Below are 50,694 nucleotides of genomic sequence, written 5' to 3' on the forward strand. Positions count from 1 at the left end.
CAGGCTGAAGCCTTGAGCTTGACTGAGTTGAATGATGGCGCGCTCTTCGACGCTGAGTTCGGAATAGGACATAGGGGCAGCACCGTACCGGAAAGGTCAGGTGTTGCACTCAGTTTTCGCGGCCGCCTTCCTTTTAAATTATCTTCTTCGTAAAAGTAGTCATTGAGGAAGCTTTGATTATAGACTAGAAAATCACACGGCTGACTTAATTTTACACTGCATTTAGCAAACCGCGGCTCACTTTGATTATATAGAAACTCGGAAATAGTGCTTTTCCCGGCTCCATTAAGCCCATAAATTAGCGATGTCTTTCTGGTTGGAGAGAGAATAGATTTGGACTTGTAGCTAGCGACGCCATTTATGTTCAATTCCGTGATCACAGCCTGACTCCTTTTTGCTAAGTAGCTTTGGGCCATCATTAGTGGCAGCAAGGAGCATAGGCGACGACGGAAACACCTTCCACACCTACTTTAGGCGAGGACAAAGAATTTTGGGCGTATACAAACCTGGCTTGAGACCGAGCTAGAGCCTCTGCGGGGCGTATCAGCCCCGTTTTTTCTAGTAGATCATATGCCTAGGCGCTGAGTGGATGTCCACAGCTGTCACCAGCCACCCCTGGATGCCTTTCACCTAGTGGCTGATCCGTCTAGATTCATCGCTCATTTGCACGGAATAGGGGACAGAGTTATCTATTGGGCGACAGTCCGCTTCTGGTCGAGGCTGTGTAAAAACGTTTTTGAGCGCGCCAGGTGCTCAAAACCGGACTGGAAATCGCGCTTCTACGCGAAATCCACCTCTGCAGACGTGCCGATAAATTTCAGACTTAACGTAGATACGCACACTTCAATTTTGGCGAAGCGTTTTTACACACTCTGGGCCGTTAGCGGTCTGTCGCTTAGACAGACCGTGATCGGTCCCGGCCCTCACTAGACAGAAGACATACGCCCAGCGGCCTCCGCTCGCTCCATCAATTCAATGTACTTACGTTCAGCTACCCCTCCAGTCCTCTCAAAAACTTCCAGATTTGGATCGAGCATCCGTAGATATTCGCGGCATTTGCTCTCAGTGAATTTCGCCCCGTTCTCATAGACGTCCTTAGCAAAGGCCGAGGCATCTGCGTCACATTGCTCTAAAAACTCCTGATGGCTCCCTAGAAAATTAATGAGCATGGCTCGCAACTCTGGCTCAAGCCGATTGTTAACTTCCGCTTTGTGAATCAGCGATTTGTTGTTCTGGATCAATCTGGCCCAACACGACCGAGTTTTTTCCGCTTTTGTAAGTACCTCTTGGCGCAAGCTGAAAAGGTCCTTTGCCCTAGACCGGTAGAATCCGATCACGTTGAACAAGAAACTGAAGCCCGAAACCGCGAGAGCGATCCATGCCACGAGTGACGTTGTACCCATGTTTCACCTCTACTCGACTGACGCCGCACTGATTCTAGCCAGATTACATCGGACTAATCATTTTGGACCCTAAGATTTCGTTTCGGGGAGTCTCCTTGCGAGGATGTTCAATAGCCCATTAATGGGAGGTAATCAGGAGCATGGTTATCTCGTCAGTCGCAGCCCAATTAGATCGTCCCGGAGTAGCTGCGTGGGGTGTCTGATGGCTGCTTTTGGCCGATTGCTGCCTTTCGCTAGGGGCAGCTTTCGACCCGAACTGGGCTTCAGGTGGGAGGGCAATTACGTCAGAGGTCAGGATACTGTGCTTCCTCTCTTGATTGGCTTTCATGCCACTCCTCCCAAAGTTTCGCATCTGCATCAAATAGTTCACGAGAGACAATGCGTGGCCTGATCTCATCGATATCCTGTATATCCGTTGCAAATACGTAGCGGTTGGCACCATTGAGGATGATCGTTCGAATAAATGTCGCTTCCGTAAGGCTCAGCGTGGTGCCTCGTTGAGGGGGGCGATAACCAACACAAGCGAATAGAAGATGCTTGGGGCTCAGAGGAAGGAAAAGTCTTGTGCCTGGCACACCCCAGCCACCCTCCAGGCTCAACTTCCCGTTCACTCCGACGCCCAGTCTCGTGAACGGGTTATCGGTGGTTGGCCAGGTGATTCCAGGGGGAGCCTGCAGGATGGTCCATCGATGAGTTGGTATACGATGGATTGTGTTCTTGAGGATGTGTTCGAGCTGCCAAATCCAAAACTTCCGTCCGTTCAACACCCTCGCTTCGATACCTTCCTCGCCGTCCTCATTCTTTACACGATGGAGTTTGAGCGGAAGCTTGCTGTATGGGTCTACAACTGAGGCGGGTTCAAGCTTGATACCGGCAGCTAACGCTTCGCTAACTTTGGCAACCGACCCTTTCATCGATTCAGACAAAAATGCTCCAAGCGTTTCGTCCTGGCGCTTCATAAATCGCTGCAAGCCGGCGGGCGTCCTGACAGATTGGGCTACGGCAAAGCGGAATAAATTGTTCCAATCCTCGCTGGTTAATCGCGACTCGCTCACCACCTTAGCGATCGCCGCGAATCCAGGCTCTTCGAAGTCACGATCAAGCCAGCGCTCTATCTCATCGCTATCTTTAGACCCCGAAAAGTAAGTGTACAAGTGTTGGTGTTTCGCAATACTTTTGGGTGAGTGCGGCTTCCAGATCTCGGATTTTTCATGTGGCACCAAAAGCCTGTAGGTCAGGATTTTACCATCGATCGTCCACTGCCTCAGGTAGGCCTGAGGTACATAGTGGTTGTCCTTTTTGAAGTTTTCCATCTCGGGGTTAAATTCTCATTGCTCTGCCATAGTGCAGTAAGCCGTCTTCAAGATTCGTGAGCGGGATCAGAAAAGCTGACGCACACGCCCTTCAAGCAAGCTTCTTCCAAGAGAAAAGAACCAGCACTGTGTCAACAATGCGAATCCCCAGACGATAAAGAAGCTAGCCTTCGAGAACTGAAATGTTTCGGGCTCATACCACCACCAAAGAACGGGGATAGCAAAGAAAAGTCCTACCAACACACGCCACAGCGAGTGGAGTGCTGTCCCTATTTCTGTCCAGGTGGAGCGCCAGAATGCAGAACGAGCTTTGATCAGCTCCGTTTTCTTCCAAACAAAGCGGTCAAAGAGAACTGCGATGAGATAAGGCGCTGGCAAAGTGATCAGGTACCAAAGTACTTTATCAGGCGGCATCTGAGCCTTAACGGCAGCGTCCAGCAGCTTAACTCCACCTGACCAGTAAGCGATGAAGGTAGGGACGCTTCCCAAAGCCAAAGCAATGAAAAACTCTTGGTACAGCCTCTTGCGGTTATCCATAGCTACCATAACGTTAATTTTTAGAGCACCATGGTAGCGGCCTTGTGCCACTACAAGCCAGTAGCCTGAGCCTGATTGCGTCAAGTAGGTCCTGAGGTGCGGAATGCGCATATCTCGTGTCTACCGACGCCTACCTCTTTCCAGCTGGCGCGCCCACTAGAAGGCCTGGGAGGTTTCTGGTAGCTCACGCGTCCTTGTTTACTGCTCCAAAAAATAAATTACCCTTAGTTTTATTATTTACAGAATGACCGCTTATGTCCGAAATCCGTCGGTTACATACGCTCTCAAAAATCCAAACTCACACCTCAACCCCCACACCTCTCCACCAAAAAATCCACAAACGCCCTAACCCGCGCCGGCATCGCCCCTCCCCCCACAAACACCGCATGAATCGGCTCCACATCCCCCGGATTAAACTGCTCCAGCAACACCACCAACTCCCCCCTTCTCACCTCCTCCACCACACTAAACGCCCCAATCCTCGCCACCCCCGCCCCCAGCTTCGCCAACTGCGCCAATGCCTCACCGCTATTCCCTTCAATCGTCCCCGCCACTTTCAGCGAAAACTCCCGCCCCTCCACCCGAAACGGCCAATCCGGCGCCGCTCGGCGGAAGTTGAAGCGCAGGCAGTTGTGTTGCAGTAAATCCTGCGGCGTCACAGGGGTGCCATGCCGTGCCAGGTAGTCCGGTGAAGCAACGATAACCTGCCCGGTAGAGCCGATAAGGCGAGCAGTCAGGGGGCTGTCAGCAAGGGGACCGAAGCGGATGGCAACGTCGGCTTGGCCGCCGAGGATGTCCACGACTTCGTCGCCGAGCATCAGGTCGACGACGATGGCGGGATAGCGGGCGCTGAAGGCGGCGATCAGGGGGACGATGGTCATGCGGCCGTGGGCCAGTGCGGCGCTGACGCGCAGGCGTCCGCGGGGCGCGCCCTGGTCGGTGATGGCATCTTCGACTTCGGCCATGTCGGCGAGGATGCGCCGGGCGCCGCGCAGGTAGGCTTCGCCTTCGGCGGTGAAGGTGATGGCGCGGGTGGTGCGCAGTAGCAGACGGGTGCCGATGCGCTGTTCGGTGCGGGTGATGATGCGGCTGATGGCCGATGGGGTCAGCCCCAAAGCCCTTGCCGCGCCCGACAGGCTGCCGTGCTCGGCGACCATGGTGAAGACTTCCATCTCTCCCGAACGCCCGCCGATGTCCATTTGTGCCTCCTGCGCAAAGCTGTAGTTCCCAACCAAGGGCTACTGCTGCAAAAGGCAGGATTGTAGCATTTGGCTCACAGATGAGGAGTCACCCATGCGTATCAATCCACCCCTTGTAGCATTGTCCGTCGGCGCCTTTGGCATCGGGGTCACAGAGTTTGCCCCCATGGGCATGTTGCCCGGTATCGCCACTGATCTTGGCGTTTCTATCCCCGCTGCGGGGCTGTTGGTGAGCGCCTACGCCATGGGCGTGTTGATTGGCGCGCCGATCATGACCCTGGCGACGGCCAGGGTGCCCCGCCGTTATCTGCTGATAGGGCTGATGGCGATTTTTACCCTGGGTAATTTGCTGTCGGCGCTGGCCAGCAACTACCAGACATTGATGATCGCCAGGCTGGTGACGTCGCTCAATCACGGAGCGTTCTTTGGCATTGGCTCGATCGTGGCCGCAAGCCTGGTGGCGCCCGAGAAGCGCGCGGGGGCTGTGGCGGCGATGTTCATGGGGCTGACCCTCGCAACCATTGGCGGCGTACCCCTGGCGACCTGGTTTGGCGAGAACTTTGGTTGGCGCACCGCGTTCTGGGGCATCAGTGGGCTTGGCGCGGTGGTCATGGCGGCGCTGTGGTGGGCCTTGCCCAATGCTCCGGCGCCCAAAGGTGGCGGGCTGATGGCGGAAATCCGTGTGCTGGGTCGCGGGCCGGTGCTGGCGGCGTTGGCGCTGACCGTGGTGGGCTCGAGTGCGATGTTCACGGTATTCACCTACATCGCGCCGATTCTGCGAGACGTCACTCACGCTTCGACCAACTTCGTCACGGGGATGCTGGTGCTGTTCGGCATCGGCCTCACCCTGGGCAATGTGTGGGGTGGCAAGTCAGCGGACCGCTCAGTGGACCGCACTTTGATCATCTCGCTGGTGGTGTTGATTGCCGTGCTGTTGGCCTTTTCGGTGCTTATGCAGTGGCCGTTGCCCGCTGCGCTGTCGATCCTGCTGTGGGGCGCTGCCAGTTTTGCCCTGGTGCCGCCGTTGCAGATGCGGGTGATGGAGGCCGCAAAGGATGCGCCCAACCTGGCTTCGGCGATGAACATCGGTGCGTTCAATTTTGGGAATGCGATTGGTGCGGCATTGGGGGGTGCAGTGATCAATGCCGGGCTCGGCTACCCGGCCATTTCCCTGGCAGGCGCACTGATGGCGGGCCTGGGCTTGCTGATGGTATTGGGGCTGAGCTGGCGTTCGCGACGGGCCGACTCACGCGCTGGCCGGGAGGCGGTGCAAGCCTGAGTAGCGTTGCAGGTTGTTCGTCTAGACTTCATGCACCTTTCAACCCGAGGAGCCTTGCGATGAACAACAAAAACACGATCTGCCTCTGGTACAACGGCGATGCTCTGGAGGCAGCGACCTTCTACGCCAACACCTTCCCCGACAGCGAAGTAAAGGCCGTACACCGTGCGCCTGGCGACTACCCATCCGGAAAGCAGGGCGATGAGTTGACCGTGGAATTCACCGTACTGGGTATCCCCTGCGTGGGCCTCAATGGCGGCCCGGCGTTCAAGCACAGTGAGGCGTTTTCCTTTCAGGTGTCTACCGAGGATCAGGAGGAAACCGACCGTTTGTGGCATGCCATCATCGACAACGGTGGGCAGGCAAGCGCTTGCGGTTGGTGCAAGGACAAGTGGGGGCTGTCGTGGCAGATCTCGCCGAGGGTGTTGGTCGATGCAGTTACCAGTACAGATCCTGCCGTCGCCAAGCGTGCATTTGAAGCGATGATGACCATGACCAAAATCGACATCGCTGCCATCGAAGCCGCCATTGCCGGAAACTGAACGGTGGGAGCGCTCGAGCCTTAGCGAGGCCGCGATAGCGGTGGGTCAGGCAGCACAAATGCCAACAGCACCACCGCCATCGCAGCATAGGTATCTACACAACTTTGTGGGTTGTAACAGCAGACGGTAACCACGATGCGAAGCGAGTCGCTCTTGATCTTAGGCGCCCCGTTAAACCGCGCTGGCGGATTACGGGCACACCGAGCCTAGGCGAGGTGCCGAGTGGTGGGGCAAGAGCGTTTTGCTTACTTTGGCCTGGGCCGGCATCCCGGCTTTTGCAAAGTGAGCCGCCGTCAGGGCGGAACCATCGGTGGCCGTTACCTTAATAATGGATATGTACTCGGTCAAATCCAATATTCCGGTCGGCTGGCAGACCGCCTTCGCAGGCAAGCCAACTCCCACATTTGAATCGCGGCGCGTTAGTTAGATCGACGCCGGCTGTCAGGCCGTCACGGGAGCAAGCTCCCTCGCCACAGGTTCAGCGTCGCACCAAATTTGTGTAGATACCTATGACCATCGCAGGCAAGCCAGCTCCTACATCTGGATTGCGCGCCCTCCCCCATGCGGCAAAAAAAGTCATACAACGGACGCCCGGTTGCGACACCGTCAATACCGGCCTATGTTCCAAGCCATGCTGTTTTTTTGCTGTCCCCCGCCCTGCGCCCATCCCGTAACCAGGAGACGACATGCCCACCCCTTCACGCCCTGCCGTACTCGAGCTGATCGGCAACACCCCGCTGGTCAAGGTCAGCCGCTTCGATACCGGCCCCTGCACGCTGTTTCTCAAGCTGGAATCGCAAAACCCCGGCGGTTCCATCAAGGACCGCATCGGCCTGGCGATGATCGACGCGGCTGAGCGCGACGGTCGTTTGCGCCCTGGCGGTACCATCATTGAAGCCACCGCCGGCAATACCGGCCTGGGCCTGGCGCTGGTGGGCCGGGCCAAGGGTTATCGGGTGGTGTTGGTGGTGCCCGACAAGATGTCCACGGAAAAGGTGCTGCACCTCAAGGCCATGGGCGCCGAGGTGCATATCACCCGCTCCGATGTGGGCAAGGGCCATCCCGAGTATTACCAGGACGTGGCGGCACGTTTGGCCAAAGATATTCCGGGCTCGTTCTTCGCCGACCAGTTCAATAACCCGGCCAACCCCCTGGCCCACGAGACCAGCACCGCGCCGGAGATCTGGGCGCAGACTCAGCACGACGTAGACGCCATTGTGGTGGGCGTCGGCTCGGCCGGCACGCTCACCGGTTTGACGCGTTTCTTCAAGCGCGTGCAACCCGAACTGGCCATGGTGCTGGCCGACCCGGTCGGTTCGGTGATGGCCGAATACAGCCGCAGCGGCAAGCTGGAAACCCCTGGTTCCTGGGCCGTGGAAGGTATCGGCGAAGACTTCATCCCTTCGATTGCCGATCTGTCCAGCGTGCGCCACGCCTACTCCATCAGCGATGCCGACAGCTTCGACCACGCCCGCCAATTGCTCAAGGCCGAAGGCATCCTCGGCGGCTCATCCACCGGCACACTGCTCGCCGCAGCCTTGCGCTACTGCCGCGAGCAAACCGAGCCCAAGCGCGTGGTGACCTTTGTTTGCGACACCGGTACGCGCTACCTGTCGAAGGTTTACAACGACCAGTGGATGAACGACGCGGGCCTGTTGCAGTACAAGCACTACGGCGACCTGCGCGACCTGATCGCGCGCCGCTTCGAAGACGGCCGCGTGATCAGCGTGAGCCCCGACGACACCCTGCTCACCGCCTTCCAGCGCATGCGCCTGGCGGACGTGTCGCAACTGCCGGTGCTGGTCGATGGCCAGACCCTGGTGGGCGTGATCGACGAGTCCGACATCCTGCTGGGCCTGCACCACGACGCCGCGGATTTTTCCATGAGCGTCGCCAGCGCCATGACCAACACCCTGCACACCCTGGCCCCCAGCGCCAGCCTGGCCGAATTGCAGGCTGAACTGGATCGCGGCCTGGTCGCCATCATTGCCGACGCCGCAGGCTTTCATGGCCTGATCACCCGCGTCGACCTGCTTAACCACCTACGGAGATCCCTTGCATGAGCCAGCCCGATAAAAGCGCGTTTGCCACCCGTGTGATCCACGCCGGGCAGTCACCCGACCCGACCACGGGCGCGCTGATGCCGCCGATCTACGCCAACTCCACCTACCTGCAAGACAGCCCCGGCGTGCACAAGGGGTTTGACTATGGCCGCTCCCATAACCCCACGCGTTTCGCCCTGGAACGCTGCGTGGCCGACCTTGAAGGCGGCAGCCAGGCATTTGCATTTGCCTCGGGGCTGGCGGCGATCTCCACCGTGCTGGAGCTGCTGGATGCCGGCGCGCATATTGTCTCGAGCAATGACTTGTACGGCGGCACTTTCCGTCTGTTCGACAAGGTGCGCCAGCGCAGCGCCGGGCACCGCTTCAGCTATGTCGACCTCAGCGACTTGTCGGCGTTTGAAGCGTCATTGCAGGACGACACGCGCATGGTCTGGGTCGAAACCCCAAGCAACCCGCTGCTGAGCCTGACCGACCTGCGCGCCGTGGCCCGCATCTGCCGTGCCCGCGGGATTATCTGCGTGGCCGACAACACCTTTGCCAGCCCCTGGATCCAGCGCCCGCTGGAGTTGGGCTTCGACATCGTGGTGCACTCCACCACCAAATACCTCAATGGGCATTCTGATGTGATCGGTGGTATCGCTGTTGTTGGCGACAACGCTGAATTGGCCGAACGCCTGGGTTTCCTGCAAAACTCCATCGGCGCCATCGCCGGGCCCTTCGATGCCTTCCTGACCCTGCGCGGGGTAAAAACCCTGGCCCTGCGCATGGAGCGCCATTGCAGCAATGCCCTGAACCTGGCCACCTGGCTGGAACAACAGCCGCAAGTGTCACGGGTTCACTACCCGGGCTTGCAATCCCACCCACAGCACGACCTGGCGAAACAGCAGATGCGCGGGTTTGGCGGGATGATTTCAGTGGACTTGAACAGCGACCTGGCCGGCGCGACGCGCTTTCTGGAAAACGTGAAGATCTTCGCCCTGGCCGAGAGCCTGGGTGGCGTGGAAAGCCTGATCGAGCACCCGGCGATCATGACCCATGCCAGCATCCCGGCGGCTACGCGAACGCAATTGGGGATTGGCGATGGGCTGGTGCGCTTGTCGGTGGGGGTTGAAGATGTGGAGGATTTGCGCGCCGATCTGGCGCAAGCCTTGGCCCACATCTAACTCAATTTCCAGGGTGGCCAGCTCCCACAAAAGCCCAGTCCCACAAGGGGCGTGTATCAGCCTTGGGTGATGTTCGCCCGCGCCGCATGCAGTTTCTTGTAGCTATCGATCAAGCGCAAATGCCGGTCCAGGCCTTCCAGCTTCATGCTGGTCGGCGTCAGCCCATAAAAGCGCACACTGCCGTCGACCGAGCCGATCACCGCATCCATGCGCTCATTGCCAAACATGCGCCGGAAGTTGGCCTCGTAGTCAGCCAGCTCCAGATCATCATCCAGTTCCATCTCCAGCACCGCGTTCATCGCCTGGTAAAACAGGCCGCGCTCAACGGTGTTGTCGTTGTACTGCAGGAACATCTCTACGCATTCCTTGGCCTCTTCATACTGCTTCAGCGCCAGGAATATCAGCAGTTTCAGCTCCAGGATGGTCAACTGGCCCCACGCGGTGTTGTCGTCGAACTCAATGCCAATCAGCGTAGTGATATCGGTGTAGTCGTCCAGCTCACTTTCTATCAGGCGCTCGACCAACGCCTGCAGCTCCTCCTCGCTGAGGCGGTGCAGGTTGAGGATGTCTTCGCGGAAAAACAGCGCCTTGTTGGTGTTGTCCCAGATCAGGTCGTCCACCGGGTAGATTTCCGAGTAGTCCGGCACCAGGATGCGGCAGGCGGTGGCGCCCAGGTGTTCGTACACCGCCATGTAGCATTCCTTGCCCATGCCTTCGAGGATGCCGAACAGCGTGGCGGCTTCCTGGGCGTTGGAGTCTTCGCCCTGGCCGGAGAAATCCCATTCAACGAATTCATAATCCGACTGAGCACTGAAGAAGCGCCACGACACTACGCCGCTGGAATCGATAAAGTGTTCGACGAAGTTGTTCGGCTCGGTGACCGCCTGGCCTTCGAAGGTCGGCTGCGGGAGGTCGTTCAAGCCTTCGAAGCTACGGCCTTGCAGCAGCTCGGTGAGGCTGCGTTCCAGCGCCACTTCCAGGCTCGGGTGCGCGCCGAAGGAGGCGAACACGCCGCCGGTGCGCGGGTTCATCAAGGTCACGCACATCACCGGGAATTCACCGCCCAGGGACGCGTCCTTGACCAGCACCGGAAAGCCCTGGGCTTCCAGGCCTTCGATACCCGCCAGGATGCCCGGGTACTTGGCCAGCACTTCGGCGGGGACGTCCGGCAGCGCAAATTCGCCTTCGATGATTTCGCGCTTCACCGCTCGCTCGAAAATCTCCGACAGGCACTGCACCTGGGCTTCGGCCAAGGTGTTGCCAGCGCTCATGCCGTTGCTCAGGTAGAGGTTTTCGATCAGGTTGGACGGAAAATACACCACCTCGCCATCGGACTGACGCACGAACGGCAGCGAGACAATGCCACGGGCTTCGTTGCCGGAGTTGGTGTCGAACAGGTGTGAACCACGCAGCTCGCCCTCGCGGTTGTAGACTTTCAGGCAGTAGGCATCGAGGATTTCACTCGGCAGCTCATCGTTGGGGCCCGGCTGGAACCAACGCTCGTCCGGGTAGTGCACGAACGGCGCGTTGGCCAGATCCTCGCCCCAGAACTGGTCGTTGTAGAAAAAGTTGCAGTTCAGGCGCTCGATGAACTCACCCAGCGCCGACGCCAGCGCGCCTTCTTTCGTCGCGCCTTTGCCGTTGGTAAAGCACATCGGCGAATGGGCGTCGCGGATATGCAGCGACCACACGTTGGGCACGATATTGCGCCATGACGCGATCTCGATCTTCATGCCCAGGCCCGCGAGAATCGCCGACATGTTGGCGATGGTCTGCTCCAGCGGCAGGTCCTTGCCGGCAATGTAGGTGCCTGCTGCGGACGTGGAGTTGGGCATCAACAACACCTGGGCATCGGCGTCGAGGTTGTCGACTTCCTCAATCACGAATTCCGGCCCGGCCTGCACCACTTTCTTCACGGTGCAGCGGTCGATGGAGCGCAGGATGCCTTGGCGGTCCTTGTCGGTGATGTCTGCGGGCAATTCGACCTGGATCTTGAAAATCTGGTTGTAGCGGTTTTCCGGATCGACGATGTTGTTCTGCGACAGGCGAATATTCTCGGTGGGAATATTGCGCGTCTGGCAGTACAACTTCACAAAGTACGCCGCACACAACGCCGACGAAGCCAGGAAGTAGTCGAATGGCCCCGGTGCCGACCCATCGCCTTTGTAGCGGATAGGCTGGTCGGCAATGACCGTGAAGTCATCGAACTTGGCTTCAAGCCGAAGGTTGTCGAGAAAGTTGACCTTAATTTCCATGCGGGTACACCAGAGTAACGAGCTAAACAAATTGGCCGCCATTATGAAGCGTTTCGCCGGGAAGTCTCAGGGTTTTGCGTATGGGCTGCTGATCGGTGCTAACGTCCGCCCTGTGGGAGCGCGTTGCTCCAGTTAGATAATGTTCACCTCTGCCAGGACAGGCCATGGAACCGATAGCGACGAACGCCGCACTGTTGATCATCGATATGCAAAAAGGCATGGCCGATCCCACACTAGGCCGCCGCAACAACCCAGACGCTGAGCAGCACATACAGCAATTGCTCAATGCCTGGCGCCAGGCGAAACGCCCGATCATTCATGTGCGGCATATCTCCCGCTCTGCCGCTTCGGTGTTCCGGCCAGGCCAGCCCGGTTGTGAGTTCCAGGATGCGCTGCACCCACTGGCCCATGAGCATGTGGTGGAAAAAAACGTACCGGATGCCTTCAGCGCTACGGGCCTGGAGCGCTGGCTGCACCTGCGCTCGATCCAGCAGTTGGTGATCGTCGGGGTCATCACCAACAATTCAGTGGAATCCACCGCACGCTCGGGCGGCAACCTGGGGTTCGACGTGATCGTGGCGGCGGATGCGTGTTTTACCTTCGATCAAACCGACTTGTCGGGGCGGCTGTGGGCCGCAGAGGATGTGCATGCGTTGTCGCTCAGTAACTTGGCGATGGACTATGCAAGGGTGTTCAACACCGGGGAAATATTAGATCCATATAACCCGCGATGCGCTTTTTGATGCAATGCTGCACCTGTGGCGAGGGAGCTTGCTCCCGTGACGGCCTTAAAGCCGCCGCGTGCCTAAATGTGGCCCCGATTCGCCTGCCCCCATCGTTCATGGAAAACGGCTAAAACACCCCGGCATCCTCCAGCATTTGCGGCAACGCTTGCGGCCATACCGTATCGCTCGTCGCGTGCAGCGCCTGTGCCGACCACCAATGATGATCCGCCATCACCTGGGCCTCCTCTACCGTCCACTCGGCCCTGGAAAGCGCGTCGCTGGATGCATGCACAACGAAGTACCGCTCAACCGCCAACACGGTTTCACCGCTGGGTAACATCAACGGGAAACTACGCTCTGCCACGGATTCGCCGACGCTGCTGACCGTGATACCCGTCTCTTCGCGCAACTCACGAATCGCCGCGCTGTAAAAGCTCTCCCCAGCCTCCACGCCGCCGCCCGGTGTGGCCCAGTAATCCTGGCCGGCCAGGGCGCCGTCTTTATGCACGAAGCGAAACAGCAACACCTGCTGTACAGGGTTTATGACCAGTAATCGTGCGGCTTTGCGTTCACGCATGCGATTGACTCCTTTCCTACCACTATGGAAGGCCATTTTAACCGCACAAATCCCGGTGTTTTCGTCGTGCAGGCACTTCGCGCTAAAGGTTGCTGTAATATCCCCTCGCAAATCAATACAGCCAAGCCAGTAACAGGAGCGACAGTGCCATGAAGGACCATGATTCGATGAAACCCAGGCGTAAGACATTCAAGGCGCTTGTCGACATAGAACGCGACGGGGACGGGGACGGCTGGGTAACGTTGGATTGTTTCAGCACGGGACTATCACGTTCGCGCTTTTATGGCATAAAAAGAATCGGCGGTTTGCTTACCCTGCGTCTGTCTCTCTCTTACCTTTCGCAGCGTTTTCCAATCATTGAAAACTCCGAAAGCCAGTGGGTGCAACTCGGGGTAGCTTCCCATGCGAGCGAAAATTCGGTTGAAGCGTCAGTCGTGATGTTCGGGGATAACGCCGAGCCTGTCGTCCTGCACATTTACGACATCACTCCCCTCAAGTTGAGCGGAGACGAATATGACGCTTTCATGCTGGCGGACGCATCGCGCGCGCCTGAAACGCTCATCACCGGCATACTGGATGTCTCGTTGCAGGGCGCGGGCCAACTCTCGGTCGCTGCATATGATGTAGGTCAGGGTAACTGCAACGCGATCATTGATAAGTTTGAACATCCGCGCGTCTTTTTTGATTTGGGATGGGCGCCCAACTTTCATGCGCGGACGCGACCACCGCGCCAGCCAAATTTTTTCTCATGCGACTACGTTAGAGTTGCGCCCGTCGTTCTCTCTCATTGGGATATGGACCATTGGTCATACGCAATCGCCAGAAGCAAGTACAACCCTAAGAGCTTGACCACTCGGCACGAGTTTAACCGTAAGGCGCTGGCTCGCTTCTGGATTGCCCGCCCGCCCGAACGGCCAGAACACCAAGTTAGCCCACTAGCATTGAGTTTCTATGAAGCGCTGACAAAGACGCAGCTTATGCCCGGTATCTCGGCCATGCTTCTGTGGCCGGATAACTGCACACAGATACCGTTTTCCGAGGGCTGGCTCGAAGCGTGTGAGCCCACACGGCAGACTCCGGCTGACAGAAATAACACCGGAATCGCGCTGTTCGTCCAACCCAAGGGCCAAGGGCCGGCAATTCTCATGACAGGTGACGCCGACTTTCCGTCGATCCCCTCCCTCACAAGCAACCGGCAACTTGAGTTAGCCGGTATGGTGGCACCTCATCATGGGTCGAAGATAACGGTATCCGCTGTTCCCAATCCTAAGCCGGGCACCCCAATGAAGCTGGCTCTGTCCGTAGGCAAAGGAAATGAATACGGACACCCTGCCCAGGCATCGCTCGATGCGTATAAAGCTGCAGGATGGCATGGCACAGCGATGCTCACTCAAGACCGGCAGGTCTGCCAGGGTGACCACATCGACGAGCATGCTCATGGCAACATTCTGCTCAAGTTTTCGGTCGATGCAGAGGACCCAAAATGCGGTTGCTGTAGCGTACTTGGAGGTTGCTTGTGCATGACGCCAAGTACCGCCCCTCACATCCCACCGGTTGCCGGAGTGAAGCCCAGGCGCTTGCTTTAGGTCAAGATCATTGTGCCGCAACCAGCCAACTCAAAAATGCTCGTAATCGCGTGGTAAATACCTCGCGCTCCGCACTCGGGTTGCGTGCCTCAAACAGGAAGTACGCGATTTGCACACGCATGTTCGGGTAATGCAGAGCAAACAGGCCGACGTACTCTTCCAGGGTTTGCGGCCAGATTTGCGCGTCTTCCGCTCGCAGGGTATGGGTAGCCCGAATCAATGCCCGCGCGGCTTCCCGCTGCAAGCGATAGCGCGTGTGTTCAGTGCTGGCCTGTTCGATGCGCAACAGGTACGCCGTAAGCGCCTGTTCAAAATCGCCGTTGACCGCCAAGGCGATGGCGCGGGACGGGCGAAACGGTTCGACGTGCAGTGACAGGTCTTCGCCCCAGAGACAGCGGCAATGATGTTTGAGCCAGAAGCCCCAACTGTTTAGGTTTTCAGGCGCCAACACCTGGGCGCGGTGACCGATGTCGAAGTCGATCTTGGTGACTTGGGGATACCGTTGCTCCAAGGCGAGTCGGGCTGACTCCAACTGTTCAAGCACCGGCGCATCCGGTGGTTCGATCAGTATCAGGGAAAGGTCAAGATCAGAAGTGCCGATCTCTCCTTCGCCCCGTGCGATGCTGCCATACAGGTAAATCCCGAGCAGCCCGAACTCAGGCCGGGACAAGGTAGCGCAAACGTCCGCCAGCAGGGGCTGGAACTCGGGTTGTATAGGCCCATCAGCGACGGTGAGGATATAGCCGTCGGCATCGATGCCTGCAGGTTTTTGGATGTTCACGGGCGGTGCACCTCAATCACCAGACCTTCCTCTTCCCTCGGCACACTGAAATGGCGAGTGATCAGGTCAAACTCGGCATCGGTGGCGGCAAAATCATGTTCACCTCGGGCATTGCGCGCATGCAGGCGCGCACGACAGGTGGCATCGTCCAGCTCCAGGTAATGCAGGCAATGCGGCACCTTGGCTGCCTGGGCCAGGCCGAGCAACCATTGACGATTGGCGAGGGTATTGGCCGGAAAATCCAGCACCACATTGACGCCGCACGCCAACAGATCGATCACCAGCGGCTCAAGTACTCCACGAACCTGCTGGGCACAGCGCAGGTAGTCGGCAATGCTCTGGATCTCGCCAGGGTAGAGACTGGCCAGCCACTGGTCTTCGCTGAGCACAATGGCTGCGTGCTCGGTGGCAAGGGTCTTGGCGAGTGTGGACTTACCGGAGGCGATCTTGCCGCAGAGCAGATGCAGGGTGGGCATAACGCGATTCCTCATGTCGGGCCAGGAAGGATGAGTCATATAGCCTCTGTGGTAAACATATGCAGGCAAGGTATCTACATAACGTTTTGAGCTGTAGCAGCAGACGGCAACCACGATGCGAAGCGAGCCGCTCTTGATCTGCTTTTGATCTTGATCTCAGGCGCCCCGTTAAACCACGCTGGCCGGAATTCGACAGGGATTTGGGGGGTAAACCGGCAGGGATGCCGGTTTAGCCGCCCCGCGCCATGGATGGCGCGTGGCGGCGGCCCCCCAAATCACTGGCGGATTACGGGCACACCGAGCCTAGGCGAGGTGCCGAGTGGTGGGGCAAGAGCGTTTTGCTTACTTTTGCGCTTTTCAAAAGTGAGCCGCCGTCAGGGCGGAACCCTAGGTGGCCGTTACCTAAATAACGGATATGTACCCGGTCCAACTGTGTTGACTGCCAGGCCGCCTTCGCAGGCAAGCCAGCTCCCACAGTTTGATTGCGGAGTGTCAGGTAGATCTGTGTCGGCTGTCAGGCCGTCACGGGAGCAAGCTCCCTCGCCACAGGTTCAGCGACGCACCAAAATTGTGTAGATACCTATGCATATGCAGGGGAACGCCGGATCGAAACACACCTCGACACGCCATCCCAGTGAACTTTCTTACAAGTGCCATGCTCCTTTCCTATGCGAAGTCAGCGCGCCCTGAGTCCAGGGTGCAGAACGATAAGGAGCCGCCACCAACATGACTACCCTCTCCACTTACCCCGTCGTCAGGCCTGGGCCGTTGCATGGCACTTTGCTTGCCGGCACCGTGCCGTTGTTTCTCGGGGCCTTGCTCAGTGATATCGCCTACGGCCAGACCTACCAGATTCAATGGGCCAATTTTGCCTCCTGGCTGATCGCCGGGGCGCTGGTGTTCTGTGGTTTTGCCCTGCTGTTTGCACTGGTCAACCTGGTGCGCGCCGAACACAAGGGCGGGCGCCCGGTGGCGTACTTCCTGCTGTTGTTGGGCACATGGGTGCTTGGGCTGGTGAACGCCTTTCAACATGCCAAGGATGCCTACGCCATGATGCCTGCTGGCCTGGTGCTGTCGGCGATCGTCACCGTGCTGGCGATTGTCGCCACCTGGATCGGCTTGACCAACCTGCGCTCAGGAGCTGCCCGATGAAACCACTCAACACACTGACCCTGCTCAGCGCCGCCCTGTTGCTGAGTGCCTGTGGCGGCGAAGGTGACAAGACCCAGGCGCGCGGCCCTGACCCCAAGCTGCCCGAACAACAAAGCAGCCTGTTGCCGAGCATGAAGATTGCCGAGCCCACGCCGTGGGGCGAGCAAAAGCCCAAGGTGCCCGAAGGCTACAGCGTCACCGCCATCGCCACCGACCTTGCGATCCCGCGCCAGACCCTGGTGCTGCCCAACGGCGATATCCTGGTGGCCGAAGGCCGTGGCGGCAGTGCGGCCAAGCTCAAGCCCAAGGACGTGATCGCCAGTGTGATCAAGGCCCAGGGCAACACCAAGGTCAAGGGCGGCAACCGCATTACGCTGCTGCGTGACGCCGACGGTGACGGCACCTATGAACTCAAGACGGTATTCGCCGACAACCTCAACGCTCCCTACGGGCTGGCATTCGCCGACGGCAAACTGTATGTGGCCAACCAGGACGCACTGGTGCGCTTTGACTACGCCGACGGCCAGACCAAGGCCAGCGCCCCGCCCGTCAAAGTCACCGACCTGCCGGCGCAGATCAACCATCACTGGACCAAGTCGTTGGCTGTGAGTGAGGACGGGCGTCAGCTGTATGTGGGCATCGGTTCCAACAGCAACATCACCGAACGCGGCATGGAAGTGGAGATCGACCGCGCTATGGTCTGGCAGATCGATGCGGCCACCGGTGCACACAAACCCTACGCCACGGGCTTGCGCAACCCGACGGCACTGACTATCCAACCGGGCACCGGGCAACTGTGGACGGTGGTCAACGAGCGCGATGAACTGGGCCCCGATCTGGTGCCGGACTACCTGACGTCGGTGCGTGAAGGTGCCTTCTACGGCTGGCCCTACAGCTACTGGGGCCAGAACGTCGACCCCCGCGCGCAACCGCAGAACCCGGCCAAGGTGGCTGCGGCGATCAAGCCCGATTACAGCCTGGGCTCCCATGTGGCCGCGTTGGGCGTGGATTTCTCCATCCCTGCCATGGGTGAAAAATTCGCTGACGGCGCGTTTGTCGGCGAGCACGGCAGTTGGAACCGTGACAACCCAGTGGGCTACAAGGTGATCTTCGTACCGTTCAGCAACGGCAAGCCGGCGGGCGAGCCCATCGACTTTGCCACCGGCTTTCGCGGCGACGATGGCAAGACCCGTGGGCGTCCAGTGGGGGTGACGGTGGACCCCAAAGGCGCGCTGATCATTGCCGACGACTTGGCCAATACGATTTGGCGCGTCACGCGTAACCAATAACCGCAGATGACAGGGGCTGCGACGCCCCTGTCAGCCGTCACTTTGCAATTGTGCGTCAAGCCAGGCCAACAACGCCGTGACCTCCTCCCGACTGCCCGCCCCTTGCTGCCTGTAGACCGAAATAGCCTCGGGCAACAACACGCTTTCTGCGCAGGGCCGCACCAGCGCCCCACTCTCTATCAACCGGCTTGCGGTACGACGCCAACCCATGGCGATACCGTGCCCTTCCACGGCGGCTTGCAACATCAGCGGGTAACTGTCGAAGGTGGCACTGCGTGCATCCCTGGCCAGCGTGTGGCCGAACATCTGCAGCCACTCATCCCACTCCATCAAATGCGGAGGCTCGGAGCTGTGGTGCAGAAATGTGCAGGGCTTTAATTCAGCCAGTGATAACGGTTGTTCCGGGCAGAGGTAGCTGGGGCTGCACACCGGGAACACCTCGTCCGAAGCGGTAAACATCAGCGTATGGCTCCCACTGGCGCGCCGGGTACTTTGCAGGGCCACATCGAAATGCCCGTCGAACTGTGTGATCGGCCGCGTGCAGGTCACCACCTGGATCTCGATCTGCGGGTATTGCTGGTGGAAGGTTGCCAGGCGCGGCATCAACCAATAGAACGCCTCGCATAGCTGGCACAGCAGTACCACGCGATTGCGCTGGGGCGATGTTCTCAGACTGACCGCGCCCTCACTGATGCTGTGCAAGGCCAGGCTGACCACCCGCCCCAGCTCACGCCCTTCTTGCGTCAGGAACACTCCACGGTTGCGCCGACAAAACAGCTGGACCCCCAGGTTGTCCTCCAGCCCGCGGATCTGCCGACTGACAGCCGCCTGGGTGATGTGCAATTCATCGGCCGCCTTGGAGAAACTCTCCAGGCGCGCCGCCGCTTCAAACGGCAATAAGCTGGCCAGAGGCGGTAAGGTTTTGCCAAGTGCATTCATAATCTGTGGTTATGCATCCGAGGCCGAAAACTCGTTTGTAGCACAGCCGCAGCGCTGGGCACCATGAATCCCTCACTTCATGGATCAGCCTGATGACCACCGCCCGTGCCTCACTCTTTACCGGTGTGATATTTGCCGTTGTCGCCACCCTTGGCTGGGCGCTGAACTTCATTGCGCCCTACGTCACGGGCGTCTACAGCCTCTACGACTTGATGGCCGTACGGTTTCTGATGGCCGGTGGGCTGGGCCTCGTCTGGATGATGGTGTGCAGGGCGCAATTGAGTGTACTCAGCACCGGCCAGTGCGTGCTCGCGGCAACACTGGGCGCACTGGGTTGCCTCGGTTATGGCGTGTGCATTGCTGCCGGAGTGATGTTCGGCGGCCCGGTGCTGACGCCAGCGTTTGTCGGCATGGTCCCGGTGCTACTGGCGTTGATAGGCAACGCCAGTCACAAGACCCTGCAATGGCGCCAGTTGGTGATGCCGTTGTCCTGCCTCACCGTGGGGCTGTTGCTGGCCACGGTCAGCAGCCTCCAACTGCCCGCCTCCGGCACCGGTTCCTGGCTGGCGGCTTTGTGCTTCTCCCTGGGCGCAGTGGCCTTGTGGCTGGGGTTCAGCGTCATCAATCAACAGCAACTGGCGCGCCTGCCAGCCAGCGCAACCGGCCTGTGGACTGCCCTGATGCTGGTAGGCGCAGGCGGCGCGGCGCTGTGCCTGCTGCCATGGCTATACGCGCTGGGCTTGTTCCGGTTGCCGACCCTTGGCGCGGCTTGGAGCCAGGCATGGCCGCTGTATGCCTGGAGCCTGGGCATCGCGGTAATGTCTACGGTGGTCGGCGCCTGGGCCTGGAACGCGGCAACGCGGCGCCTGCCCATGGTACTGAGCGGTCAGTTGATTGCCCTGGAATCACTCTTCGCCAGCCTGCTCGGTCTAGGCTTTCACCAGCGCTGGCCGACGCCAATGGAAGCCGTGGGCCTGGCTGCCGTGCTCGTCGGCGTGGTCATGGCGGTTCGTATCCTCCTGGCGCAGGCAAAACCCGCCACAACCCATCAGACCTTAGGGGAGACTCAACCATGACCCATTCAAACGACGCACTGGCACTGCCCCACACCTTTGACTTCCGCACTCAAGCCGTGCGCTGGGGCCAGCTGGGTACCCAGGGGCCGGCGCTGGTGATGGTGCATGGCACGCCGTTCTCCTCCCATGTGTGGCGGCGTATCGCGCCCTTGTTTGCCCAGCAGTACCGCGTGTTCTATTACGACCTGCTTGGCTATGGCCAGTCTGAACAGGCGCCGGGCCAGGACGTGTCTCTGGGCGTGCAAAACCTGTTGCTCGCCGCCCTGCTGCACCATTGGGGCCTGGAACGCCCCCATGTGCTGGCCCATGATTTTGGCGGTGCCACGGCGCTGCGTGCGCATCTGCTCGATGACTGCGACTATGCCAGCCTGACCTTGATCGACCCCGTCGCCATGGCGCCCTGGGGTTCGCCGCTGGTGCAGCATGTGCGCCGCCATGAACAGGCGTTCAGCGACGCGCCGGCCTATATCCATGAGGCGATTGTGCGTGCCTATCTACAGGGCGCCGCCTTCACGCCGCTACCTGCCGAGGTGCTGCTCGCCTACGTAACGCCCTGGACAGGCGAGATTGGCCAGCCCGCCTTCTATCGCCAGATTGCGCAAATGGACCAGCGCTATACCGACCAGATTGAAGACCGGCTCACCGGGCTGCGTTGCCCGGTGCAATTGCTCTGGGGAGAGGAGGACCAATGGATCAACGTGGCACAGGGCGATGCGCTCGCAGATAGATTAGGTGCACGCTACCTGCGCGTCCCGCGTGCGGGGCATCTTATGCAAGAGGACGCGCCCGAGGTCATCACCGCTGCCTTGATGACCTTTCTAGCCAGCGTTACAGATCAGTGATTTCCTTGTGGCGCGGCACCAGCGTCTTCATCACGCTCCAGGCCACCAGGTAAGCCAGGGCGCAGATGGCAAACATGATCATGTAGCCGGTATGGATGTCGTTGATGGACTTGTAATAGTCGAACACCCAGCCCCCGATCTTGGTCATGAGCACGCCGCCCAGGCCACCGGCCATGCCGCCAATGCCGACCACCGAGGCCACGGTTTTCTGCGGGAACATATCGGATACGGTGGTGAAAATGTTGCATGACCACGCCTGGTGTGCCGAAGCGCCCACACCGATCAGCAGCACCGGCACCCAGAAGCTCAGGTAACCCAACGGCTGCGCCAGCAACACCACCAGCGGGAACAGCGCAATCACCAGCATGGCTTTCATGCGCCCGTCATAGGGGGCATCGCCGCGCGCCATGAAATAGCTGGGGAACCAGCCGCCGCCAATACTGCCGACCATGGTCATGCTGTACAGCACCGCCAGCGGCATCACGATATCGGCGCCTTTCATGCCGTATTGGGCAGACAGGTAGGTGGGCAACCAGAACAGGAAAAACCACCACACGCCGTCGGTCATGAACTTGCCGAAGGCAAACGCCCAGGTCTGGCGGTAGGTCAACAATTTGAACCAGGAGACTTTCTTCCCTACGGTGCCCGTCGGTGCCGGGGTGAACGGCTGTACGGTCTGGTCGCTGCGAATGTAGGCCAGCTCTTCAGGTGACAGGCGTTTTTGCTGTTCCGGTTTTTCATACACGGCGGCCCACACGGCAACCCAGACAAAACCCAGCATACCGATGACCATAAACGCCGCCTCCCAGCCCCACATACCAGCAATCAGTGGCACACAGATTGGCGCCAGGATCGCACCGACGTTAGCCCCGGAGTTGAAGATGCCGGTGGCCAGGGAGCGTTCTTTCTTGGGGAAATATTCGGCAGTGGCCTTGATCGCAATCGGAAAGTTACCCGCTTCGCCAATCGCCAATACCGCCCGTGAGAGCATGAAACCGGCAATGGACACCGGGATTACGGCCAGGCCAATGGCACCACTGACCGCCGCGATGCCCTCGCCCATCGGCACCGAAAACGCATGCATGATCGCGCCAGTGGACCAGATGCCAATGGCTACCACATAGGCGGCCTTGGTGCCGATCCTGTCGACGAAGCGCCCGGCAAACAGCATGGAAATGGCGTAGACAAACTGGAACACCGCCGCGATGTTGGCGTAATCGGTGTTGCTCCAGCCAAACTGCGTTGACAGTTGCGGTGCCAAGAGGCTGAGCACCTGGCGGTCGAGGTAATTGACCGTGGTCGCGAAAAACAACATCGCGCAGATCGTCCAGCGATAGCTGCCGACCGCCTGGCCGACACGAAGGGCACTGATGGGCTCGTTCAGATTCATGGCATCACTTTTTATTTTTGTTAGGTAGGACATATGTAACGTCATATGTCGTCGTACAACTGCGAGTTTTATAGCGAGACGCCCTCGCAGTGTCAATCGCAAAGATTGCCGCTTATCCAGGATTTAGGTGAAACCGAACAATGTCAGTGCTGTGCAGTTGTAGGATGACAAACCCTGAGCACCAGGCTGGGCGCTTGACCGGGGACATCATCCAGCAGGCCAAAGCGTTGCATGCCGAGCTTCTCCAATACGCGGATCGACGCCGCATGATCGGGCCGCACTAACCCGAAGACTTCCGGTAGCGATAGCGTGTCGAACGCGAGCGCCAGGGCGTCACGACCCAGCTCAGTGGCATACCCCTGCCCCCAGGCCTCCACAGCCAAGCGATAGCCAAGGTTGATGCGCCGCTGCGTCAGGTAATTAAGGGGCGCGATGCCGCCAAACCCGATGATGTGGTCGGGGGTCTCTTTGCCGGCAATCGCCCACCAGCCGTAGCCCTGGGAAGCCCATTGTTCCAGCCAGTGATCCAATAGCCGTTGTGCCGCCCCCAGGTTGGGCAGCGGGCCGGCAGGATTGAACAGGTTGGTCTGTGGATCGCCGAAAATCGCGAACAATCGCTGAACGTCTGCGGGTCGTGGTTGGCGGTGGGTAAGGCGTGAATAGCTGCATGGCATATGAAAGACTTCCCTGCTTTGCCTGACTAACAATGACAATTCCCCTGTGGGAGCGCTCGAGCTTTAGCGAGGCCGCGATGGCGATAGTTCAGGCAACACAAATGCCAACAGTACCGCCGCCCTCGTCACCTCGCCGGGGCTCGACAACTCCCACATCGGTTATGCGCCTGGCACAAATCCCTGTGGGAGCGGGCTTGCCCGCGAAAGCGGAGTGCCAGTCACTGAATTTTTAACTGAACCACCGCTTTCGCAGGCAAGCCAGCTCCCACATTGGTCATGTACTACCCACAAAATCTGCGCCTGACCCAGATCCCCTGTGGGAGCGGGCTTGCCCGCGAAAGCGGAGTGCCAGGCACTGAATTTTTGACTGAACCACCGCTTTCGCAGGCAAGCCAGCTCCCACATTTGATCTGTTTTGCCGCAAGTTATGCATAAGCCTCGAAAACCGACGTTTCATCCCATGCGAGAAAAAATACACAAAGCGGTGAATTATTTCGTGTCCACTTGTATCTGAACTGACAGAGCGGTGCCATCGTAGCGATGGCACCTCCCCTGTTCAGCTTTTGAGTGGCCCGCATGAAACTACGTAAAAAACGCGTCAAACCCATCGGATTGAAAGACATCACCATTGTCGACGACAACAAGATGCGCAAGGCGATCACCGCCGCCGCACTTGGCAATGCCATGGAATGGTTCGACTTTGGCGTCTATGGCTTTGTCGCCTATGTGCTGGGCAAGGTGTTCTTCCCCGACGCTTCCCCCAGCGTGCAGATGATCGCAGCACTGGCCACCTTCTCCGTACCTTTCCTGATTCGCCCGCTGGGCGGCCTGTTCTTCGGCGCACTGGGCGATAAGTACGGGCGGCAAAAAGTCCTGGCCGCCACCATCGTGATCATGTCCTTGAGCACCTTTGCCATCGGCTTGATCCCCGGCTATGCCTCCATTGGCATCTGGGCCCCGATCCTGTTGCTGCTGTGCAAAATGGCCCAGGGTTTCTCGGTGGGCGGCGAGTACACCGGCGCGTCGATTTTCGTGGCTGAGTACGCCCCGGACCGCAAGCGCGGCTTCCTTGGCAGTTGGCTGGACTTCGGCTCCATCGCCGGTTTCGTGCTCGGCGCGGGTGTGGTGGTGTTGATCTCCACCGTGCTCGGTGAAGCAGAATTCGAGGCTTGGGGCTGGCGCCTGCCGTTCTTCCTCGCCCTGCCCCTGGGCATCATCGGCCTGTACCTGCGCCACGCGCTGGAAGAGACCCCGGCGTTTCAACAGCATGTCGACAAACTCGAACAGGGTGACCGCGAAGGCTTGAGCCACGGCCCTAAAGTCTCGTTCAAGGAAATCGCCACCAAGCACTGGCGTAGCCTGCTGACCTGCATCGGTATCGTCGCGGCCACCAACGTGACCTACTACATGCTACTCACCTACATGCCGAGCTACCTGTCCCACAACCTGCACTATGCCGAAAACAGCGGCGTGCTGATCATCATCGCGATCATGGTCGGTATGTTGTTCGTGCAGCCGTTCATTGGTTTTGTCAGCGACAAGATCGGCCGCAAGCCTTTCATCATCGCCGGCAGCATTGGCCTGCTGTTCCTGTCGATCCCGGCCTTCATGCTGATCACCAGTGGCAAGACCGGCCTGATTTTCGGCGGCCTGTTGATTCTGGCGGTGGTGCTGAACTTCTTTATCGGCGTGATGGCGTCGACCTTGCCAGCAATGTTCCCCACCCACCTGCGCTACAGCGCCCTGGCCAGTGCGTTCAACGTCTCGGTACTGATCGCCGGTGTTACGCCGACCGCCGTGGCCTGGCTGGTGGAGAGCACCAACGACCTGTACATGCCCGCCTATTACCTGATGGTGTTTGCAGTGGTTGGACTGATCACGGGCCTGACCATGAAGGAAACCGCCAACAAGCCCCTGCGTGGCGCAGCCCCGGCAGCTTCCGACATGGAAGAAGCCAAGGAGCTGCTGCAGGAGCATCACGACAATATCGAGCAGAAGATCGAAGACATCGATGCCGAGATTGCCGCGCTGCAGACCAAGCGGGAAAACCTGGTACAGCAACACCCGCGCATCAACTAATAACCTGACTGTGCGTGGTCGCGGCCTGCGACCACGCCATTGGAGCGTTCAGCATGGTTTCAAGCGTCACCGCCGCACACAGGTTACTCAGCGCAGACGAGCGCGCCGCGATTGCCGAAATTGAAGCAACCACCAACATTCTCAAGCTGGTCACCCGTCTGACCGGGATGAGGTTCGCCGGCATCGCCAAGTTCACCGATCTGGAATGGGTGGTGTGTTCGGCCTACGACCCGCTGCAAATGGGCATCAACGTCGACGACGTACTCGACCTTGAAACCACCCTGTGCAGTGAGTTCTGCATCAACCCACACACCCTGTTCATTCCCCAGATCAGCCAGAACGGCCGTTTCGCGTCACGCCCGGTGGTCAAGCAATACGCCATCGAAAGCTACGCCGGCGCGCCGATCTTCCTGCCCGATGGCCGCCTGTTCGGGGCGCTGTGTGCGCTGGACTCACGGGCCATGCTGTTCGACGACCCGAACCTGCCGGAAACCCTGAGCCTGTTCGCACGGCTGATTGGCTGCATCTTCTACGCTAATCTGACCCCTGCGGATCACTGACACCCGCCCTGCCCCGCAGTGTTGCCATATCACGCTTGGGCGGCACCCCGAACAGCCGGCTGTACTCACGGCTGAATTGCGACGGGCTCTCATACCCGACTTTGAACGCGGCACTGGACACATCCTGGTGCTCGTTCAACATCAATCGTCGTGCTTCATTCAGACGCAGCCATTTCTGGTATTGCAGCGGGCTCATCGCGGTCAGTTGCCGGAAGTGATGGTGAAAGGTCGCCGCGCTCATTTGCACCCGCGCTGCCAGCTCTTCCACACGCAGGGCTGCGTCGAAATTCAACTTCAGCCAGTCGATCGCCTTGGCAATTCGATAGCCCTGCCCGTCCACCGAGCAGATCTGGCGCAGTCGGCCGGCCTGGTCGCTTTTCAATAGCCGGTAATGAATCTCGCGCTGGATCAATGGCGCGAGTACCGGAATAGCCTCGGGTTCATCCAGCAACGCCACCAGGCGCGCGAATGCGGCCAGCATGCCGTCGGTGACCGTGCCGATCCCCACGCCCTTCATGACTGCGCGCTCACGCACCGGTGGCAAGCCACCCTGGGCGATCAGCTCGGCGAGCATGCGCAGGTCCAGCTTGAACGTCAGCCCCAGGCACGGCTGCTCGGGGCTGGCCGCCAGCACCTCGGAATTGGCCGGGATGTCCAGCGATGTCACCAGGAACCGCGACGTGTCGTAGGGGTAGCCCTCGCCGCCGACCCACAACTGCTTCTCGCCCTGGGCCACCAGCACGATGCACGGCTCAACCATGCACACCACTGGCGCAGCGGGTTGCTCACGCCGATAAAAGCCCAGGCCGGAGATCGGCATGGCGTAGTCGCCGGACGACGGCGTGCGCGAACCAATCGACTGGATCAGCGCGTTCAGTGGGGTGGGAGTGGACGTCATGACAGACCCTTTCAATGCTTCATTGCACTTTACCCGCGCAAGCCACGGGCGTCGTCACCTGGCACTGAAACTCAGAGGATCAGGCAAATAATCCACTCAAATGCACTACAGAAGCCCTGCCGTCACCCGGAAAATGTGCGAACACTTCACGAGGAACATCCCTATGAAACGCCTCTTGCTCGCCCTGGGTTTGCTGGTGACTTCTCTTTCTTCATTTGGAGCCGATATGTCTAACGGTGCGGATAACTTCTACAGCAGCGACACAGTGGCGGCCGAACCTGTCACCTTCAACAATCAATACGGCATGCAGGTCGCAGGCACGCTGTTCATGCCCAGGCACCTTGCCCCAGGCTCAAAGCACGCAGCCCTGGTCGTCGGCCACCCGATGGGCGCCGTCAAAGAGCAAAGCGCCAACCTCTACGCGACCAAAATGGCTGAACAGGGTTTCGTGACCCTGTCCCTGGACCTGTCGTTCTGGGGCCAAAGCGCCGGCACACCACGCAACGCGGTGTTGCCCGACCTCTACGTGGAAGACTTCAGCGCCGCCGTGGACTTTCTCGGCACTCGCCCACAGGTCGACCGGGAACGCATCGGTGCCATCGGCATTTGTGGCAGCGGCAGTTTTGTGATCAGTGCTGCGAAGATCGATCCGCGTCTCAAGGCAATCGCCACCGTCAGCATGTACGACATGGGCGCGGCCAACCGCAATGGCCTCAAGCACGGCATGACCTTGCAACAGCGCCAGCAGATCCTGCGCCAGGCCGCCAACCAGCGCTATGTAGAGTTCCAGGGCGGCGAGACCCTCTACACCGGTGGCACGCCGCAGAGCCTTACCGGCGACCCGGTCGGCGACGAGTTCTACGACTTCTACCGCACCTCCCGCGGCGAAGTCACCCCGGCAGGCGCCTCATCGCAGACCACCACCCGGCCGACGCTGACCAGTAACGTCAAGTTCATGAACTTCTACCCCTTCAACGATATCGAGACGATCTCGCCACGCCCACTGCTGCTGATTACCGGGGCCAACGCGCACTCCCGTGAATTCAGTGAAGACGCCTATCAACGCGCCGCCGAGCCCAAGCAATTGCTGATCATCCCCAACGCCGGCCATGTAGACCTGTACGACCGCGTCGAACTGATCCCGTTTGACACGCTCACCACCTTCTTCCAGAGCCACTTGCAGTGAGGTCCGTTACCCCTCGACCGCAACGCTGGGGCGCGGTGCTGGCGATGTCGCTCGCGGCGTTTGCCTTGGTCGCCTCCGAGTTCATGCCGGTCAGCCTGCTCACACCGCTGGCCGCTGACTTGCACATCACTGAAGGCCAGGCCGGCCAGGGCATTTCCGTGTCCGGGGTGTTTGCCTTGCTCACCAGCCTGGTGATCGCGGCGGTTGCCGCGCGGATGGATCGCAAGCGCCTGCTGATGGCCCTGACCCTGCTGATGATCGTCTCTGGCAGCGTGGTGGCGTTCGCACCAAATTACGCGGTGTTCATGCTCGGGCGCGCATTGATTGGGGTGGCGATTGGCGGCTTCTGGTCGCTGTCGGCGGCCACGGCAATGCGCCTGGTCGAGCCCGCCCAAGTGCCAAGGGCCTTGGCCATCGTCAACGGTGGCAACGCCCTGGCGACGGTGATCGCGGCGCCGCTGGGCAGCTTTCTTGGCGGCCTGATTGGCTGGCGCGGCGCATTCTTTTGCGTGGTGCCAGTGGCCGTGATTGCGCTGGCCTGGCTGTGGCTGAGCTTGCCGGCGCTCAAGCACAGCGGCACGGCGGCCACCGGCAATGCGCTGCGCCTGCTGAAAAACGCCAAGGTGGCCTTGGGCATGTGCGCCGTCAGCCTGTTCTTCATGGGCCAGTTCATGCTGTTCACTTACCTGCGACCATTCCTGGAAGGCGTGACCCGGGTCGAGGTGTCCACCCTGTCGCTGATGCTGCTGGTGCTCGGCCTGGCCGGCCTGGCGGGTACGGTGTTGATTGAGCATTTGCTAAAGCGTCACCTGTACCCGACGCTGATTGCCATTCCGTTGATCATGGCCGGCATTGCCCTTGCGCTGGTGGGGTTCGGCGGTTCAGCGATTGTCACCACCCTGCTGTTGGGCTGCTGGGGCCTGGTAGCGACAGCTGCACCGGTTGGCTGGTGGACATGGCTGGCACGCACCTTGCCCGACGACGCCGAGGCCGGCGGGGGGTTGATGGTCGCCATCATCCAGTTGGCGATTGCCGCCGGTGCCACCGTCGGTGGCGTGGCATTCGACTTGTGCGGCTACCGGGCCACCTTCGAGCTGAGCGCCGCCTTGCTGGTAGTCGCCACGCTGCTGGCTTACCTGGCATCCCGCCGCCCTGCTCATGCGCCCATGGCGAGCGACGCTACTTGAAAAAATGACTCGGCGTTTTACCAAACTGTTTCTTGAACATGCTGGTAAAAGCGCTGGGGCTTTCGTAGCCCAATTCAAACGCCACATCAATGATCTTCTCCCCCACCGCAATGCGCTCCAGCGCCAGCAGCAACCGCGCCTGCTGGCGCCATTGGCCGAAGGTCATGCCGGTTTCCTTGCGGAACAGGCGCTGGATGGTGGTCTGGTCCAATCCCAACCGCGCACTCCAGTCGGCGACGGTGGAGGCATCACTCGGCTCATCCTGCAACGCCAGGCAAATCGGTCTCAGACGCGGGTCGGCAGGCTGGGGCAGCGACAGCGGCAAGGCCGGGAGAATGGCCAGTTCGTCAAGAATCAGGTGCATGATCCGCGCGTCGCGTGAATCCTCGGCATACGGCGGCTTCAAGCTCACCGAGGCCTTGATCAGTTCACTCAGCAGCGGCGAAACCGTCACCGTCTTGGGCTCGGCCGGCAGGTTGGGGAAGCTGTCCGGGCGCACGAACACGCTGCGCATCTTCAGCGTACCCACGCAACGCAGTGAGTGAACTTGACCGCAAGGCATCCAAAAGCCACGATTGGGCGGCACCGTCCATTGCCTCAGGGCCGAGTACACCACCATCACACCGCCAATGGCGTACAGCAGTTGGTGCTTGTTGTGGCTGTGTTCGGGGATCACCCAGTTTTCGGGGTAATCGGTGGCCGAACTGATGACGGCCCAGTCGCCCTCATCGATCTCTCGCAGAAATTTATCCAGTGATTTGATCATTTCGCCCTTTTTGCGATGGTTTCTGCCCGAATTGCGCGAGACAGGCATTGGCGCCGAATCTAGCATAAACGCCGAGTCCAGATGGAGTGGCGGTTCACATCACCGCCGCCCGCCTCCACGCCTGTCAGCTGCCTTGTACGGAATGCCCGCATGTCCACAGTCACAGCGTCACCCGCCGCACCTTCGACCAGCCCGCAAGTAAGCCCCTTAGTCATGCGCGTCCTGGGCGCCTGTGCCCTGGCGCACCTGATCAATGACTTGATCCAGGCTGTGCTGCCATCGATCTACCCGATGCTCAAGGCCAACTACGGCCTGAGCTTCACCCAGGTCGGCCTGATCACCCTGACCTTCCAGTTGACCGCCTCCCTGCTACAACCGTGGATCGGCTACCACACCGACCGCCACCCCAAACCCTGGTTATTACCAGCGGGCATGGTGTGCACCTTGATCGGCATCCTGATGCTGGCCTTTGTCGGCAACTTCCCGGCGATATTGCTCGCGGCGGCGCTGGTGGGTGTGGGCTCATCGACCTTCCACCCGGAAACCTCCCGCGTCGCACGCCTGGCTTCCGGTGGGCGCTACGGCTTGGCGCAATCGACCTTCCAGGTCGGCGGCAACACCGGCAGCGCTTTCGGCCCGTTGCTGGCGGCGGCGATCATCATTCCCTACGGCCAAAGCCACATTGCCTGGTTCGGCCTGTTTGCGGTGTTCGCCATCCTGGTGCTGTACGGTTTGAGCCGCTGGTACCGCCACCACCTCAACCTGTTCAAGCTCAAGCAAGGCAGCCAGGCGACCCACGGTTTGTCCAAAGGCCGCGTGACCTTCGCCCTGGTGGTATTGGCTGTGCTGGTGTTTTCCAAATACTGGTACATGACCAGCCTGACCAGTTACTTCACGTTCTACCTGATCGAGAAATTCCAGCTGTCGGTGGCCAGCTCGCAGATGTACCTGTTCCTGTTCCTCGGCGCGGTGGCCGTGGGCACCTTCGCCGGCGGCCCGATCGGCGACAAGATCGGCCGCAAGAAAGTCATCTGGTTCTCGATCCTCGGCGCCGCACCGTTCACCCTGGCCCTGCCCTACGTCGACCTGTTCTGGACCGCCGTGCTCAGCGTGGTCATCGGCTTTATCATCGCCTCGGCATTCTCGGCCATCGTGGTGTTTGCCCAGGAACTGGTGCCGGGCAATGTGGGCATGATCGCCGGGATATTCTTCGGCCTGATGTTCGGCTTCAGCGGGATCGGCGCGGCGCTGCTCGGGATGCTCGCTGACCATCACGGCATCGAATATGTGTACAAGCTGTGCTCGTTCCTGCCGCTGGTGGGCATCCTCACGGTACTGTTGCCGTCGACCAAAGGCGTTTGATCGATCACATCGCCCCATAGCGGTAGTTTTCTACAACTTTGGGGCGACGCGGGACCTGTGGCGAGGGAGCTTGCTCCCGTGACGGCCTGACAGTCGGCGCATATTTATCTGACACCACTAGATCCAAATGTGGGATCGCGGTGCTTCAGGTATAGAAGCGTCAACTGTCAGGCCGCCATCGCAGGCAAGCCAGCTCCCACTTTGGATCGTCGTGCGTCAGGTAGATCAGCGTCGCTGGCAGGTCGTTACGGGAGCAACAAGCCTCACTTCATGGCCCGACGAGAAAACCCATTAACCACGATATAAAGCAGCGGCCCTACCGACACAAACACTGCCGTCAGTAAAAAATACGGCAGCACTGAGACCATCGACCGCCCTCGCCCACGCGCATCCCGGTACATCCACACACACGCCAGCACCGCCATCAGATACAGGTCAATCACCACCTGCGCCGTATCGGGCCGGGACATCAGTTCCCATCCAAATGCCGGCAGTGATTGCTCGGCCGTGAGCATGGTCGCCAGGGTATAGACGGTAAATCCCAGCAAGGCCGCCAGGGCGATATAAGGTCTGTGCATGGTTTCTTCCTTGAAGTGCTACGTTAATCAACGCGGCCACCTTAGCGACAAGAGGCTGCCGCTCGCAATCCTGCTGACGTCTTTCTCGAGATGTCCTGCGCGCCGCCTACACGAAGTATGCCGCGCTGGTTTTGTGAAATATCTGTACGTAGACTGCCGCCATACCCCCACTTGAAGGCGGCGAAAAAAACGTGATGCAAGTTACTGAAGTCTCCATTGCCCAATTGCGCGCTGCGCTTGAAGCCGGCCAGACCACGGCAGTTGAACTGGTGCAGGCGTACCTGGCGCGGATCGATGCCTACGATGGCCCGCAGACGGCCACTGCACTGAACGCCGTGGTGGTACGCAACCCCGATGCGCTCAAAGAAGCCCAGGCGTCTGATGCACGCCGCGCCAAGGGGCAAATCCTGGGGCCGCTGGATGGTATCCCCTACACGGCCAAGGACAGTTACCTGGTCAAAGGGTTGACGGCTGCATCCGGCAGCCCGGCGTTTGCCAAACTGGTGGCCCAGCGCGATGCCTTCACCATTGAGCGTCTGCGTGCCGGTGGCGCTATCTGCCTGGGCAAGACCAACATGCCGCCAATGGCCAATGGCGGTATGCAGCGTGGCGTGTACGGTCGCGCCGAAAGCCCCTACAACGCCGACTACCTCACCGCGCCGTTTGCGTCGGGTTCCTCCAACGGCGCTGGTACCGCCACCGCCGCCAGCTTTGCCGCGTTCGGGCTGGCTGAAGAAACCTGGTCCAGCGGTCGCGGCCCGGCCTCCAATAATGGCCTGTGTGCCTACACGCCGTCCCGTGGCGTGATTTCGGTGCGCGGCAACTGGCCGCTGACCCCGACCATGGACGTGGTGGTGCCCTACGCGCGCACCATGGCCGACCTGCTGGAAGTGCTCGACGTCGTGGTGGCCGAAGACCCGGACACACGTGGTGACCTGTGGCGCCTGCAACCCTGGGTGCCGATCCCCAGCGTCACCTCGGTGCGCCCGGTGTCCTACGCGGCGCTGGCAGTCGACAGCGAAAACCTGGCCGGCAAGCGCTTTGGCGTGCCGCGCATGTACATCAACGCCGACCCGGAGGCTGGCACCAGCGAAAAACCCGGTATCGGCGGCCCGACCGGACAAAAGATCCACACCCGCGCCACGGTGATCGAACTGTGGCAAGCCGCGCGCCAGGCATTGGAAGCGGCGGGTGCCGAAGTGATCGAAGTGGATTTCCCGCTGGTGTCCAACTGCGAAGGCGACCGCCCCGGCGCGCCGACGGTGTTTACCCGTGGCCTGGTCTCTAAAGAGTTCCTCCACGACGAACTGTGGGAGCTGTCTGCATGGGCCTTCGATGATTTCCTGCGTGCCAACGGCGACCCGCACCTGAACCGCCTGGCCGATGTGGACGGGCCGAGCATCTTCCCCCACGACCCCGGCACCCTGCCCAACCGTGAAGACGACCTGGCCGCCGGCATGGACGAATACGTGCGCATGGCCCAACGCGGCATCACGCCATGGGACCAGATCAGCACCGTGCCCGATGGCCTGCGCGGCCTGGAGCAAACCCGGCGCCTGGACCTGGAAGACTGGATGGACACCCTCGGGCTCGACGCCGTGCTGTTCCCCACCGTGGCCGACGTAGGCCCGGCGGATGCCGATGTGAACGAAACGTCTGCCGACATTGCCTGGAGCAACGGCGTGTGGGTGGCCAACGGCAACCTCGCCATCCGCCACCTGGGCGTGCCCACCGTCACCGTGCCGATGGGCGTGATGGCGGACATCGGCATGCCGGTGGGGCTGACCTTTGCCGGGCGTGCCTATGACGATTCGGCGCTGTTGCGCTTTGCCTCGGCGTTCGAAGCCACCGGCAGCAAACGGATGATCCCGCCGCGTACGCCACCATTGGCAGCCCGCTAAACGCGGTCACCTGTGGGAGCTGGCTTGCCTGCGATGGCGGCCGTTCAATCGACAGAGATGTCGAATGTGCCGCCCAAAGGTAACCACGATGCGAAGCGAGCCGCTCTTGATCTTGATCTGCTTTTGATCTTGATCTCAGGCGCCCCGTTAAACCACTCTGGCCGAACGCAGGCTTGAATTCGTGGGTAACCCGGCAGGACGCCGGGTTAGCCGCCCCGCGCCATGGATGGCGCGGGGCGGCGGCCCACGGATTCAAGCCTGCGTTCGGGCACACCGAGCCTAAGCGAGGTGCCGAGTGGTGGGGCAAGAGCGCTTTGGTTACTTTCGCGCTTTTCGAAAGTGACCCGCCGTCAGGCGGAACCCTAAGTGGCCGTTACCGCAGGAATGGATATGTACTCGGTATAACAGTGTCGGCTGTCAGGCCGCCATCGCAGGCAAGCCAGCTCCCACATTTTGCCCGTATTTCAAATCAAGCCCTGTGGCTATGTGTTCGCTCACCACGCCACCACCTTACGCACCGTCACCAGCGCCTCACGCAGCGCCGCCATGGGCACTGAGCCCAGGGCCAGGCGCAGCGCGTGGGGCACCTGGGCCGAGACCGCGAACGGTTCGGCGGTTGAAACCGAGATGCCTGCGCGCTGCAAGGTCATGGCGACCTGATCGGCACGGGCGTCTTCCGCCAACGGCAGCCACAGAAAGTAGGAGGACGGGTGACTGATGGTCTTCACGCCCCTCAGCACCTGTGCTGCCAACGCTTGACGGGCCTGTGCATCCGCGCGCTTTTGCGCCTCCAGTTGCGCCACCGTGCCGTCTTCGAGCCAGCCCACCGCAATCGCGCTCATCACCCCCGGCACGTTCCAGGTGGTAGCCATGATCGTGCGTTCCAAGCCGCTCACCCAAGCCATAGGCGCAGCGATAAAGCCCACGCGTAAACCGGTGGCGACACTCTTGGACAGCCCGCCGATGTACACCGTGCGCTCCGGTGCGAGGGTCGCCAAGGGCGGCGGCGCTTCTTCGGCGAGAAACGCATAGGCGCCATCCTCGATGATCATCAGGTTGCGCTGCCGGGCGATTGCCACCAAGCGCTCGCGCTGCGCCAGGCTCATCACCCAGCCCAGCGGGTTATGCAGGGTCGGCATGCTGTACACCGCTCGCACCGGGCGCTGGCGACACAGGCTGTGCAGGTGGTCCAGGTTCGGGCCGTTGGCCTTGACTGGGATGGCGACCAGTTCCAGGTGCAGGGTTTCGGCCAGCACCTTGAACCCCGAATAGGTCAGTGCATCCACCGCGACCACATCCCCAGGCTTGAGCAAGGTCATCATGCTCACCGCCAGGCCATGCTGGGCGCCGCTGACCACCAGCACCTGCTCGGCTTGCACCGTCAACCCTCGGTTCAACAAGTGCCGGGCCACGGCGGCGCGCTCGTGCACACGTCCGGCATGGGGCTGGTAACGCAGCAACGCCTCCAGGTCGCCAGACAGGGCGAGTTGGCGCAACGCCGTGCGCAGCAGCTCGGCCTGGCCCGGCAACGACGGGTAGTTGAAATTCAGGTCAAGCACACCCGTCGCAACCGTCATCTGCCCACTGCCCTGCCCCGGTGGCAAGGCAATCTCACGTACGAAGGTGCCGCGCCCGGTTTCGCCACTGACCAGGCCCATGGCTTCCAGCTCGCTGTACACCCGGCTGGCGGTGACCAGTGCCAGACCATGCTCGGCGGCCAAATGCCGATGGGTAGGCAACCGCGTGCCGGGCTGCAATTGGCCGCTGCGGATGGCCTCGGCGAAGGTATCGACCAGCGTCTTGTAGCGAGCACGAGGCATAGGGATGTATCCATGACAATTTTTTGATTGTCTTAATCTTCAATCCTAGGATGCCCAGCACGCAACTGCCATTTTCGGACAGGTCCCCCATGGAACGCACTTCTCCTCTCGGCACTCTGGACAGCAGCACCCAGGGTTGGATCAACGGTTTTATCGGCGTGGTGATTTTCAGCGGTTCGCTGCCAGCCACGCGCCTGGCGGTCATGGAGTTCGACCCGGTGTTCCTGACCATGGTCCGCGCCACCCTCGCGGCGCTACTGGGGTTGTGCCTATTGGGGGTATTCAAGGAAAAACGCCCCACGCGCCAGCAATGGGCACCGCTGGTTATCGTCGCGCTTGGCGTGGTGATCGGCTTTCCACTGCTGACGGCCCTGGCCCTGCAGTACGTGACCTCGGCCCACTCCATCGTCTTTATCGGCTTGCTGCCACTGGCTACGGCGGTGTTCGGTGTGCTGCGCGGCGGTGAGCGGCCGAGGCCGGTGTTCTGGTTGTTTTCGATCCTGGGCAGCCTGTTGGTGATGGGATATGCCGTTGCCCAAGGCTTGAGCGCCGCCCCCGCGGGCGATGTGCTGATGCTGTTGGCCGTGCTGGCATGCGGCCTGGGGTATGCCGAAGGCGCCAAGCTGTCGCGCAGCCTGGGCGGCTGGCAGGTGATCTGCTGGGCGCTGGTGGTGTCGCTGCCGGTGGTGGCGCCCTTGAGCCTGTTGTTGGCGCCGTCTACCCTCAGCGGTATCAGCTTGCCGGCCTGGTTGAGCCTGGGCTACGTGGCGGTGTTCAGCATGTTGATCGGCTTTGTATTCTGGTACCGCGGCCTGGCCCAGGGCGGGATTGCCGCGGTGGGCCAGTTGCAGTTGCTGCAACCGTTTTTCGGCCTGGCGCTGGCAGCGGGTTTGCTGCATGAACAGGTCAGCCTGGGAATGGTGCTGGTGACGGTGGCGGTGATCGGCTGCGTGGCCGGGGCGAAGAAGTTTGCTCGCTAACCCCTGGCCTGCTAAATAGAAGCGTCGCCCAAAAAATAACAAGGACTCTGCATGCACAGCGCTTCTCTCCAGGACACCACGGCGCCGGAAGGCATCTGCTACGGCTGCGGCAGCAGCAACCCTCATGGTCTGCACATCAAGAGCCGCTGGGATGACGATGGCGTACACGTCATTGCCGAGCATCAACCCGAGGCCAAATACAGCGGCTGGCCAGACCTGGTCTACGGCGGCCTGATCGCCATGCTGGTGGACTGCCACTCCAACTGGACCGCCATGGCCTACCACTACCGCGCCGAACAGCGTGAACCCGGCAGCCTGCCGCGTATCGACTGTGTCACCGGTAACCTGGGGATCAAATTCATCAAGCCCACGCCCATGGGTGTGCCCCTGGTCCTGCGGGCTCGGGTCGAAGGCGAAATCGGCCGCAAAAGCCGGGTGGTCTGCGAAGTGTATGCAGGCAGTGTGCTCACCGCCGTCGGCGACTCGGTGTTCGTGCGCGTCGACACCGGGCAACTGGCCGCCGCCGCCCATGGCCGCGAGGTTTGATCCTGGTCTACAGTGACGGCAACCGCTAATCGAGGACTGCACCGATGACTCGTCTGACCGCGAAAGACTTTGCTCCCGAACTGCTGGAACTCTACGACGGCTATGCCCACGGCAAGATCAACCGCCGCGAATTTCTAGACCGCGCCGCGCTGTTCACCCTCGGTGGCCTCACCGCTTCGGCATTGCTCGCGGCCCTGAGCCCCAATTACGCCTTGGCCGAGCAGGTGAAATTCACCGACCCGGATATCGTCGCCGACTACATCACCTACCCCTCGCCCAAAGGCAACGGCACCGTGCGCGGCTATCTGGTGCGCCCAGCCAAGGCGGCAGGCAAGCTGCCCGCCGTGGTGGTGGTGCATGAAAACCGGGGCCTGAACCCCTATATCGAAGACGTCGCCCGACGCCTGGCCAAGGCCGGCTTTATCGCACTGGCCCCGGACGGCCTGACCTCGGTGGGCGGCTACCCTGGCAATGATGAAAAAGGCGTGGCCCTGCAGCAGACCGTCGACCCGACCAAACTGATGAACGACTTCTTCGCCGCCATCGAGTGGCTGATGCAGCACGACAGCAGCACGGGCAAAGTCGGCATCACCGGGTTCTGTTACGGCGGTGGCGTGACCAATGCAGCGGCGGTGGCCTACCCGGAACTGGGCGCGGCAGTGTCGTTCTACGGGCGCCAACCCGACGCCAAGGACGTGCCCCGCATCAAGGCGCCGGTCATGTTGCATTTCGGTGAGCTGGATACGCGCATCAATGAAGGCTGGCCGGCGTATGAACAGGCATTGAAGGCCGCGGGGACGAGGTATGAGGCGTTTATCTACAAGGGCGCCAATCATGGTTTTCATAATGATTCGACACCGCGCTATGACGAAGCAGCGGCGAACCTTGCCTGGGAACGCACCCTGGGATGGTTCCGCCAATACCTGATGTAGGAGCGAGCTTGCTCGCGAAAAACGACAACGATAACGCGGGCGTCCTGGATAGACGCGGCGCCTGGGAGTTTTTCGCGAGCAAGCTCGCTCCTACATAAATGAGGGCCTGCCTCCCCAAATGTTATCCAACACTTGCCTGCAACCACCCTTTGAACGCCAACATCGCGGGTGTCTCAGCCCGCGACTGCAAGCGCGTCAACCAATAGCTGCCGGTGGTGATCCCCACCTCGAACGGCTGGCGGATCACATCGTTCTCCAATTGCCGTGAAAACATCAGGGCTGGCGCCAGTGCTACGCCAGTCCCTTGCAGCGCGGCCTCCATCATCGCCAGCGAAGAGTCGAACACCACGCTGCGCGGCATCCGTGTATCGCTGGGCAAACCGGCGGCCTGGAACCACAGGTTCCACTCATCGGCACGGTAGGAACGCAGCAAGGTGTGTTTCAGTACGTCAGCCGGGCTGTGCAGTTGTTCGGCAATCTGCGGCACGCACAACACCGTCAACGGTGCCTCAAGCAAGGGGCAGGCGTCGGTGCCGTGCCACGCGCCGGCGCCAAAGCGGATGGCATAATCCAGGCCCTCGGCGGCGACATCCACGCGATTGTTGTGGGTGGACAAGCGCAAGTCGATCAACGGGTAGCGGCTGTGAAAATCCGCCAGGCGTGGCAACAACCAGCCCACCGCAAAGGTACCGACCGCCCCCACCGTCAGGACTTCACGGTAATGGCCGCCTTCAAACTGATCCAAGGTCAGGGCAATACGGTCGAAGGCGTCACGCAGCACGGGCAGCAGGGATTCGCCTTCGCTGGTGAGCATCAAGCCTCGTGGCAGGCGCTTGAACAGCGTGACGTTGAGTTGCGCTTCGAGACTTTTGACCTGATGACTGACCGCCGCCTGGGTCACGCACAGCTCAATGGCCGCACGGGTAAAGCTCAAATGGCGCGCCGACGCTTCGAAGGCGCGCAACGCATTGAGCGGCAGGTGGGAACGCAACATGGCTTGACCCAAATTTTTCTAATGGCAGGTGCGAGATATCATCGTTTGCCGACACCCGGAAATCCACCTACATTTGCCACGCCTGCGCAGGCTCCGATCGTCATTGCCTTATTTACATGGAAGCGAACCATGAAACACACCCTGAAAAAATATGCGGCTTCAGCTTTGTTGCTCGGCGCCGGCAGCTGCATGGCCGCCACCGATATGCGCCAGGTCGTGGACAGCCACGTCACCCCTCTGATGAAACAGCAAGGCATCCCGGGCCTGACGGTCGCGGTCGTCCAACACGGCAAGGTGCAATACTTTAACTACGGCGTCGCCGCCAAAGACACCCAGGCACCCGTCACCGAAAACACCTTGTTCGAAATCGGCTCAGTGAGCAAAACCTTCAACGCCACCCTCGGCGGGTATGCCCAAGCCATCGGCAAGCTCAAGCTATCGGACATGACCAGCCAACATCTGCCCGTCCTGGCTGGCAGCGCGTTCGATCGCATCAACCTGCTGCAACTGGCCACTTATACCGCCGGCGGCCTGACGCTGCAGTTTCCGGATGCCGCCGACAGTGCAACCACCATGATGGATTACTTCCAGCATTGGAAACCCACTTATGCGCCGGGGGAACAACGCCTTTACTCCAACCCCAGCATTGGCCTGTTCGGTTACGTGACCGCAAAAAGCCTGGGCCAGCCTTTCACCGTCGCCATGGAAAAAACCCTGCTGCCCAAGCTGGGCTTGACCAATACCTATACTCGCGTCCCCGCTGACAAGGCCGGCCAGTACGCCCAGGGCTATGACAGCCAGCAGAAACCGGTACGCGTCAACCCCGGCGCCCTGGACTTCGAAGCCTACGGCATCAAGAGCAGCAGCCAGGACCTGGCCCGCTACGTGATCGCGAACATGCACCCGCAAACCCTGGAACAACCGGTGCAACAGGCCATTGCCACCACTCACGCCGGCTACTACACCGTCAACGGCATGACCCAGGGCCTGGGCTGGGAACGCTACCCCTACCCCATCAGCCTGCAAGCGTTGCTGGACGGCAACTCCACACCGATGGCGATGGAGCCGCACAAGGTCACTTGGCTCAAACCCGCCCAGCCGCAGCCTGCCAATGTGCTGTACAACAAAACCGGGTCCACTGGCGGCTTTGGTGCGTACGTGGCGTACGTGCCAAGCAAGGACATGGGGGTGGTGATTCTGGCGAACCGGAACTACCCGAATGCCGAACGGGTGAAAGTAGCGCACGCGATCTTGAGTGCGATGGACCAATAAGGCCGCCATCGCAGGCAAGCCAGCTCCCACATTTGGATCGCGGCGCGTCAGTTAGATCAGCGTCCGCCGTCGGTAGTCACGGGAGCAAGCTCCCTCGCCACAGGGCCAGCGTCGTCCCTGAGTTGTGTAGATACCTATGCCCCGATGAGGAAGTGTCTGACCCACCGCCATCGGGGCAAGCCCCCTCCCACCCTACATTCCGAGCCACTGCGGCAGCGCCAGGGAAATGAACGGCAAGTACGTCACCATGATCAGGAACACCAACAGGATCATCAGCCACGGCATCGCCGCGCGAATAGTCTGCCCCAATGTCAGCCCGGTCACCGCCGAGGTCACGAACAGGTTCAGCCCCACCGGCGGGTGCACCAGGCCGATTTCCATGTTCACCACCATCACGATCCCCAGGTGAATCGGGTCGATCCCGAGCTTCATCGCAATCGGAAAAAAGATCGGCGCCAGGATCAGCACAATGGCCGAAGGCTCCATAAAGCTGCCGGCAATCAGCAGCACCACGTTGACCATGATCAAAAAGCCAATCGGCGTAAGCCCTTCGGAGATCACCCACGCGGTGATTTGCTGGGGGATCTGTTCGGTGGTCAGCACGTGGGCAAACAGCATGGCGTTGGCGATGATGAACATCAGCATGATCGACAGGCGTCCCGACTCCAGCAGCACCTTGGGGCAGTCGCGCAGCTTCATGTCCTTGTAGACGAACAGCGCGACGAATGCTGAATACACGGCTGCCACTGCCGCCGCTTCGGTCGGGGTGAACATGCCGCTGTATATGCCGCCGAGGATGATCACCAGCAGCAACAGGCCCCAGAACGCTCGGCGTGCACAGCTCAGCCACTCACGGAATGTCGCCCGGGGTTGCGCCGGCAGCTTCTTGATGCGGGCGACGATGTAGATCGCGACCATCAACATCAGGCCCAGCAGCAAGCCCGGAATCACCCCGGCCATGAACAACTTGCCCACCGAGGTTTCGGTCGCCGCCGAATACACCACCATCACAATCGACGGCGGGATCAGAATGCCCAAGGTCCCGGCATTGCAGATGATGCCCGCACCAAATTCCTTCGGATAGCCGGAACGCACCATGCCCGCCACGGCAATCGAACCCACTGCTGCCACCGTGGCCGGTGACGACCCGGACAGCGCTGCAAACAGCATGCACGCCAGCACCGCCGCAATCGCCAGGCCCCCGCGGATATGCCCGACACAGGCGTTGGCAAAGTCGATCAGCCGCTGGGCCACGCCGCCGGTGGTCATGAAGGCACCGGACAACAGGAAAAACGGAATCGCCAGGAAGGTGTAGGCATCGCTGGTTTCAAACAGCTTGATCGCCAGGGAACTCACCGAGTCCTGGCTGAACATCAGGATCGACACCGCACCGGACAGCCCCAGAGCAATCGCAATCGGCACGCCCAGGAACATGAACACGAACAACAGCAAAAACAGACAGAGCACGGCCATCAGTGACGCTCCTCATGACTGCCGGCCAACTTGCTGGCCTCACCGGCCTCATCGGCCAACCCCAACCCGACCTGGCGGTGGGTAAAGATGCGGTAGAAAATTTCCAGGTAGCGGATCAATACCAACGCAAAGCCAATGGGTACGATCACCACGATGTCGCCGACATCGATGCCGAACTGGTCAAGGTCTTCGGCGCCGATATGCGCGGTCATCACCGCACTCACCCACTTGTAGCTGGCCACCATGAACAGCCCGGCATAGGCCAGGCAGCACAGGCAGGCGAGCATGCCGAGCAGGCGCTGCACCGGGCGCCGGGTCAGCCGCACCAGCGCGTCCACGCCCAGGTGGCCGGCGGTGCGCACGCCGTAGGAAATGCCGAAAAAAATCAACCAGCCGAACATCGCCTTGGTCAGCGCCACACTCCAGGTCATCTCTTGGGCCCAGGTCATGGTGCCGTCGCCCAGGGCATTGAAGAAGGGGCTGCTCCAGGCCCATTTGTCGGCCAGAGCAAAGAACAGGGTGTAGACGTTGTTGAGCATGACGTAGACGAACGTCACCAGGGTCATGGCGGCCAGCAGGAAAGCGATAAAGCCTTCCTCCAGGTGCTCCCAGACGCGCCTTAGCGTTTGCATGGCAAAACCTCGCGTGGCAGAGATAGGTAAAAACCAGGTCAACCTGTGGGAGCTGGCTTGCCTGCGATAGCGGTGGACCAGCCGCCAGTTGTATCAACTGACACACCGCAATCGCGGGCAAGCCCGCTCCCACAGGGGATTACTGGTTGGAAGCGTCCGCCGCCTTGATCAGGTCAGCCCCAATCTCGCCTTCGAACTTCTGCCACACCGGGCGCATGGCTTCGCGCCACAGCGCACGTTGCTCGGGGGTCAGTTCGATGATTTCGCTGGTCTTGGCGTCGATGATCTTCTGCTTGGCCGACTGGTTCAGCGCTTCGGCCTGCTTGTTCACCTCCACGGTGACCTCGGCCATGATCTGCTCCAGGGTGCTACGCACATCCGGCGCCAGGCCGTTCCAGAACGTCGCGTTAGTGATCACCATGTAGTCGATCAGGCCATGGTTGGACTCGGTGAAGTACTTCTGCACTTCGTTGACCTTCTGGCTTTCATAGTTCGACCACGTGTTCTCGGTGCCATTCACGGTACCGGTCTGCAGGCCCTGGTAAACCTCGGCAAAGCTCATCTTGCGCGGGTTGGCGCGGATCGCCTTGAACTGTTCTTCGAGCACACTGGAAGCTTGCACGCGGAACTTCAGGCCACGGGCGTCCTTGGGTTCATGCAGGGCCTTGTTGGCAGAGAGTTGTTTGAGGCCGTTGTGCCAATAGGCCAGGCCGAGGATGTTTTTATCCTGCATCGAGGTCAGCAGTTGCTTGCCCTGGGCCGCCTGGAAACGGTCGACGGCGGCCAGGTCGTTGAACAGAAACGGCAAGTCGTAGATCTGCACTTGCTTGGTGTAGTGCTCGAATTTGGCCAGGGACGGCGCCAGCATCTGCACATCACCCAGCAGCAATGCTTCCATTTCCTTGCCATCGCCAAACAGCGACGAGTTCGGGTACACCTCGACCTTGACCTTGCCGGGCAGGCGTTCTTCAGCAAGCTTTTTGAACAGCAGCGCGCCTTGGCCTTTAGGGGTGTTTTCGGCCACCACGTGGGCGAACTTGATCACAATCGGGTCTGCCGCCTGGGCCAGGCCTGCGGTAAACAAGGTGGCGGCGCACAGCAGCGCCCGGGAAAGCTTGAGCATGGGAATCACCTTTTTATTGTTGTGTTTAAGGCAAGGTGCCTGATGTAACGCGTGTCGTGAATTTCGAATTTTAGATACCTGCGTTCGGCCTGGCCGAACGCGTCCAGTGTGGGAGCTGGCTTGCCTGCGATAGCGGTGTGTCAGGCAACACAGACATTGACTGTTCTGCCGCTATCGCAGACAAGCCAGCTCCCACACTTCGTTCCCGGTTTTGTCAGTTACAGTTGCGCGGCCAGCAGCCTTTGAGCGCGCAGCAACACCGGCGCATCCACCATCTGCCCATCAATCTGATAAGCCCCTGCCCCATGGGCGCCCGCCTCCACCACCCGCCTGGCCCAGGCCAGCTCTTGGGCGCTCGGCGCTAGCGCGGCATGGATCACCGCCACTTGCTTGGGATGAATGCACAACGCCCCGGCAAAACCCATTTCATAAGCGTGTCGGATCGAACGGTGCAGGCCTTCGGGGTCGTCGATGGCCGGGTGCACGCCGTCCAGCGGCGCCGCCAGGCCCGCGGCGCGCGAATGCACGATCAGCGCCAGGCGCGCCTGGTCGAGGGCCAATTCAGCGGCGCGGGAGTGACTGCTCAGGTTCAGGTCCAGCGCCAGGTCCAAGCCGCCGAACGACAGGCGCTCCACCTGGGGCGCCTGGGCAATCTGCGCCAGTGCCAGCAAACCGCGTGCGCTTTCGATAATCGGCCAGATAGCCTTGCCGGTCGCGGCCACCACAGCCACCTGGGCCGCGCTTTCGACCTTGGGCAGCAATACCACGGCGACATTTGCATGGGCCTTGCAGAACGCCACGTCCTCAAAATGCTCGGCATGTTGCGGCGCGTTGATGCGCACCCACACCTGGGCCTCAGGATGGGCGTGCAGGAACGCGCCCAGATTATCCCGGGCCTGACGCTTGAGCGGTTCTTCTACCGCGTCTTCAAAATCCACAATCACTGCGTCGGCGCCGCTCGCAAGGGCCTTGGCAAACCGCTCCGGGCGGCTGCCCGGCACAAACAGCGCAGAACGTACTAAAGGCTTTGGCATCACGTGATTCCTGATTAGATAACGCCGCGCTCGCGCAGACTGTTAATGGCCTCAATGGAGTAACCCAACTGGCCGAGGATGCCTTGGCTGTGTTGCCCCAGCGCTGGCACGCCGTCCATGCGCGGGGTAAACGCAGCGTTACGGGCCGGTGGCAGCAGCGACGGCAACGGCCCCGCCGGGCTGTCGACGTCACGCCAGCTGTCGCGGGCCTTGAGTTGCGGGTGGTCCCACACGCCTTGCATGTCGTTGACCCGGGCGCTGGCAATTTGCGCGTGCTCCAGGCGCTGGATCACCGCCTCGACGTCCAGTTGGGCAAAGCGCTCCACAATGATCTGGCGCAGCACCTCGCGGTTGGCCGAGCGCTTGAAATTGGCGCTGAAGCGCTCGTCCGTCTCCAATGCCGGGGTGAGCAGCACTTTGTCGCAGAACGCCGCCCATTCGCGCTCGTTCTGCAAGCCGAGCATCACCGTGCCGCCGCCCCCGGTGGGAAACGGCCCGTAGGGGTAAATCGTCGAATGCGCGGCACCCGCACGCGGTGGCGGCGGCGCGCCGTCGAAGGCGTAATACATCGGGTAGCCCATCCACTCCACCAGGCTTTCGAGCATGCTCACATCGATGCGACTGCCCTGGCCGGTTTTGCCGCGCAGCAGCAGCGCCGACAGAATGCCGCTGTAGGCGTACATCCCGGCGGAGATATCCGCGATGGAGCAACCGGCTTTGGCCATCTGTTCTTCACCTGGGCCTCCGGTCACCGAGAGAAAGCCGCCCTCGCTCTGGATCAGCAGGTCGTAGGCTTTCTTTTTCTCGTAGGGCCCGCCTTCGCCGTAGCCGGAAATATCGCAGACGATCAGCCGTGGAAAGCGCGCGTGCAGCGCCTCGAACGATAAGCCCATGCGCGCCGCCGCGCCGGGGGCAAGGTTCTGCACCAGCACGTCGGCATCGGCCAAAAGCGCATCCAGAATGACGCCCGCCTCGTCCTGCTTGAGGTCCAGGGTCAGGCTTTCCTTGGAGCGGTTGGTCCAGACGAAATGTGACGCCAGGCCACGCACCCGCTCGTCATAGCCACGGGCGAAATCGCCGGTGCCGGGGCGTTCGACCTTGATGACCCGGGCACCGAGGTCGGCCAGTTGGCGCGTGCAAAATGGCGCGGCAATCGCGTGTTCCAGGCTGACGACGGTGATACCGTCCAGCGGTCGTTGTTCAGTCATGACAAATCCCTCAAAGCCAATGGGCCATGGACGCGGTAGTGCGCAGGTTCCACACCTGCTCGATCAGGCCTCTGGCCTGGGTCGGGGTGCGGGCGCCACTGAAGTGGGCCAGGCGCTGGAACTTATCCGCCAGTTCGGCCCGACTCAGGGTGTTGCCCGGGTCGCCCTTGGGTTCATCAATGGCACCGCGCAGCGTGCGGCCATCGGTGGTGGTGACCGTGACGCGGCCCAGCCAGCGTTGCGGGTAGGCGCTGTCGACTTCCGGGTCCAGGGTCATGCTGACCTTGTCGCGAAACGCCGCGACCGCAGGATCGGTCAACGCCAGCTCATGGAATTCAGGCAACCCGGCTTTGCCATGCACAGCGATCAGCCCAAGCACGGTGCCCATGGAAAATTTGGCCTGGTGCACGGTGGCCGGCACCGTCACTCGGCCGAGTACGTCAATGGCGCCTTGGTGCACGTGGGTTCGCACCTGGGAGATCTGCGCAGCGCTCAAGCCTTCACGCTGCATCACGGCCAGCAGCGCATCGGCAGCAGGATGGGTGTGGCGACAGGAGGCGTGGAATTTGAACGAGGTCTCCACCAGCGCCCAACGGCTGCCCAGCTCGGAAGACAATTTGCCCGGTTGGGCATCACTGGACATACCGGCCGCCAAACCTTGCTCACCTTCAAGGATATTTCGCGCGCCGGTCAGCCCATCGGCCGTAAGGTAAGCCGCCAGCAAGCCGTCCGCCGCCGCCTTGGCCGTGTGCAGTTGCTTGGAGTCGGCGGCATCGCGCAGAAACTCCCACAGCCCGGCAGCCTGGGTGCCGGCGCTGCCGAGCAGGTTGATGAATTGTTCTTCGTTGAAATCGAGCAACTTGCCCACCGCGACCGCCGCCGCCAGGGTGCCGACCGTGGCCGTGGTGTGGAAGATGCGGTAGTGGGAGCGGCCCATGAACTCACCGATGCGAATCCCCGCCTCGTAGCCGGCCACCGAGGCCAGCAACATTTCACGGCCAGACTTGCCGAGGTCCTGGGCAGCCGCCAACGCGGCGGGAAACACCACGGTGGCCGGGTGCAGCACGGAACTGTTGTGCAGGTCATCCTGCTCCACCAGGTGTGAGGAGGCGGCGTTGACCAGTGCGGCGAAATACGCGCTGGTGCCGGTGCCGTTGACGATCACCTGGGCCGGACCGCTGCTCGGCCCCATCTTCTGCGCGTAGCGTTCAAACAAGGGAATCGGGTGCGCGCCTTGGCTGGCCAAGGCGGACGCGAGCCAATCCAGGTAAAGCTCTTCGGTGCGCGCCAGCACGGGCTCGGGCAATTGTGAATACGTCAGCTCGGCCAGGAACCGGCACAGGGCTTGGGTAGGGCTCATGCTCAGGCCCTCAAAAGCTGCGTGGCAGTTCGAGCAAATGCTCGGCCACGTAGGACAGGATCAGGTTGGTGGAGATCGGCGCCACCTGGTACAGGCGGGTCTCGCGGAATTTGCGCTCCACGTCGTACTCGCAGGCAAAGCCGAAGCCACCGTGGGTTTGCAGGCAGGCGTTGGCCGCTTCCCAGGACGCCTTGGCCGCCAGGTACTTGGCCATGTTGGCACTGGCCCCGGCGTTTTTGCCGCTGTCGTATTCCTCGCAGGCACGCCAGCGCATCAGGTCGGCCGCTTCGACCTCGATATGCGCCTCGGCAATCGGGAACTGCACGCCCTGGTTCTGCCCGATGGGCCGGCCAAACACCACACGGTCGCGGGCATAGGCGCTGGCCTTTTCGATGAACCAGCGGCCGTCACCGATGCACTCGGCGGCAATCAGCGTGCGCTCGGCATTCAGGCCATCGAGGATGTATTTGAAGCCCTTGCCCTCCTCGCCAATCAGGCTGTCCAGGGGCAGCTCCAGGTTGTCGAAGAACAGCTCGTTGGTCTCGTGGTTGACCATATTGGCGATGGGCTGCACGGTCAGGCCGTTGCCGATGGCCTGGCGCAGGTCTACCAGGAAGATCGACATGCCTTCGGATTTTTTCTTTACGTCGGCCAAGGGCGTCGTGCGCGCCAGCAGGATCATCAGGTCGGAATGCTGTACCCGAGAGATCCAGACTTTCTGGCCGTTGATCACGTACTTGTCGCCGCGCTTGATCGCCGTGGTCTTGATCTTGGTGGTGTCGGTGCCGGTAGTGGGCTCGGTGACGGCCATCGACTGCAGGCGCAACTCACCGCTGGCCAGCTTGGGCAAGTAGAAGCGTTTTTGCGCCTCGCTGCCGTGACGCAGCAGGGTGAACATGTTGTACATCTGGCCGTGTACGGTTCCCGAGTTGCCGCCGCAGCGGTTGACTTCCTCAAGGATCACCGAGGCTTCGGCCAGGCCCAGGCCGGAACCGCCGTATTCTTCGGGAATCATGGCCGACAGCCAACCGGCGTCGGTCAGGGCCTTGACGAAGGCTTCGGGGAAGCCTTTTTCTTCATCGATCTTGCGCCAGTAAGCGGCATCGAACTCGGCGCACAAGGCGCGCACGCCGTCGCGGATGGCATTGAGTTCTTCGTTGTCATGGGCATTCATTAACGGCTCTCCGCCTGTTGTTATCGGGTTATTCGAAATGCACGTGGGCGGTCTGCGCCAGGCCTTCAGTGTTGCCAGCCCAGAGTTCCGCGACGCCGGTTGCGGTGATGCGGCCGCCGACCTCAAAAGGCTGTGGCGCAATCAGTGGGCGCACACCGCGATAGGCAAAGCGGCGCAGGGTCGCCTCAGGGTGCGCCCGGCAGAACGCACGCAGGTTCAAGGTGGCGATCAGCGGGCCATGCACCACCAGGCCGCTGTAACCCTCAGTGCCGGTGACATAGGGATAGTCGTAATGAATGCGATGGCCGTTGAAGGTCACGGCGCTGTAGCGGAACAACAGGGTCGGCGTCGGCTCGACGGCCTCTGTCCATTCGCCCCGGGCCAGCGCGTCGCCGCTGCCAGGCTTGGGTGGCGTGGGTTCGCGGTAGACGATGTCCTGTTCCTCGCGGATGGCCAGACGCCCGGCCTGGGAATAGTCGTGGCGCACCGTGACAAACAGCAGCGAACCGGTGCGACCGGTCTTTTCTTCAACCTGAGTGATAGTCGACACACGGGTGGCCGATTCACCGGCACGCAGCGGGTGCAGAAACTCGATACGCCCACCGGCCCACATGCGATTGCGGTTATCGGCGGGTGGCAAGAACCCGCCGCGGGCCGGATGACCATCGCCGCCCAGGGCCGACTCCGGCAACGGGTCCTGGAAAAAACACCATTGCCACAGCGCAGGTACGGCTTCACCGTCGGCGGGCACTGCTTCACCGAACGTGGCGGCGATGCGTTTGAGCAGGTTATGGCTGAGGTGGTCGTGGGCGGTCTCGCTTCGGCCGATCCAATCGGTGGCGCTCATCGGGTGCAATTCCTCGGGCAGTGGGTGTCTGCCTGGGATCATGCAAGGGCCAGCCCGTTCTGAGAATTTGCATTTCAATAAACCAGCGTTCGGTTATGCTGAACGCTTACAGCCACACCGTGAATCAATGTGGGAGCTGGCTTGCTGTGGCGAGCAAGCTTGCTTGCGCTGGGGTGCGTAGCGCCCCCAAAAAAGCCGGCTCCAGCTGCGCTGTCGAGCGGGAGCAAGCTCCCTCGCCACAGCAAGCCAGCTCCCACAGGAAACCTGTTGTTTGGGAGTTTTGCATGCACTTTGATCTCGCCGACCTGCGCCTGTTTATCCATATCGCCGAATCCCCCAGCCTCACCCAGGGTGCCAAGCGCGCCTTCCTGTCGCCGGCTGCCGCCAGTGCGCGGATCAAGGCCCTGGAAGGTCAGCTCGACACGCGCCTGTTGTACCGCGATAGCCGGGGCGTGGAGATCACCCCGGCAGGCGAGCGCCTGTTACACCATGCGCGGTTGATTATGCGCCAGGTGGATTACCTCAAAAGCGAGTTCACCCAATACGGCGTGGATTCGGCCGGGCATATCCGTATCTTCGCCAACACCACGGCGGTCACCGAATTTTTGCCGGAGGTTCTGGCAGGCTTTCTGTCGCAGCGTCCGGGCGTCACTGTCGATCTGCAGGAACGCCTGTCGCGGGACATCGTGCGCGGCGTGCTCGATGGCACCAGTGACATGGGCATCATCGCCGGCCCCGTGGAAGCGTCCGGCCTGCAGGTGTTGCATTTCAGCACTGATGAACTGGTGCTGATGGTGCCCGTCGGGCATCCGTTGGCCGACCAGCCTTCGGTGACCCTTGAGCAGACCCTGGCGTATCAGCATATCGGCCTGCATGAAGGCAGCACGCTGTTGAGTTTCCTGCGCGAACACGTCGAGCGTCTGGGCAAGCAATTGTCGCTGCGTATCCAGGTCTCGAGCTTCGAGGCGATCTGCCGGATGGTCGAGGCCGGCGTGGGCATTGGCATCATTCCAGAGTCCGCCGCCCTGCGTCACAGCCGCACCATGCAACTGGTGACGGTGAAACTGGACGAGCCCTGGGCGATTCGCGAGCGCAGCATTCTGGTACGCGAGCTGGAAGCGCTGCCGGGGACCATTCGCGCCCTGATTGCCACGTTGATGCCCGCCCCCTTGGGCAAATCCTGATGTTTTTATAAGCGGCCGTTAACAGTCTTTGACAGTTTCCCGACAAAGCACTCAAAGATTCTCGGCCCCCGCCGCCCTAGCATTCCAGCATCCAAATCATCATTCGGGTGCTCTTGATGTTTCGCAGACTGCGCGGTATTCCGCTATTGGGTTGCCTGTTGGGCAGTATCGGTTGCCACTCGCAACCGCCTGCCCCGCCGCCGATTCAAAAAGGCGATTACGGCGCAATCATCCGCTACCTGCAAACCCGCATTCCCCGGGAGATGGCTCGGGACAATGTGGCGGGATTGTCGATTGCCCTGGTCAATGGCCAGGAGCTGATCTGGGCCCGCGGCTT

At 60.7% G+C, this 50,694-nt stretch carries 45 protein-coding genes and 2 pseudogenes; 22 read left to right on the forward strand and 25 right to left on the reverse strand.

All coding sequences use genetic code 11. The features are described from left to right. Positions 1–188 precede the first annotated feature (188 nt). The 5 genes and pseudogenes from JJD66_RS28165 to JJD66_RS21265 form a co-directional block, all read right to left on the reverse strand. Positions 189–419: pseudogene (locus tag JJD66_RS28165) on the reverse strand (AAA family ATPase); the annotation flags it as partial. 507 nt (positions 420–926) lie between these two features. Then, a complete protein-coding gene (locus JJD66_RS21250) occupies positions 927–1,403 on the reverse strand; it encodes a hypothetical protein (RefSeq protein ID WP_200648952.1) in 477 nt (158 codons plus the stop codon). 284 nt (positions 1,404–1,687) lie between these two features. Continuing rightward, a complete protein-coding gene (locus JJD66_RS21255) occupies positions 1,688–2,716 on the reverse strand; it encodes a DUF4238 domain-containing protein (RefSeq protein WP_200648953.1) in 1,029 nt (342 codons plus the stop codon). Between the two features lie 66 nt (positions 2,717–2,782). Then, on the reverse strand, positions 2,783–3,364 hold the full coding sequence (locus tag JJD66_RS21260; RefSeq protein ID WP_200648954.1) for a hypothetical protein: 582 nt from the start codon (positions 3,362–3,364) through the stop codon (positions 2,783–2,785). Positions 3,365–3,558: 194 nt separating this feature from the next. Continuing rightward, positions 3,559–4,452 carry a LysR family transcriptional regulator gene (locus JJD66_RS21265; protein WP_200648955.1) on the reverse strand — a complete coding sequence of 298 codons (894 nt, stop codon included), beginning with the start codon at positions 4,450–4,452 and terminating at the stop codon, positions 3,559–3,561. Positions 4,453–4,546: 94 nt separating this feature from the next. On the opposite strand from JJD66_RS21265, the gene JJD66_RS21270 reads away from it, so the two are divergent. The 4 genes from JJD66_RS21270 to JJD66_RS21285 all read left to right on the forward strand — a co-directional run bounded on the left by JJD66_RS21270 (position 4,547) and on the right by JJD66_RS21285 (position 9,499). Then, positions 4,547–5,731 carry an MFS transporter gene (locus JJD66_RS21270; RefSeq protein ID WP_198716888.1) on the forward strand — a complete coding sequence of 395 codons (1,185 nt, stop codon included), beginning with the start codon at positions 4,547–4,549 and terminating at the stop codon, positions 5,729–5,731. 59 nt (positions 5,732–5,790) lie between these two features. Further along, a complete protein-coding gene (locus JJD66_RS21275; RefSeq protein ID WP_200648956.1) occupies positions 5,791–6,273 on the forward strand; it encodes a VOC family protein in 483 nt (160 codons plus the stop codon). Between the two features lie 686 nt (positions 6,274–6,959). Further along, a complete protein-coding gene (locus tag JJD66_RS21280; protein ID WP_034127583.1) occupies positions 6,960–8,336 on the forward strand; it encodes a pyridoxal-phosphate dependent enzyme in 1,377 nt (458 codons plus the stop codon). Continuing rightward, positions 8,333–9,499, forward strand: a complete 1,167-nt coding sequence (locus JJD66_RS21285) for a cystathionine gamma-synthase (RefSeq protein WP_200648957.1) — start codon at positions 8,333–8,335, stop codon at positions 9,497–9,499. Before JJD66_RS21280 ends, JJD66_RS21285 begins: the two co-directional genes overlap by 4 nt. Positions 9,500–9,555: 56 nt before the next feature. Here JJD66_RS21285 and JJD66_RS21290 read toward each other — a convergent pair whose 3' ends face one another. After that, positions 9,556–11,754 carry an OsmC domain/YcaO domain-containing protein gene (locus JJD66_RS21290; protein ID WP_200648958.1) on the reverse strand — a complete coding sequence of 733 codons (2,199 nt, stop codon included), beginning with the start codon at positions 11,752–11,754 and terminating at the stop codon, positions 9,556–9,558. 164 nt (positions 11,755–11,918) lie between these two features. On the opposite strand from JJD66_RS21290, the gene JJD66_RS21295 reads away from it, so the two are divergent. Further along, on the forward strand, positions 11,919–12,497 hold the full coding sequence (locus JJD66_RS21295; RefSeq protein ID WP_198716576.1) for a cysteine hydrolase family protein: 579 nt from the start codon (positions 11,919–11,921) through the stop codon (positions 12,495–12,497). Positions 12,498–12,606: 109 nt separating this feature from the next. Here JJD66_RS21295 and JJD66_RS21300 read toward each other — a convergent pair whose 3' ends face one another. Then, complete coding sequence (locus tag JJD66_RS21300) at positions 12,607–13,056, reverse strand: NUDIX hydrolase (RefSeq protein WP_200648959.1); 450 nt, start codon at positions 13,054–13,056, stop codon at positions 12,607–12,609. 149 nt (positions 13,057–13,205) lie between these two features. Here JJD66_RS21300 and JJD66_RS21305 point away from each other — a divergent pair, with 149 nt between their 5' ends. Then, positions 13,206–14,642, forward strand: coding sequence for a hypothetical protein (locus tag JJD66_RS21305; RefSeq protein WP_200648960.1), 1,437 nt, complete (start codon positions 13,206–13,208; stop codon positions 14,640–14,642). Positions 14,643–14,649: 7 nt separating this feature from the next. Here JJD66_RS21305 and JJD66_RS21310 read toward each other — a convergent pair whose 3' ends face one another. Further along, complete coding sequence (locus JJD66_RS21310) at positions 14,650–15,423, reverse strand: nucleotidyltransferase domain-containing protein (RefSeq protein ID WP_200648961.1); 774 nt, start codon at positions 15,421–15,423, stop codon at positions 14,650–14,652. Further along, positions 15,420–15,899 carry an AAA family ATPase gene (locus tag JJD66_RS21315; RefSeq protein ID WP_200648962.1) on the reverse strand — a complete coding sequence of 160 codons (480 nt, stop codon included), beginning with the start codon at positions 15,897–15,899 and terminating at the stop codon, positions 15,420–15,422. The genes JJD66_RS21310 and JJD66_RS21315 overlap by 4 nt, the downstream gene beginning before the upstream one ends. 726 nt (positions 15,900–16,625) lie before the next feature. Between JJD66_RS21315 and JJD66_RS21320 the strand changes: the two genes are divergently transcribed. Next, positions 16,626–17,051 carry a DUF2231 domain-containing protein gene (locus JJD66_RS21320; protein WP_054921373.1) on the forward strand — a complete coding sequence of 142 codons (426 nt, stop codon included), beginning with the start codon at positions 16,626–16,628 and terminating at the stop codon, positions 17,049–17,051. Continuing rightward, complete coding sequence (locus tag JJD66_RS21325; protein WP_200648963.1) at positions 17,048–18,340, forward strand: PQQ-dependent sugar dehydrogenase; 1,293 nt, start codon at positions 17,048–17,050, stop codon at positions 18,338–18,340. Before JJD66_RS21320 ends, JJD66_RS21325 begins: the two co-directional genes overlap by 4 nt. Before the next feature lie 30 nt (positions 18,341–18,370). On the opposite strand, the gene JJD66_RS21330 is transcribed toward JJD66_RS21325, so the two are convergent. After that, positions 18,371–19,279, reverse strand: coding sequence for a LysR substrate-binding domain-containing protein (locus JJD66_RS21330; protein WP_200648964.1), 909 nt, complete (start codon positions 19,277–19,279; stop codon positions 18,371–18,373). A 92-nt stretch (positions 19,280–19,371) separates the two neighbouring features. Here JJD66_RS21330 and JJD66_RS21335 point away from each other — a divergent pair, with 92 nt between their 5' ends. Beyond that, positions 19,372–20,355: a DMT family transporter gene (locus JJD66_RS21335; protein WP_200648965.1), complete on the forward strand. Its 984-nt coding sequence runs from the start codon at positions 19,372–19,374 to the stop codon at positions 20,353–20,355. Further along, entirely contained in the window at positions 20,352–21,197 is an 846-nt protein-coding gene (locus tag JJD66_RS21340) for an alpha/beta fold hydrolase (RefSeq protein WP_200648966.1), read from the forward strand. The genes JJD66_RS21335 and JJD66_RS21340 overlap by 4 nt, the downstream gene beginning before the upstream one ends. Here JJD66_RS21340 and JJD66_RS21345 read toward each other — a convergent pair. Beyond that, complete coding sequence (locus tag JJD66_RS21345) at positions 21,184–22,587, reverse strand: MFS transporter (RefSeq protein WP_200648967.1); 1,404 nt, start codon at positions 22,585–22,587, stop codon at positions 21,184–21,186. The genes JJD66_RS21340 and JJD66_RS21345 overlap by 14 nt on opposite strands. Positions 22,588–22,730: 143 nt before the next feature. After that, on the reverse strand, positions 22,731–23,261 hold the full coding sequence (locus JJD66_RS21350; RefSeq protein ID WP_200648968.1) for a GNAT family N-acetyltransferase: 531 nt from the start codon (positions 23,259–23,261) through the stop codon (positions 22,731–22,733). 576 nt (positions 23,262–23,837) lie between these two features. On the opposite strand from JJD66_RS21350, the gene proP reads away from it, so the two are divergent. Continuing rightward, a complete protein-coding gene (gene proP / locus JJD66_RS21355) occupies positions 23,838–25,340 on the forward strand; it encodes a glycine betaine/L-proline transporter ProP (protein WP_014718644.1) in 1,503 nt (500 codons plus the stop codon). Positions 25,341–25,393: 53 nt separating this feature from the next. Then, positions 25,394–25,900: a GAF domain-containing protein gene (locus JJD66_RS21360; RefSeq protein WP_105226979.1), complete on the forward strand. Its 507-nt coding sequence runs from the start codon at positions 25,394–25,396 to the stop codon at positions 25,898–25,900. Here the strand turns inward: JJD66_RS21360 and JJD66_RS21365 are convergent. Continuing rightward, positions 25,875–26,798 carry an AraC family transcriptional regulator gene (locus JJD66_RS21365; protein ID WP_198716567.1) on the reverse strand — a complete coding sequence of 308 codons (924 nt, stop codon included), beginning with the start codon at positions 26,796–26,798 and terminating at the stop codon, positions 25,875–25,877. The two genes, JJD66_RS21360 and JJD66_RS21365, sit on opposite strands and share 26 nt — an antisense overlap. Before the next feature lie 163 nt (positions 26,799–26,961). On the opposite strand from JJD66_RS21365, the gene JJD66_RS21370 reads away from it, so the two are divergent. Both JJD66_RS21370 and JJD66_RS21375 read left to right on the forward strand, forming a co-directional pair. After that, on the forward strand, positions 26,962–27,984 hold the full coding sequence (locus tag JJD66_RS21370) for an alpha/beta hydrolase (RefSeq protein WP_200648969.1): 1,023 nt from the start codon (positions 26,962–26,964) through the stop codon (positions 27,982–27,984). Beyond that, positions 27,981–29,171 carry an MFS transporter gene (locus JJD66_RS21375; protein WP_200648970.1) on the forward strand — a complete coding sequence of 397 codons (1,191 nt, stop codon included), beginning with the start codon at positions 27,981–27,983 and terminating at the stop codon, positions 29,169–29,171. Before JJD66_RS21370 ends, JJD66_RS21375 begins: the two co-directional genes overlap by 4 nt. Here the strand turns inward: JJD66_RS21375 and JJD66_RS21380 are convergent. Next, positions 29,164–29,985, reverse strand: a complete 822-nt coding sequence (locus JJD66_RS21380; RefSeq protein ID WP_198716564.1) for an AraC family transcriptional regulator — start codon at positions 29,983–29,985, stop codon at positions 29,164–29,166. The two genes, JJD66_RS21375 and JJD66_RS21380, sit on opposite strands and share 8 nt — an antisense overlap. Positions 29,986–30,087: 102 nt before the next feature. On the opposite strand from JJD66_RS21380, the gene JJD66_RS21385 reads away from it, so the two are divergent. Further along, positions 30,088–31,299 (forward strand): MFS transporter, encoded by a 1,212-nt coding sequence (locus tag JJD66_RS21385; RefSeq protein ID WP_003190861.1) that lies wholly within the window; start codon positions 30,088–30,090, stop codon positions 31,297–31,299. Between the two features lie 263 nt (positions 31,300–31,562). On the opposite strand, the gene JJD66_RS21390 is transcribed toward JJD66_RS21385, so the two are convergent. After that, positions 31,563–31,877, reverse strand: a complete 315-nt coding sequence (locus JJD66_RS21390; RefSeq protein ID WP_200648971.1) for a DUF2834 domain-containing protein — start codon at positions 31,875–31,877, stop codon at positions 31,563–31,565. A 191-nt stretch (positions 31,878–32,068) separates the two neighbouring features. On the opposite strand from JJD66_RS21390, the gene JJD66_RS21395 reads away from it, so the two are divergent. Beyond that, positions 32,069–33,778 carry an amidase gene (locus JJD66_RS21395; RefSeq protein WP_200648972.1) on the forward strand — a complete coding sequence of 570 codons (1,710 nt, stop codon included), beginning with the start codon at positions 32,069–32,071 and terminating at the stop codon, positions 33,776–33,778. 494 nt (positions 33,779–34,272) lie between these two features. On the opposite strand, the gene JJD66_RS21400 is transcribed toward JJD66_RS21395, so the two are convergent. Then, positions 34,273–35,598, reverse strand: coding sequence for an aminotransferase-like domain-containing protein (locus JJD66_RS21400; RefSeq protein WP_200648973.1), 1,326 nt, complete (start codon positions 35,596–35,598; stop codon positions 34,273–34,275). 89 nt (positions 35,599–35,687) lie between these two features. Here JJD66_RS21400 and JJD66_RS21405 point away from each other — a divergent pair, with 89 nt between their 5' ends. Genes JJD66_RS21405 through yghX form a run of 3 tightly spaced genes read left to right on the forward strand, consistent with a single transcriptional unit; the run spans position 35,688 to position 38,056 of the window. Further along, positions 35,688–36,578 carry a DMT family transporter gene (locus JJD66_RS21405; RefSeq protein WP_198716203.1) on the forward strand — a complete coding sequence of 297 codons (891 nt, stop codon included), beginning with the start codon at positions 35,688–35,690 and terminating at the stop codon, positions 36,576–36,578. 51 nt (positions 36,579–36,629) lie between these two features. Beyond that, positions 36,630–37,124: a PaaI family thioesterase gene (locus JJD66_RS21410; RefSeq protein WP_054897340.1), complete on the forward strand. Its 495-nt coding sequence runs from the start codon at positions 36,630–36,632 to the stop codon at positions 37,122–37,124. 44 nt (positions 37,125–37,168) lie between these two features. Continuing rightward, entirely contained in the window at positions 37,169–38,056 is an 888-nt protein-coding gene (gene yghX / locus JJD66_RS21415; RefSeq protein ID WP_034125993.1) for a YghX family hydrolase, read from the forward strand. 121 nt (positions 38,057–38,177) lie between these two features. On the opposite strand, the gene JJD66_RS21420 is transcribed toward yghX, so the two are convergent. Then, on the reverse strand, positions 38,178–39,050 hold the full coding sequence (locus JJD66_RS21420; protein WP_089041808.1) for a LysR family transcriptional regulator: 873 nt from the start codon (positions 39,048–39,050) through the stop codon (positions 38,178–38,180). A gap of 129 nt (positions 39,051–39,179) precedes the next feature. Here JJD66_RS21420 and ampC point away from each other — a divergent pair, with 129 nt between their 5' ends. Next, the gene (gene ampC, locus JJD66_RS21425) at positions 39,180–40,322 is read left to right on the forward strand and encodes a class C beta-lactamase (RefSeq protein WP_200648974.1); all 1,143 of its coding nucleotides are present in this window, start codon (positions 39,180–39,182) and stop codon (positions 40,320–40,322) included. Positions 40,323–40,514: 192 nt separating this feature from the next. Here the strand turns inward: ampC and dctM are convergent, their stop codons facing one another. The 8 genes from dctM to JJD66_RS21465 form a co-directional block, all read right to left on the reverse strand. After that, a complete protein-coding gene (gene dctM / locus JJD66_RS21430) occupies positions 40,515–41,795 on the reverse strand; it encodes a C4-dicarboxylate TRAP transporter large permease protein DctM (RefSeq protein WP_014718351.1) in 1,281 nt (426 codons plus the stop codon). Next, positions 41,795–42,427, reverse strand: a complete 633-nt coding sequence (locus tag JJD66_RS21435) for a TRAP transporter small permease (protein WP_060764246.1) — start codon at positions 42,425–42,427, stop codon at positions 41,795–41,797. The genes dctM and JJD66_RS21435 overlap by 1 nt, the downstream gene beginning before the upstream one ends. A 139-nt stretch (positions 42,428–42,566) precedes the next feature. After that, positions 42,567–43,550 carry a TRAP transporter substrate-binding protein gene (locus tag JJD66_RS21440; protein WP_073522239.1) on the reverse strand — a complete coding sequence of 328 codons (984 nt, stop codon included), beginning with the start codon at positions 43,548–43,550 and terminating at the stop codon, positions 42,567–42,569. Between the two features lie 218 nt (positions 43,551–43,768). After that, complete coding sequence (locus tag JJD66_RS21445; RefSeq protein ID WP_200648975.1) at positions 43,769–44,584, reverse strand: HpcH/HpaI aldolase/citrate lyase family protein; 816 nt, start codon at positions 44,582–44,584, stop codon at positions 43,769–43,771. Between the two features lie 14 nt (positions 44,585–44,598). Further along, complete coding sequence (locus JJD66_RS21450) at positions 44,599–45,792, reverse strand: CaiB/BaiF CoA transferase family protein (protein ID WP_200648976.1); 1,194 nt, start codon at positions 45,790–45,792, stop codon at positions 44,599–44,601. Between the two features lie 10 nt (positions 45,793–45,802). Further along, a complete protein-coding gene (locus JJD66_RS21455; protein ID WP_200648977.1) occupies positions 45,803–47,152 on the reverse strand; it encodes an MmgE/PrpD family protein in 1,350 nt (449 codons plus the stop codon). 10 nt (positions 47,153–47,162) lie between these two features. Then, the gene (locus tag JJD66_RS21460) at positions 47,163–48,326 is read right to left on the reverse strand and encodes an acyl-CoA dehydrogenase family protein (RefSeq protein ID WP_200648978.1); all 1,164 of its coding nucleotides are present in this window, start codon (positions 48,324–48,326) and stop codon (positions 47,163–47,165) included. 28 nt (positions 48,327–48,354) lie between these two features. After that, a complete protein-coding gene (locus tag JJD66_RS21465; protein WP_200648979.1) occupies positions 48,355–49,173 on the reverse strand; it encodes an FAS1-like dehydratase domain-containing protein in 819 nt (272 codons plus the stop codon). Positions 49,174–49,457: 284 nt separating this feature from the next. Between JJD66_RS21465 and JJD66_RS21470 the strand changes: the two genes are divergently transcribed. Both JJD66_RS21470 and JJD66_RS21475 read left to right on the forward strand, forming a co-directional pair. Continuing rightward, the gene (locus JJD66_RS21470) at positions 49,458–50,357 is read left to right on the forward strand and encodes a LysR family transcriptional regulator (protein WP_034126002.1); all 900 of its coding nucleotides are present in this window, start codon (positions 49,458–49,460) and stop codon (positions 50,355–50,357) included. Positions 50,358–50,473: 116 nt separating this feature from the next. Next, positions 50,474–50,694: pseudogene (locus JJD66_RS21475) on the forward strand (serine hydrolase); the annotation flags it as partial.

Origin of the sequence: Pseudomonas sp. MF6751, assembly GCF_016613265.1 — a bacterium.
GTDB classification, from domain to species: Bacteria; Pseudomonadota; Gammaproteobacteria; order Pseudomonadales; family Pseudomonadaceae; genus Aquipseudomonas; species Aquipseudomonas fluorescens_BV.

Bases quoted from the DNA above. Each gene is read 5' to 3' on its own strand.
- JJD66_RS21250 (WP_200648952.1), bottom strand. From the start codon at position 1,403: ATGGGTACAACGTCACTCGTGGCATGGATCGCTCTCGCGGTTTCGGGC.
- JJD66_RS21255 (WP_200648953.1), bottom strand. From the start codon at position 2,716: ATGGAAAACTTCAAAAAGGACAACCACTATGTACCTCAGGCCTACCTG.
- JJD66_RS21260 (WP_200648954.1), bottom strand. From the start codon at position 3,364: ATGCGCATTCCGCACCTCAGGACCTACTTGACGCAATCAGGCTCAGGC.
- JJD66_RS21265 (WP_200648955.1), bottom strand. From the start codon at position 4,452: ATGGACATCGGCGGGCGTTCGGGAGAGATGGAAGTCTTCACCATGGTC.
- JJD66_RS21270 (WP_198716888.1), top strand. From the start codon at position 4,547: ATGCGTATCAATCCACCCCTTGTAGCATTGTCCGTCGGCGCCTTTGGC.
- JJD66_RS21275 (WP_200648956.1), top strand. From the start codon at position 5,791: ATGAACAACAAAAACACGATCTGCCTCTGGTACAACGGCGATGCTCTG.
- JJD66_RS21280 (WP_034127583.1), top strand. From the start codon at position 6,960: ATGCCCACCCCTTCACGCCCTGCCGTACTCGAGCTGATCGGCAACACC.
- JJD66_RS21285 (WP_200648957.1), top strand. From the start codon at position 8,333: ATGAGCCAGCCCGATAAAAGCGCGTTTGCCACCCGTGTGATCCACGCC.
- JJD66_RS21290 (WP_200648958.1), bottom strand. From the start codon at position 11,754: ATGGAAATTAAGGTCAACTTTCTCGACAACCTTCGGCTTGAAGCCAAG.
- JJD66_RS21295 (WP_198716576.1), top strand. From the start codon at position 11,919: ATGGAACCGATAGCGACGAACGCCGCACTGTTGATCATCGATATGCAA.
- JJD66_RS21300 (WP_200648959.1), bottom strand. From the start codon at position 13,056: ATGCGTGAACGCAAAGCCGCACGATTACTGGTCATAAACCCTGTACAG.
- JJD66_RS21305 (WP_200648960.1), top strand. From the start codon at position 13,206: ATGAAGGACCATGATTCGATGAAACCCAGGCGTAAGACATTCAAGGCG.
- JJD66_RS21315 (WP_200648962.1), bottom strand. From the start codon at position 15,899: ATGCCCACCCTGCATCTGCTCTGCGGCAAGATCGCCTCCGGTAAGTCC.
- JJD66_RS21320 (WP_054921373.1), top strand. From the start codon at position 16,626: ATGACTACCCTCTCCACTTACCCCGTCGTCAGGCCTGGGCCGTTGCAT.
- JJD66_RS21325 (WP_200648963.1), top strand. From the start codon at position 17,048: ATGAAACCACTCAACACACTGACCCTGCTCAGCGCCGCCCTGTTGCTG.
- JJD66_RS21330 (WP_200648964.1), bottom strand. From the start codon at position 19,279: ATGAATGCACTTGGCAAAACCTTACCGCCTCTGGCCAGCTTATTGCCG.
- JJD66_RS21335 (WP_200648965.1), top strand. From the start codon at position 19,372: ATGACCACCGCCCGTGCCTCACTCTTTACCGGTGTGATATTTGCCGTT.
- JJD66_RS21340 (WP_200648966.1), top strand. From the start codon at position 20,352: ATGACCCATTCAAACGACGCACTGGCACTGCCCCACACCTTTGACTTC.
- JJD66_RS21345 (WP_200648967.1), bottom strand. From the start codon at position 22,587: ATGAATCTGAACGAGCCCATCAGTGCCCTTCGTGTCGGCCAGGCGGTC.
- JJD66_RS21350 (WP_200648968.1), bottom strand. From the start codon at position 23,261: ATGCCATGCAGCTATTCACGCCTTACCCACCGCCAACCACGACCCGCA.
- proP (WP_014718644.1), top strand. From the start codon at position 23,838: ATGAAACTACGTAAAAAACGCGTCAAACCCATCGGATTGAAAGACATC.
- JJD66_RS21360 (WP_105226979.1), top strand. From the start codon at position 25,394: ATGGTTTCAAGCGTCACCGCCGCACACAGGTTACTCAGCGCAGACGAG.
- JJD66_RS21365 (WP_198716567.1), bottom strand. From the start codon at position 26,798: ATGACGTCCACTCCCACCCCACTGAACGCGCTGATCCAGTCGATTGGT.
- JJD66_RS21370 (WP_200648969.1), top strand. From the start codon at position 26,962: ATGAAACGCCTCTTGCTCGCCCTGGGTTTGCTGGTGACTTCTCTTTCT.
- JJD66_RS21380 (WP_198716564.1), bottom strand. From the start codon at position 29,985: ATGCCTGTCTCGCGCAATTCGGGCAGAAACCATCGCAAAAAGGGCGAA.
- JJD66_RS21385 (WP_003190861.1), top strand. From the start codon at position 30,088: ATGTCCACAGTCACAGCGTCACCCGCCGCACCTTCGACCAGCCCGCAA.
- JJD66_RS21390 (WP_200648971.1), bottom strand. From the start codon at position 31,877: ATGCACAGACCTTATATCGCCCTGGCGGCCTTGCTGGGATTTACCGTC.
- JJD66_RS21400 (WP_200648973.1), bottom strand. From the start codon at position 35,598: ATGCCTCGTGCTCGCTACAAGACGCTGGTCGATACCTTCGCCGAGGCC.
- JJD66_RS21405 (WP_198716203.1), top strand. From the start codon at position 35,688: ATGGAACGCACTTCTCCTCTCGGCACTCTGGACAGCAGCACCCAGGGT.
- JJD66_RS21410 (WP_054897340.1), top strand. From the start codon at position 36,630: ATGCACAGCGCTTCTCTCCAGGACACCACGGCGCCGGAAGGCATCTGC.
- yghX (WP_034125993.1), top strand. From the start codon at position 37,169: ATGACTCGTCTGACCGCGAAAGACTTTGCTCCCGAACTGCTGGAACTC.
- JJD66_RS21420 (WP_089041808.1), bottom strand. From the start codon at position 39,050: ATGTTGCGTTCCCACCTGCCGCTCAATGCGTTGCGCGCCTTCGAAGCG.
- ampC (WP_200648974.1), top strand. From the start codon at position 39,180: ATGAAACACACCCTGAAAAAATATGCGGCTTCAGCTTTGTTGCTCGGC.
- dctM (WP_014718351.1), bottom strand. From the start codon at position 41,795: ATGGCCGTGCTCTGTCTGTTTTTGCTGTTGTTCGTGTTCATGTTCCTG.
- JJD66_RS21435 (WP_060764246.1), bottom strand. From the start codon at position 42,427: ATGCAAACGCTAAGGCGCGTCTGGGAGCACCTGGAGGAAGGCTTTATC.
- JJD66_RS21440 (WP_073522239.1), bottom strand. From the start codon at position 43,550: ATGCTCAAGCTTTCCCGGGCGCTGCTGTGCGCCGCCACCTTGTTTACC.
- JJD66_RS21445 (WP_200648975.1), bottom strand. From the start codon at position 44,584: ATGCCAAAGCCTTTAGTACGTTCTGCGCTGTTTGTGCCGGGCAGCCGC.
- JJD66_RS21450 (WP_200648976.1), bottom strand. From the start codon at position 45,792: ATGACTGAACAACGACCGCTGGACGGTATCACCGTCGTCAGCCTGGAA.
- JJD66_RS21455 (WP_200648977.1), bottom strand. From the start codon at position 47,152: ATGAGCCCTACCCAAGCCCTGTGCCGGTTCCTGGCCGAGCTGACGTAT.
- JJD66_RS21460 (WP_200648978.1), bottom strand. From the start codon at position 48,326: ATGAATGCCCATGACAACGAAGAACTCAATGCCATCCGCGACGGCGTG.
- JJD66_RS21465 (WP_200648979.1), bottom strand. From the start codon at position 49,173: ATGAGCGCCACCGATTGGATCGGCCGAAGCGAGACCGCCCACGACCAC.
- JJD66_RS21470 (WP_034126002.1), top strand. From the start codon at position 49,458: ATGCACTTTGATCTCGCCGACCTGCGCCTGTTTATCCATATCGCCGAA.